30 protein-coding genes and 1 pseudogene (1 of these 31 only partly in view) are annotated in these 42679 nt (G+C 70.8%); 15 read left to right on the forward strand and 16 right to left on the reverse strand.

From position 1 onward, the window contains the following. The 4 genes from ACFYY6_RS14865 to ACFYY6_RS14880 form a co-directional block, all read right to left on the reverse strand. A protein-coding gene (locus ACFYY6_RS14865) for an adenylate/guanylate cyclase domain-containing protein (protein ID WP_389193342.1) crosses the window boundary here: on the reverse strand, positions 1-2419 show its 5' portion. Its footprint begins 1202 nt before the window's first position; the window shows 2419 of its 3621 coding nt (coding positions 1-2419); it begins with the start codon at positions 2417-2419; its stop codon lies off the left edge, out of view. A gap of 232 nt (positions 2420-2651) precedes the next feature. After that, the gene (locus ACFYY6_RS14870; protein WP_073783162.1) at positions 2652-2852 is read right to left on the reverse strand and encodes an aroma-sacti cluster domain-containing protein; all 201 of its coding nucleotides are present in this window, start codon (positions 2850-2852) and stop codon (positions 2652-2654) included. Then, positions 2849-3646 carry an iron-containing redox enzyme family protein gene (locus ACFYY6_RS14875; protein WP_351524616.1) on the reverse strand — a complete coding sequence of 266 codons (798 nt, stop codon included), beginning with the start codon at positions 3644-3646 and terminating at the stop codon, positions 2849-2851. The genes ACFYY6_RS14870 and ACFYY6_RS14875 overlap by 4 nt, the downstream gene beginning before the upstream one ends. Next, complete coding sequence (locus tag ACFYY6_RS14880) at positions 3643-4821, reverse strand: radical SAM protein (RefSeq protein WP_389193345.1); 1179 nt, start codon at positions 4819-4821, stop codon at positions 3643-3645. Before ACFYY6_RS14880 ends, ACFYY6_RS14875 begins: the two co-directional genes overlap by 4 nt. A 449-nt stretch (positions 4822-5270) precedes the next feature. Between ACFYY6_RS14880 and ACFYY6_RS14885 the strand changes: the two genes are divergently transcribed. From ACFYY6_RS14885 to lanKC, 3 genes are all read left to right on the forward strand, one after another. Then, positions 5271-5462, forward strand: coding sequence for a hypothetical protein (locus ACFYY6_RS14885; protein ID WP_351521917.1), 192 nt, complete (start codon positions 5271-5273; stop codon positions 5460-5462). Positions 5463-5684: 222 nt separating this feature from the next. Beyond that, positions 5685-7121, forward strand: coding sequence for an MFS transporter (locus ACFYY6_RS14890; RefSeq protein ID WP_389193348.1), 1437 nt, complete (start codon positions 5685-5687; stop codon positions 7119-7121). A gap of 96 nt (positions 7122-7217) precedes the next feature. Continuing rightward, entirely contained in the window at positions 7218-9803 is a 2586-nt protein-coding gene (gene lanKC, locus ACFYY6_RS14895; RefSeq protein ID WP_351521910.1) for a class III lanthionine synthetase LanKC, read from the forward strand. Between the two features lie 47 nt (positions 9804-9850). Here the strand turns inward: lanKC and ACFYY6_RS14900 are convergent, their stop codons facing one another. From ACFYY6_RS14900 to ACFYY6_RS14920, 5 genes are all read right to left on the reverse strand, one after another. Beyond that, positions 9851-11938 carry a BTAD domain-containing putative transcriptional regulator gene (locus ACFYY6_RS14900; RefSeq protein WP_351626343.1) on the reverse strand — a complete coding sequence of 696 codons (2088 nt, stop codon included), beginning with the start codon at positions 11936-11938 and terminating at the stop codon, positions 9851-9853. A gap of 211 nt (positions 11939-12149) precedes the next feature. Next, entirely contained in the window at positions 12150-15164 is a 3015-nt protein-coding gene (locus ACFYY6_RS14905; RefSeq protein ID WP_389193352.1) for an AAA family ATPase, read from the reverse strand. A 75-nt stretch (positions 15165-15239) separates the two neighbouring features. Further along, complete coding sequence (locus tag ACFYY6_RS14910; RefSeq protein WP_351521906.1) at positions 15240-15431, reverse strand: hypothetical protein; 192 nt, start codon at positions 15429-15431, stop codon at positions 15240-15242. A gap of 257 nt (positions 15432-15688) precedes the next feature. Then, on the reverse strand, positions 15689-18766 hold the full coding sequence (locus tag ACFYY6_RS14915) for a type 2 lanthipeptide synthetase LanM family protein (protein ID WP_389193355.1): 3078 nt from the start codon (positions 18764-18766) through the stop codon (positions 15689-15691). Between the two features lie 417 nt (positions 18767-19183). Then, a complete protein-coding gene (locus ACFYY6_RS14920; protein WP_389193358.1) occupies positions 19184-20443 on the reverse strand; it encodes a LacI family DNA-binding transcriptional regulator in 1260 nt (419 codons plus the stop codon). A gap of 208 nt (positions 20444-20651) precedes the next feature. On the opposite strand from ACFYY6_RS14920, the gene ACFYY6_RS14925 reads away from it, so the two are divergent. The 3 genes from ACFYY6_RS14925 (at position 20652) to ACFYY6_RS14935 (ending at position 23889) form a co-directional block, all read left to right on the forward strand. Continuing rightward, positions 20652-21803, forward strand: a complete 1152-nt coding sequence (locus ACFYY6_RS14925; protein WP_351521902.1) for a Gfo/Idh/MocA family oxidoreductase — start codon at positions 20652-20654, stop codon at positions 21801-21803. An 80-nt stretch (positions 21804-21883) separates the two neighbouring features. After that, positions 21884-23065, forward strand: a complete 1182-nt coding sequence (locus ACFYY6_RS14930; RefSeq protein ID WP_389193361.1) for a dihydrodipicolinate synthase family protein — start codon at positions 21884-21886, stop codon at positions 23063-23065. Continuing rightward, positions 23062-23889, forward strand: coding sequence for a sugar phosphate isomerase/epimerase family protein (locus ACFYY6_RS14935; RefSeq protein ID WP_389193364.1), 828 nt, complete (start codon positions 23062-23064; stop codon positions 23887-23889). The genes ACFYY6_RS14930 and ACFYY6_RS14935 overlap by 4 nt, the downstream gene beginning before the upstream one ends. A 325-nt stretch (positions 23890-24214) precedes the next feature. Here ACFYY6_RS14935 and ACFYY6_RS14940 read toward each other — a convergent pair whose 3' ends face one another. Further along, positions 24215-25282, reverse strand: coding sequence for a serine hydrolase domain-containing protein (locus tag ACFYY6_RS14940; protein ID WP_351521915.1), 1068 nt, complete (start codon positions 25280-25282; stop codon positions 24215-24217). A gap of 361 nt (positions 25283-25643) precedes the next feature. Between ACFYY6_RS14940 and ACFYY6_RS14945 the strand changes: the two genes are divergently transcribed. From ACFYY6_RS14945 to ACFYY6_RS14960, 4 genes are read left to right on the forward strand one after another with little or no spacing between them, the layout of a single operon-like run. Then, complete coding sequence (locus ACFYY6_RS14945; protein WP_351626360.1) at positions 25644-26147, forward strand: SseB family protein; 504 nt, start codon at positions 25644-25646, stop codon at positions 26145-26147. After that, complete coding sequence (locus tag ACFYY6_RS14950) at positions 26144-26788, forward strand: hypothetical protein (protein WP_389193367.1); 645 nt, start codon at positions 26144-26146, stop codon at positions 26786-26788. Before ACFYY6_RS14945 ends, ACFYY6_RS14950 begins: the two co-directional genes overlap by 4 nt. Before the next feature lie 3 nt (positions 26789-26791). Beyond that, positions 26792-31423: a putative T7SS-secreted protein gene (locus ACFYY6_RS14955; protein ID WP_351521893.1), complete on the forward strand. Its 4632-nt coding sequence runs from the start codon at positions 26792-26794 to the stop codon at positions 31421-31423. Continuing rightward, positions 31420-31902 carry a hypothetical protein gene (locus tag ACFYY6_RS14960; protein WP_351521892.1) on the forward strand — a complete coding sequence of 161 codons (483 nt, stop codon included), beginning with the start codon at positions 31420-31422 and terminating at the stop codon, positions 31900-31902. The genes ACFYY6_RS14955 and ACFYY6_RS14960 overlap by 4 nt, the downstream gene beginning before the upstream one ends. Before the next feature lie 381 nt (positions 31903-32283). Here ACFYY6_RS14960 and ACFYY6_RS14965 read toward each other — a convergent pair. Then, positions 32284-32469, reverse strand: a pseudogene (locus ACFYY6_RS14965) (hypothetical protein); the annotation flags it as partial. On the opposite strand from ACFYY6_RS14965, the gene ACFYY6_RS14970 reads away from it, so the two are divergent. Next, positions 32414-32857, forward strand: a complete 444-nt coding sequence (locus ACFYY6_RS14970) for a hypothetical protein (RefSeq protein WP_351521891.1) — start codon at positions 32414-32416, stop codon at positions 32855-32857. The pseudogene ACFYY6_RS14965 and the gene ACFYY6_RS14970 sit on opposite strands and share 56 nt — an antisense overlap. Positions 32858-33035: 178 nt before the next feature. Here ACFYY6_RS14970 and ACFYY6_RS14975 read toward each other — a convergent pair whose 3' ends face one another. Then, complete coding sequence (locus ACFYY6_RS14975) at positions 33036-33236, reverse strand: DUF397 domain-containing protein (RefSeq protein ID WP_351521889.1); 201 nt, start codon at positions 33234-33236, stop codon at positions 33036-33038. Continuing rightward, the gene (locus tag ACFYY6_RS14980) at positions 33223-33834 is read right to left on the reverse strand and encodes a DUF5753 domain-containing protein (RefSeq protein ID WP_351626374.1); all 612 of its coding nucleotides are present in this window, start codon (positions 33832-33834) and stop codon (positions 33223-33225) included. Before ACFYY6_RS14980 ends, ACFYY6_RS14975 begins: the two co-directional genes overlap by 14 nt. 27 nt (positions 33835-33861) lie before the next feature. Between ACFYY6_RS14980 and ACFYY6_RS14985 the strand changes: the two genes are divergently transcribed. Beyond that, positions 33862-34188 (forward strand): hypothetical protein, encoded by a 327-nt coding sequence (locus tag ACFYY6_RS14985; protein WP_351521887.1) that lies wholly within the window; start codon positions 33862-33864, stop codon positions 34186-34188. Between the two features lie 12 nt (positions 34189-34200). On the opposite strand, the gene ACFYY6_RS14990 is transcribed toward ACFYY6_RS14985, so the two are convergent. Continuing rightward, entirely contained in the window at positions 34201-34923 is a 723-nt protein-coding gene (locus ACFYY6_RS14990) for a hypothetical protein (RefSeq protein WP_351521886.1), read from the reverse strand. A gap of 416 nt (positions 34924-35339) precedes the next feature. On the opposite strand from ACFYY6_RS14990, the gene ACFYY6_RS14995 reads away from it, so the two are divergent. Then, entirely contained in the window at positions 35340-36674 is a 1335-nt protein-coding gene (locus tag ACFYY6_RS14995; protein ID WP_351521885.1) for an alpha/beta hydrolase, read from the forward strand. 159 nt (positions 36675-36833) lie between these two features. Here ACFYY6_RS14995 and ACFYY6_RS15000 read toward each other — a convergent pair whose 3' ends face one another. Further along, positions 36834-37352, reverse strand: coding sequence for an SRPBCC family protein (locus tag ACFYY6_RS15000; RefSeq protein WP_389193373.1), 519 nt, complete (start codon positions 37350-37352; stop codon positions 36834-36836). Between the two features lie 271 nt (positions 37353-37623). On the opposite strand from ACFYY6_RS15000, the gene ACFYY6_RS15005 reads away from it, so the two are divergent. Further along, on the forward strand, positions 37624-39924 hold the full coding sequence (locus tag ACFYY6_RS15005; protein WP_351521883.1) for an ATP-dependent RecD-like DNA helicase: 2301 nt from the start codon (positions 37624-37626) through the stop codon (positions 39922-39924). A 129-nt stretch (positions 39925-40053) separates the two neighbouring features. Then, positions 40054-41352, forward strand: a complete 1299-nt coding sequence (locus ACFYY6_RS15010; protein WP_351521881.1) for a citrate synthase — start codon at positions 40054-40056, stop codon at positions 41350-41352. A gap of 584 nt (positions 41353-41936) precedes the next feature. On the opposite strand, the gene ACFYY6_RS15015 is transcribed toward ACFYY6_RS15010, so the two are convergent. After that, positions 41937-42679, reverse strand: a 743-nt coding sequence (locus tag ACFYY6_RS15015; protein WP_389193376.1) for a heavy metal translocating P-type ATPase, incomplete at its 5' end; no start/stop codon positions are given.

Genomic DNA, 42679 nt, shown 5'->3' on the forward strand with positions numbered 1-42679 from the left:
CCCCCGCCGACGCGAGCGCGGACGCGGCCCGGATCCGCAGGGCATCGGCCCGGCCGTCGGCCAGACCGAGTTCGGTGCGGTACCGGTGCGCCCGCTCCAGATGACCGCCCACCGCCGCCTCGCCCGCAGCCGTCACACTGGGCAGTTCGGCCGCCCAGGCGTGCCGTTCCGCCTTGGCTCGCTTGGACAACGAGGCGTACGCGACCTCCTGGACCAGGCCACTGCTGAACCGGTGCCGTCCCGCGTCCGGATCGCCGCCCGGCGCGATCTCCACGAGACGGCGCCGCCGCAGCCGGGCCAGCGCCCGAGTCACCCGGATCCGGTCGTCGTCCTCCGGAACCGATGGCCCCTCCTCCAGCGGGGGGCGGAAGGCGGGGGAGGATTCGGGGGTGCCGGAGGCATGGTCGGGGTGCTCGTACGGGTCGTACAGGCCGTACCGGTCCACGGTCTCCGCCGCGCGCGCGGCCCGGGTCAGCCGGACGAGTTCGGGCGCGGTGAAGTCCCGGCCGAGGACCGCGGCCAGGTCGAGGGTGGCGCGTTCGGTGCGCTCCAGCGCGCCGATCCGGGCACCGAGCAGCGCCTGCAGGGTCGGCGGAAGCGCCGGTTCGCCGGTGGTACGGGGGCCCGGGGGCGGGGCCGGCCGGTCCGGCCCGGCGGGGATCAGCAGCTGTTCCAGATACAGCGGATTGCCCTCGGCGCGGTCGTACAGGTCGTGGCTGTGGAGGTCGTGCGTGTGCGTGGCGTGCCCGTGGGGCTCGTGTGTGTGCGCGGAGTGCCCGTGCGTCTCGTGCCCGTAGGGGCCGTGGTCGTCCGGGGCGCGGTCGCGGTGGACGTGGTCGTGCGGGAGGTGGTCGCACGGGGTGCGGTCGTGCGCGGCGTGGTCGTGCGGGAGGTGGTCGCACGGGGTGCGGTCGTGCGCGGCGTGGTCGTGCGGGGTGTCCCCGCCGGCCGTTCCGGTCGTGTCGGTCGTATCAGCCGCCCCGGTCGCGTTCGCCGCCCCGGCCGTGTCCGCGGTCGCGGATGCGTTGGCCGTTCTGGCCGTGTCCGCAGTCGCGCTTGCGGCCGCGCCCGCCGTTCCGGTCAGTGCGCGGACCAGCAGGGCCGCCTCCGCACGGGACAGACCGGCGAGCGGCAGGACCTGCGCCGGGTGCGCGGGGGGATCGGTGGCGGGCGGGGGCCCGTCCGGGCGGCCCGGGCACACCATGAGCACGCCCGCCCGGCCGAGCGGTCCGGCCAGCCGGTCCACCGTCCGCACCAGCAGTGGCTCGGCCCAGTGCCAGTCGTCGATGACCAGCACCACCGGGAGCCGTCCCGCGGCCCTGCCCAGCACGGTGATCAGCGCGGCGCACATGTCCTCGAACGGGGCGTTGGGCGTGCCGTCGTGCAGCAGACCGCCCCGCAGCACCGCCCGCGCGTCCGCCACTGCCGCCCTCGCCCGCCCGGCCGCCGCTCCGAGGGCCTCCCGTGCGTCGGGGGAGCCCAGTGCCTCCCGCACCGCGTCGGCCAGCGGGGTCAGGGTGCCGTGGTCGCCGTAGCTGCGGCAGCGCCCGGTACCGATGACCGGCCGTCCCGGCCCGGCGAGCCCGGCCAGCCACTCGCGCGCCAGCCTGGTCTTGCCGATCCCGGCGTCGCCGACGAGGCGGACCAGCCCCGGGCCGGAGCCGTGGGCCGTCCGGTCCAGGGCCTCGTCCAGCGTCGCCCGTTCCCCGGCCCGGCCGATGAACGGCACATCGAAGCGGCGCAGCAGCTCGGGGTCGTCGGCGCCGAGCGCGATCAGGCGGTACGCGGTCACCCGGTCGCTCTTGCCCTTGAGCCGCAGCGGGCCGACCTCCTCGACGACCACGGTCGGCCCGGCGGCCTCCAGGGTCTGCGGGCCGATGAGGATTTCGTCGGTGGCGGCGTTCTGCTCCAGCCGGGCGGCCACGTTCACGGTCTCGCCCGAGACCAGTGCCTGCCGGGCGCCGGCATCGGAACCCGCCACGACCGTACCGGTGTTGACGCCGATCCGGATGCTGAGCCGGATGCCCAGCGCGGCCTCCAGATCGGTGTTGAGATCGGCCAGCGCCTCGCGCATGCCGAGGGCCGCGGCCAGTGCCCGCCGCGCGTCGTCCTCGCGCATCACCGGCACTCCGAACACGGCCATCACGGCGTCGCCGATGAACTTCTCCGGGGTGCCGCCGTGCGCCTCGATCCGTTCGCTCATGACGGCGAAATAGCGCAGGGTGACGCTTCGCAGGGTCTCCGGGTCGAGTTGCCCGGACAGCGCCGTCGAACCCACCAGATCGCAGAAGACCGCGGTGACCAGCTTGCGTTCGTCCTCCGGTGGCGCGGCCGCGGCGGGTGCCGGGCACGGGGTGCCGCAGGACGGGCAGAACCGTGCGTCGGCGGGCAGTTCGTGCCGGCACGAGGTGCAGTTCATCGGCGCTTCCTCTCTGCTCGTCTCTGCTTGTCCGTGCTTGTTTCTGCCTCTCTCCACCGGAACCGGTGGGACCGGTGCTGATGGGCCCGGAACCCGACGGGATCGGGGTCGGCCGGACCGGTGCCGGTGGGACCGGGGCCGGCGGGATCGGGGTCGGCCGGACCGGTGCCGGTGGGACCGGGGCCGGCGGGCCAGGTGGGCTCCGGCACCGGCACCGGCACCGGTCGCGGCACTAGAACAGCGCGCCGCCCGCGATCTCGCCGTGCGCCTCCACTTCGGGTCCGACGGCGTCCAGCCGGGACTTGATGTCGAGCAGCACGGTGAGTTCCTCCGGCGCGAGGTCGTTCAGTACCCGGCGCTGTTCATCGGTGAGCAGATCGACGGCGAACCCGGCGCCGTACAGCACGGCGAGCCGGTCCGGTGGTTCGGTCATGACGGGCCTCCCATCGAGACGGACCGTCCGGCCCCCCGCACCGGACGGTCCGATGCGGCGCGCCCGAGCCGGACGAACAACTGGGTGAGCGCGTCGGTGGTGTGCAGGGCGCTGACGGCGACCGCGGTCTCCTGGCCCCGCGACAGCGGCAGCCGGTCGAGCAGCCCGTGCAGTTCGGCGGAGTGGCCGTCGTCGAGGCGCGCGTGCTCGTGCACGGTACGGAAGGCGGGGGCGGGCAGCCCGGTCAGCCGGGCCAGCCGGGGCGCGAGTCCGGCGGCGGGGGCGTGGCCCTCCAGCACGGCGATGTAACCGAGCAGCGCCACCGGGTGGTGGTGCTCGATCCAGTAGTACTGGGCGCCCGCCAGCGAGGCGACGAGCGGATCGGGCATCCGGTCCACCGCGTCCCGGGGGTCGGCGCCGGCCGCCGCCAGGTCCTCCAGCAGCCAGGCGTCGTGCTCCGCCTCCTCCCGGATGTGACCGTCCAGATAGGGGACGAGCGAGGCGCTCAGCGGATCGCCGTACCGCCCCAGCAGCGCGGCCCGTTCGGCGGCACGTTCCATCAGTGGTACGGAGGCGCGGATTACCGCGTGCATCGTGCTCAGGTACGCCCGATAGCGGGGCAACAGGCCATCGGCACGCCACAGTCCGGCCAGGGCCGTCCGCAACGCCGGTTCGGCGAAGGCGAGTTTGACGCGCAGTCGCTCGGATGCCGACAGCCGGTCGGCTGCCGACGGGCCCTCGGAGGCGGACGGCCGCTCGGAGACGGACGGGGTGGTCGGTTCGACGGCACTCATGTCCGGGTGCCTCCCGTCACCGGGTACGGAGCCGGGTGCGTGGCCGCCGGTGACGGAGCCGGATACGGAGCCCGGTCGGGGGTCCGCTCGCCGCCGCCCGGGGCCGCCACCAGGTCGGCGTACGCGGCGCAGCCGTGGCGCCGTACCAGGGCCGCCGGCCCCTGTGCGTGCTGTTGCCGGGCCGCGGTCAGGTCCAGCAGCGCGCCCGCGGCGCCCGATGCCAGGGCCTCGGCCGCCGCGACCACCTCCGGCCGCCGGCCCAGCGCCCGGCAGTCCCCGCAGTAGGAACCGGCCGGGGCGCCCGACGCCCACCGCTGTCGCAGGTGGGCAGGGCCGACCGTGCGGACCAGCCGGAGCAGCGGCGAGCCGAGGGTCCGCGCCCGTACGGAGGCCCAGTCGTCCTCCGCCACATGACCGAGCCGCAGATGGGACGGGGCGGGGCGGCGGTCCACGGTGTCCTGGTTGCAGCAGGCCAGGACCGTCCCGTCGAAGGCGACCACCGGCCAGGCGGCCATCGCGCACGGCAGCGCGCCCCCGCCGCCCGGTTCGTCACGGGCGGCGGGGGCGGTACGCGCCGGGCGGGCCCAGGACGCCGCACGGCCGAACGGCCGCACCTCGTTGACCAGGGACGGCACCGTACCGCCGAACGTCCGCTCTATGTCCGCGGTCACGTCCGCGAGATAGGGGTCGTCCTCCCCGGCCCCGGTCAGGTGGAAACTGATCGCGACGCCCAGCTCGCGGATCTCGCGCATCGCCTGGAACACCGCGTCCCGGGGCACCTCCCGCTCGTGGTGCAGGTCGAGGCTGGCGGAGAAGTGGTCGAGCGTGCGCACCGCCCGCCGCACCGGTTCCGGAAGCCCGCCCGGGCGGGCGAAGAACATTCCGCTGAGCAGCGCGGTCCGGGTCCCGACGGTCCGCGCGGTACGGGCGAGCGCGGCCACCAGGCGCGGCCGGAGCAGTGGTTCACCACCGGTCAGCATCATCACCTCGGGCCGGTCCGCGGCGGTGAACGAGGAGACGAACCGTTCCAGCGCCTCTGCCCCCGGTTCCTCCCGTACCTCCGGCGCGGAGCCGGTGGAGCAGTGGGCGCAGCGCAACGGGCAGCGCCGGGTCAGGGTGACCAGTACTCCGCCGGCCGGGACCGGCCGCAGTCCGATGAGTTCGGCGAGTTCCATCCGGCCGTCTCCTTCGGGCGTAGAGGGCGTCTCCGCGCGCGTGTCGTGCGGGAGGTACGTGCGGGAGCTACTCGATGTGCGGGAGGTACTGGGCGTGCGGAACATGCGGGAGGTGCGGAACATGCGGGAGGTGCGGGAGGTGCGGCGCGTGGTGGCCGTGCGCGTACACAGCCTCCGGCCGGACGGTTCGGCACCGGTCCGGAACCGGCCCGGAACCGGTATGGCCGCAGGCCGGACGCCGTCCGGCGGGTCGCCGCCCGGCCATGTGGGCGCCCCCGTACCGCTGTCCGCCCCCTTACGTCGTCCGTCCATCCCCGGTGAGCAGCCGCGATACCGCCCCCATACCGGCGTCGAGCCGTTTGCCAGGCCGGGGCTCCTAACTTTCTGGTCAGCGGCAGGCACCCGCCGGCCGCACCGGAAGGACCGGGCCTCGCCCGGGACGACCGGAGATGACCGCGATAGACGAGTGGACGGAGACCACCATGTCCGAGAACACCAAGCCCGTCGCCGACGACAACAACGAGACCCCCGAGGTCGAGGCGCACTCCGTGCTGGACCTCCAGGAGACCGCCGTCAACCACGAGCGCGAGATCGACGGCAGCTGCGTCAGCACCGTGAGCCTCGTTCTGTCGGAGCAGTAAGGGCTGATGACCGGGCCGCGGCGCCACCCGGGGAAGGAACGTCTTCCCTCAGTGGCGCCCGGCCGGCCGAAACGGGGCGGCTCCGTGTCACGGAGACCGCCCCGCCTCGATTTCCCGGGCCGGCCGCCCGTTTCACCGGGTCCCCGCCCCCTCGCCAGGCCGTTGCCTTCGCCGGGCCACCGGCCGAGCCCTGTCCCCGAATTCACCGACCGGGAGCCGACGATGGCCGCCACGCTACGAACCAACCGGGACTTCCGACTGCTGTGGATGAGCGGCCTCTTCGCCGTTCTCGGCACCCAGATGACCGCTCTGGCCCTGCCTCTCCTCGTGCTCCGCGAGACCGGATCGGCCATGCAGGCCGGTGCGATCAGCACGGTGTCCGTCACCGCGGTCCTGATCACCATGCTTCCCGGCGGGGTGATGGCCGACCGGGTGGAGCGCCGCAGGCTGATGCGCGTGTGCGACCTGGGCAGCTTCTGTGTCGTCGGCGCCCTCGTCGTGGCCGTGTGGACCGGGCACGTCCCGCTGCCGCTGGTGCTGCTGGTCGCGGGCGCGGGCGCCGTCATCGGCAGCCTCTACGGGCCCGCCGCCTTCGGGCTGATGCGGAGCGTCGTACCCCCGGAGGACATGGGGACCGCGACCGCCCGCCTCCAGGCCCGTACCGCCACCGCGCGGCTGGTGGGGCCGATGGTCGGGGGCGCCCTGTTCGGACTGCACCCGGTCCTGCCGTTCCTCGCCGAGGCCATCGGGCTGCTTCTGTCCACGATCTGCGTGGCCCTGGTACGCACCCGGTCCAGGTCCGAGACCAGGGCCGGATCGGCCTTCAGTAAAGCCGAGTTGACCGCCGGGCTCTCATTCCTGTGGCGGCTGCCCTATCTGCGGACCGTGCTCCTCGTCTTCGGGCTCGGCATGAACTTCGCCTTCGGCGCCCTGACGTTCACCGCGCTGACCGTCTTCTCGGGCGGCGGGAGGTCCGGACTCGGCGGCGGCACCGTCGTCACCTTCATCTCGGTCGGTGCGCTCACCGGTGCGCTCCTCGCCCCCCGGCTGCGCCCCGAACGTCATACCTGGGCGCTGATCGCCGCCACCTGCTGGTTCTGCGTGGCGAGCGCTCTCGCCATGGCCTGGGTCCGGGTCCCGCTGTTCGCCGGGCTGCTCTGCGCCGCCTGCATGTGCCTGTCCACCGTGGCCAGCATCGGCTTCCTCTCCACCCTGCTGGCCGTCACCCCCGGTGACCGGGTGGGCAGGGTGCAGAGCGCCGCCGGTTTCCTCTCCTCACTGGTCCAGCCGTTCGGGCCGTTGGCCGGGGGCGCGCTTCTCACCGCCTTCGGCGGCCGGGCGACGTTCGGGGCGATCGCCGCGGTCCTCGCCGTCTCCGCCGCCGTCGTCACGTTCGCCCCGTCCGCCCGGCCGGGCCCGGCGGTGGTCGCGGCGGCCACCTCCTCCAGGTCGGGCGCCTCCCCGGGGGCCACCGAGTCCTCCGGGGCCACCGAGTCCTCCGGCCCGGTCAAGCCCTCTGCCCCGACCGGGCCTTCTGGGTCGGCCGGTTCCTCCGGCCCGGCCGAGGACGGGAGCCCGGCGCGCTCCGCGCCGTACGAGGAGGAGGCCCGCGCGGACGCGATCGTCGGCGACGGAACCCCCGCGAACCGGACCCCGTGAGCGGAGCCCTCGCACACGAGATCCGCGCGGACCGCACCGGGGCCGGCAGCCCTCGCCCCTGACCACGCCACAGGAGACCAGCCCAGGAGGTATGCCGTGCCCGGCATCCAGGAGACCCAGCTGTACTGCCTCGCCGACCGCCGCTACTACGAGACCCCGGCCCGGCTGCCCGACGAGGACACCCGCTACCCGCTCGACCGCGCCGAACCGCCCGAGGGCTGGCGGCGCGGTACCACCGGCCTGTGGACCGCGTTGCACCCCGCCTCCGCCCAACTGCCCGAGCAGGGCTGGAAGATCCACATCTCCACCCTCCCCGACGAGGCCGAACGCACCCTCGCCGACACCGCCCGGATCTGCCTGGAACAGGGGGTGCCGTTCAAGTTCCTGCGCAGCGCACGCGCCCTGCGGCTGATGTCGGCCAAGTACATGAACCGGTCCGGCGCCGGCAAGTTCCTCACCCTCTACCCCGACGGCGAAGCCGCGTTCCTGCGGGTGCTGGATGCCCTGACCCGGGCCCTGGACGGGCGCAGCGGGCCGTACATCCTCAGCGATCTGCGGATCGGGAACTCTCCCGTCCACGTCCGCTACGGCGCGTTCGTCGAGCACTGGTGCCGGGACGCCGACGGGAACCGGGTCCGCGCGATGCGCCACCCGTCCGGCGAGCTCGTCCCGGACACCCGGGGCGTGGTCTTCCGGATACCGGAGTGGGTGACCGTCCCCGAGCCGCTGCGCCCCCATCTCGCCGCCCGTGCCGCGGCCCGCGACGACGACTTCCCGTACAAGGTCACCAAGGCACTCCAGTTCTCCAACGCGGGCGGCATCTACCTTGCCGAGCATCGCACCACCGGGCAGCAGGTGGTGCTGCGCGAGGCCCGGCCGCACTGCGGTCTCGATCCCGCCGGGGACGACGCCGTGACCCGGCTGCACCGTGAGCACCGGGCCCTGACCCGGCTCGCCGGACTCGACTGCGTGCCCGAGGTGTACGGCGTCCGCACGGTCTGGGAACACCACTTCCTGATCGAGGAGTACATCGAGGGCACCACCCTGTTCGACGAGATCGTCGAGCGTTTCCCGCTGGTACGCGGCGAACGCACCCCCGCCGAACTCGACGCCTACTCCCGCTGGGCCGAATCCGTGACGACCGGGCTCGCCGAGGCCCTCGACCGGATCCACGCCCGCGGGCTGCGGTTCGCGGACGTGCACCCCGCCAACGTCATCCTCCGCCCCGACGGCCGGGTCGTCCTGATCGACTTCGAGTACGCCACCGACCTCGACGACCAGGACACGCCGCTCGCCGGTGCCCCCGGACTCCAGGCGCCGCTCGGCGTCAAGAGGGGGGCCGAGGCGGACGCCTACGCGCTCTGGGCGATCTGGCTGCACACCCTGATGCCGCTGATGGAGGTGACCGACCACGACCGGGGCAAGGCCCTCACCATTGAACGCTGGGCCCGTGCCCGGTACCGGCTGGGGCCCGACGCGGGGCCGCCGCGACCGGCCGCCCTCGCCCACGGTCTGCCGGCGGACAGCGGCGAGACGACGGTGGACGCGTTGCTGCGCGGTCCGGTCCCCGACTGGCCCGGCATCCGTGAACGGCTGCTCGCCGGCATCCGCGCCGGGGCCACCCCCGAGCGCACCGACCGGCTCTACCCGGGCGACCTGGCGGGCTTCGCCACCGGTGGCGCCTGCGCCGCCCATGGTGCAGCCGGGGTGCTGTACGCGCTGCACCGCGTCGGCGCCCCGGTTCCCGACGAGCACGTCGACTGGCTGGCGCGGGCGGCCCTGCGGCGCGACCCGGACGCCCCGGGCGGTCTGTACGACGGACTGCCCGGCATCGCTGTGGTGCTGGCCCGGCTCGGCCGCCGCGAGGAGGGCCGCGAACTGCTCGACCGGGCCCTGCGGGCACCCGCCGCCACCTCCGCCGATCTGCGCACCGGCACGGCAGGAACGGCGCTGGCCGCACTGCGGCTCGCCGCGCCCGACGCGGAACTCCTCGACGCGGAACTCCTCGACCGGGCCCTGCGGACCGCCTGGGAACTCGATTCGCTGGTCCGTGGCGAGGCCACCGACGGCCCGCCCGCACCGCCCTCGGCGGGCCTGCTGCGCGGGCTCTCCGGAGCCGCGCTGCTTCAGCTGGAGCTGTACGCGCTCACCGGCGAGGACTGGCTGCTGAGGGCCGCCGGGGCGGCCCTCGGCAGGGAGGCCGGGCACTGCGTGGACATGCCCGGTGGCAGCGTGCAGGTGAAGGACGGGAAGCGCCATCTCCTCTACCTGGACCAGGGCAGCGGCGGCATCGCGCTGGTCGCCCAGCGCTACCTGGCCCACCGGGAGGACCCGGCGCTCGCCGCACTGCTGCCCGGCATCGAGGAGGGGTGCGTCCTGGAGTTCGTCCGCGAACCGGGACTCGTCACCGGCCGCAGCGGACTGGCGGCCACCGCCCACCAGCTGGCACGCCGTGGGAACGGCGGCGTCGACGCGTGGCGCCCCGAACTGCTGGAGTCGGTGCGGAACCTCTCCTGGCATCTGGTCGCCGAACAGGACCGGCTGCTGGTGCCGGGAGCGCGACTGCGTCGGTTCTCCGCCGACCTCGCGACCGGCGCGGCGGGGGTGCTGCTCGCCCTGCACACGATGTTCGCCGGCCCCGACGAACGGCCCGATCTGCTGGACGTGTTGACGCTGGGGTGATGAGCGGGGACGAGTGCGGGCCGCCCTCGCGGGGCGGCCCGACGCGTTCATCCCACCGGCAGCGCCATGGGGGAGGCCGGGGTCGTCGGCCCGGCGAGTTCGGCGACTCCTGCCGGTGCCGGGACCCCTGCGGGTACCAGGGTCCCCGCCGGCGCCGGGATCCCGGTCGGCAGTGGGGCTTCGTCCCCGGCCGGGGCGGACGGCTGCTCGCGGGCGTACAGCGCGGTCAGGCGCGGCAGCTCGTACAGCACCGCGTGCGCGGTGACCTCGCCGCTGGGACACGTCACCGCCCCGGCGGCGATCAGCGACTCCACCGTCCGCAGCGCCCGGCGCTCGTCGCAGCCGAACGCCGCCGTCGCCTCCGGCAGTGTGAACGGCCCCTCGCGGACCGTCCGGGCCAGCCGGGCCAGTGCGGGGCGGCTCCCGGACGACAGGTCCTGCCAGCCGGAGGCCAGTCGGGCCCGCACGGACACGTCACCGGCCACCAGTTCGTCCAGGGCCCCGTCCGGATCGGCCAGCCGCTCCGCGTACTCCGCGAGCGGCAGATGGCGCATCACCGCCAGCCGCATCCCGCTCACCCGCACCGCCAGCGGCAGATACCCGCAGGACCCGGCGATCCGCAGCGCCGCGGCCCGGTCCAGACCCACCCGCCCCGGCCCGATCAGCCGGCCGAGCAGTTCCAGCGCCTCGGCCGGGGCCAGCGGGGGCAGCGCCATCCGGTGCACCGGGGCCAGCCCGGCCAGCTGGCCCCGCGCGGTCAGCACGAACGAGCCGCGGCCGGTGCCCGGCAGCAGTTCGCGCACCGTTCCCTCGTCCGGTACGTCGTCGAGCACGACCAGCGAGCGATGCCCGGCCGACCAATGCCGCCACTGCTCCGCGTCCGGCACCGGCTCAGCCGGGTGCGTGACACCGGTCGTCCGCCGGACCAGTTCCGCGATCAGCTCCGAGGGCGGGCGCACCACCCCCCGTTCGTCGCGGACCCGTAGGTGGATCAGGCCGTCCGGATACCGCTCCGCCAGCAGCCGCGCCGCCCGGACCGCGAGGGCCGTCTTCCCGGTTCCCGCGGCCCCGGTGACCACGACCACCCGGCCGCTCTCCCCGTCCAGGACGTCCAGCAGTTCACGCAGTTGCTCGCCCCGCCCGGTGAAGTCGGGGAGGACGGCGGGAAGCGCGGGCGGTGCGGGCCGCGACACCGGTACGGGCGCCGTCGCCGGTGCCGGTGTCGCTCCCTTCCCCTTCCCCTGCCCCGGTACCGGCGTCGGTGCCGAGGCGTGGCCCGATGCCGCAGGTGGCCGCGAGCCCGCCCCGGACGCCGACCCGGGGCGGGCGCCGGCATCCCGTCCGGTGAGTATCGCGCGGTGCCTGGCGGCGATGGCGGCCCCCGGCTCCAGCCCCAACTCCCGTGCCAGCGACTGGCGGTAGTCGTCGTACACGGCCAGCGCCTCGGCCCGGCGCCCGGTCCGGTGCAGCGCGTCCATCCACGCGGTACGGATCCGCTCGCGCAGCGGATGCCGCTCGGCGAGGTCCCGCAGCCCGTCCACCACGGCGGACGCCCGTCCCAGGGATATCTCCGTCTCGGCCCAGTCCTCGTGCACGGTCAGACACCGGGCCTCCAGCCGTTCCGCCTCGGCGGCGACCTCCGGGGAGTCGCACAGCCCGTGCAGCGGCGGCCCCTGCCACAGATCCAGTGCCTGACGCAGCAGTCCGGCGGCGGCCGAGGGGTCGCCCTCGTCGGCCGCCCGCCGACCCGCCGCGGCCAGTGACCGGAAGCGCAGGCTGTCCAACTCCTCCTCGCCGACCCGCAGCACATAGCCGCCGCAGGAGTGCACCAGCCGTTCCCGGTCGTCGCCGTCCGGCCCTCCGGAACATCGCGCGCCCAGCAGTGACCGGGCCGAACTGACGTACACCTGAAGGTTCTTGCGTGCCGTACGGGGTGGCGCGTCCGGCCACACCGCGTCGGTCAGGACGTCCACCGGCACCGGGGTGTTGGGCCGGCTGAGCAGCATGGCCAGGACGAGCCGTTGTTTGCGCGGGCCGAGCGGCAACGGCCGCCCGCCCAGGCTTGCGGAGAGCGGGCCGAGGAGCGAGAGGCTGAGCGCGCCGGGCGGCGATGTGCGGGTGAGGGGTGGGGTCATGGACGGGCCTCCGAAGAACCGGGGGACGGACGGCTGTCTGCCGGTCGCACACCTGGATGGTCCGCCGGGGGTGACCGCCACCACATCGGTGCCGTTCCCGCATGTTCCGTACCGGAGCCCGACCAAACCCGCCCCGTGCCCCCATGTTGGACACCCGGACCCCCACGATCGGCCCGCCGGGCCCGTACGGACCATGCCCCCGCCGTACGTGTCAGTCGTGTTCCGCCGCGCACTCGGCGGAGAACTCGCAGAGCGCCGCCCGGTCCGACCGCCCCGTCTTGCTCAGCAGGCTCGCCATGTGCTTCTCCACCGTGCGCGGCGATATCGACAGCCGCCGGGCGATCTGCTGGTTCCCCGGCCGTTCCGCCAGCAGCACGAAGACCTCGTACTCGCGCGGCGTCACCCCGCTCGTCCGCAGCCGGGCCGGTATGCGGTCCCAGCCGCCCCGGTGCTGCCCGACGCTGACCCCCGCCTGCCGCAGCCCGGCACGGCAGGCGGCGGCGACCGGCTGGATTCCCGCCGCGTAGAAGTACTCCTCCGCCGCCCGCAGCCAGGCGACCGGCTCGCCCCATTTCTCGGCGAGCGCCGCACCGGCTGCCAGCCGCAGCCCCAGATGACGGGCGAGGGGGAACGCGGCCGCGTCCGCGACCGCCGAACGGACCACCCGCGCGGCCCGTTCCGTATCGCCCTCCCTGCCCCGCAGGACGGCATCGGCCAGCCGCAGGAACAACTGGTTCCAGGCCAGGTCGGCGCCCGGACTCCCCAGTGCGGCGGCCAGTTCCGCCCGTCCGTCCAGCCCCTCGATGGTCCGCAGCAGCGGGCGCAGCCCGTGCCGCCCGCTCAGATAGAAGAAACTGGGGTGCTCGCTCTCCCAGGCCAGCGAGGCATCGAGATCGGCCAGCGCCCGGCCGCGATCCTCCTCCAGCAGCGCGGCGAAAGCACGGCACAGTCCCAGTTGCAGAGGGACGAGCAGCGATTCCTCACCACCCGCTCGGCGGAACCGGACCAGCGCCCGGTCCAGGTCCCGTCTTCGGCCCCGGTGCGCCGCGAGCGTCGCCGAGGCCAGCAGCAGGTAGCGGTGCGCCCCCAGGTTGCGGATCCGGGCGCTGGCGGCCACCGACCGCTCGATGATCTCCTGCGCTCCGTCCCACTCGCCGCGCATCACCGCGTTCATGGCGAGCAGCCCGTCCACGGTCTGGGTCGGCACCAGCGCGCCGAGCGACTCCGCGGCGGTCCGGGCCGTCTCCAGCCGGGCCGGATCACCGGTCCGCATGAACGTATTGGCTCCCAGCCGGACCAGCGCCTCCACCCGCCACACCGGGAGGGTGTGCTGCTCGGCCACGGACAGCATCCGCTCCAGACAGGAATCGGCCTCGTCGAAGCCGTGCTCCCGGGACAGCAACGCCAGCAACTGCCATGCCTGGCAGGCGACCACGGGGAGGTTCCGCTCCTCGGCCACGGCGGCGGCCCGCCGCGCCGCGTCCCGTACGGCCTCCCGCGCCTCCCCCTCCGGGGCCGCCTTCTCCCGGCTCTCCTGCCCGGGCTGTGACTGCTCGGGTCGGGACTGGTCAGGAGGGGTGTGCCCGGGTTGTGACTGCTCGGGTCGGGACTGGCCGGGCAGCAGCGCCAGATGCCCCTCCACCACGTCGAGCGCCGCTTCCTTCTCGGGCGGGGGCACCGCGCCCAGCAGGCTCCGCGCGGCCCTGATCTGACCGGCCGCCTCCTCCGTGCGCTCCGCCATCACGGCCGCCCACGCGATCCGGACATGGGTCTCGCCGCGCTGCTCGGCGGCCTGCGAACGGGCCGGCACCGGGGGCAGTTCCGCGGCCAGCGCCAGGGCCGTGTCCAGCTCGCCCGCCTCGGCATGGGCGACCGCCAGTGCCTCGGTGACGGCCCGTACGTCGGACGCGTGGGCCAGTGAACGGGCCCGGTCCAGCAGGATGACGGCGGAACCCGACGCGCCCGCCGCGAGCATCCGCCGTCCGACGGCCGCGAACTGCCGGGCCGCGCCGTGCCTGTCGCCCCCGGCCATCTGTAAGGAGGCCATCAACTGGAGTTGCTCGTCGCCGAGTTCGTGCGTCACCGCCTCCAGGGAGTGCGCCGCGCGGCGCGCCATCGCGGCCCGTTCGGCCGGGGCCAGGGAGGCCACCAGCGCCTCGGCGGTCAGTGCGTGCCGGAAGGTGTAGCGGTCGGGGTCCGCTCCGTCGGGGGCGATGATGCTCGCCTCGACGGCGGAGCGCAGATGGCTGAAGAGCGTGCGGTCGTCCAGCCCGGTGACGGTCTGGAGCACGGTGACGGAGAACTGACTGCCCAGCGTGGCCGCGCATAACAGCACTTCGCGCACCGGTGCGTCGAACCGGTCCAGCCGCCGCGCCCAGCTGCGCACCACCCCGGTCGGCACCGCCGCGTCCGGGCTGCAGTACGCCTGCCACCGGTCCCCGGAGCGCCGCAGCTGCCCGGAGTCGAGCAGATCGGCCAGCAGCACCTCGACCAGATACGGATTGCCACCGGCCCGCCCGGCCAGCCGCTCATGCGTGGCCTGCGGCACCTCCTCCGGGGTGGTCTCCAGGCACGAGGCGGTCATCTCCAACACCTCCGCCTCACCGAGCGGTGTCAGCTCCCGCACGGTGGCGACCTGCCGCTGCTCGGCGGAACGCACCAGGTCGAGGGCGGCGCCGGGCTCCGGGCGCAGTGTGCCCAGCAGCAGCACCGGCAGCTCCGCCACGTTGTCGATGACGTATTCGACCACCGCGATCGTCTCGGTGTCGGAGTCGTGCAGATCCTCCAGCAGGATCACGCACCCGTGCTCCTTCCCGAGCACCGACAGCAGCCGCAGCAGCGCCTCCGCCAGCTCGACCACCGTCTCCGGGTAGCCGGGCGAGGAGCCCTGGCGCCACTCGGGCACCAGCCGGGCCAGCGCCGGACGGTACGGGTCCAGCTCCGGGTCGGTGGGCGGCCCGGCCGCCCGGAACCGCGAGGACAGCGCCTCGATCAACGGCCGGAACGGCACGACGAGCCCGGTCGACGTGGCCCTGCCGCGCAGCACCGGCATGTCCCGCGCGTACGCCCGGTACGCGCACTCACCGACCAGCCGGGACTTGCCGATGCCCGCGTCCCCGACAAAAAAAACCGCACGCCCCGAACGTCGCGACGCGTCGTCCAGGGCGTTGCCCAACAGGCAGGTCTCTGCGACTCTCCCGACAATCACCGACGAAGTGGCACGCATGGACGCAGGCTACTTGAGCCGAATCCGTCGGGGGAGTATGCCAAACATGTTGACCCGACCGGCACTTGGGTCTGATCAGATAATGGTCATCGTGGTGAACGGCAGGTCGTTCGTGTAGCCGGACTCGCCCTCCGAGACTCTGAGCAGTCTGCTGCGCAGCCCGAGACCACCGTGCCCGCCGAGCGCGATCCCGCCCGCGGGGTGCTCGGTGGCGCCGTCGTTGAGGAGTTCGATGGTGTGGAGGGCCGACACGTCGTTCGTCTGCATGATTCCTGCCTCTTCTCGTGAGTGGTTCCGAGGTGGTTTCCGAAGTGGTGCCCGGTGTGGTTCCGTGAGGGCTCCGAGACGGTGCCCGGATGGTTCAGGAGCGGTTCCGATCGAGTGCGAGTGCGAGTGCGAGTGTGAGTGTGAGCACGAGTGCGTGGAGCGATGGATCATGACCGGCGGCATACGACGAGTCCCACGACAGGTCCGCCGTGTCAGGTGCATCGCCGCGAGCGCGTTGCCACAGGTGTGACGCGCCGTCACCCGGGGGAGGCCGGTGCGGCGGGTTCGGCGAGCAGCAGCAGTGACGGCACCCGGTCGGGGAAGCCGGCCCGCAGCAGTCCGTGCCCGATCCCCGCGAGCCCGGTCAGCAGTCCCGGATGCGGCGCCTGACCAGGGGTTCCGCAGCGCGGCCCGGCCTGGTCGGCCGCCGCCAGCAGGGCCCCCGCCCGTTCCACCCAGCGGGCCCGGGCCCCCGCCGTCGTGCCCAGCCGCAGGAGTTCGAGCACCCCCAGCTCGCCGTGGCACAGGCTGTCGTCGAGCGGCGGGTCCGCGTGCGCGATGTCCGCCAGCGCCTCGCCCGCCCAGGCCGCCAGCCGTGGGTCGGCCCGCGCGGCGGGGCTGTCCAGCACCGCCAGTGCGACGCCCGTCCGGCCTCGGCACCAGGAGGCGCCGGAGTCCACGGTGTCGGTCGCGGACCGCAGCGCCGCGAGGCCCGAGGCGCGGTACGGTTCACCGCCGCCCGCCTCCGCGAACCGCAGCAGCGCCCAGCCGATCCCGGCGGCCCCGTCGGCGAACCCCGCGCTGTCCGGCAGCGGTGCCTCGCGCAGCAGTCCGGCGCAGTGTTCGGCGCCGCGCCACACGTCGGCCCGCCCGGTGGCCCGGTATCCGGCGATCAGGCTGACCAGTCCGCCGGCCGTGCCGCCGCGCACCCCGTACTCGGTCTCCGCGACGGCCGCGGCACGGGTCAACCGCAGTGCGGGGACGACGAGTTCACGTAGGCGCGGATCGTCCAGCGTCTCCGCGACCTGTCCCAGCACGTAGGCGATGCCGCCGAGCCCGGCGAACGCGCCCGAGCCCACCGGGCCGAGGTCGTCCGGACGGTTGTGCAGCGCGTCCAGCAGCCCGGCGAGGGGCGTCAGCGCCTCCCGGGCGGCCGTGGCGTAACGGTCCGCGCCGGTGAGCGCGGCGAGCTGGGCGAGGAAGTGGGCCGCACCGGTGTAGCCGCCCGCCAGGTCGGCGGCCATCGGCCCCAGCCGCCAGTAGCGTTCGCCGAGCAGTTCCAGGCCGATCCAGTTCAGCCGGGTGGGCCCGGAGTACGCCTGGGACACCAGCTCGTCGCCGATCGACCGGGCCGCCGCGAGCAGGTGCTCCGGCTCCGGGGCGGTCGCCGCCGTACGGACCCTGCGCGGCCCGGACCCGGAGCCGTGGGCGGGCTCGCGCGAGGTGGTCACCATCGCGGCCCGGATGATCCGTTCCTGGTCCTGACGGTCCACCGTGTCCATGGCGGCCAGCTTCGCCCGGACTCGGGCCAGACCCGTCCGGGTGAGGACTCCGGGCAGCGCCCGGCCCGTCGCGCTCCACAGGCCGGTGCCGTCCGGCCGGGTGGTGAACAGTGGCACGTCCCCCGACCACAACTGGGTGAGTTCCTCGTCCAGCAGGCCGGGCAGCGCGGCGGGGCCGAGCACGTCGGTGCCCAACAGGGACAGCACCTCGTGCCGTTCGCCCGCCTCCTTCATCAGGTCCGGGTGCGTGGACTCGTCGAGGAGCGTCGAGTAGGCCCAGGTCGGCCGGGCCACCACCCGCACCTCGTCCTGCGCGAACTGTTCCAACAGCCCGCCAGGGTGCAGGAGTTCGGAGCGAGAGCGGCTGATCGCGGTGTACCCGGCACGGAATCCCGCGCAGAGGGACCTGGTGAACGCGGACGGATCGGCCGGAGTCCCGGTCAGCCGGGGCCGGTTGGCCGACTCGCCGAAGTGGCCCGGCCGCCGTACCAGCCGCATCCGGTCCGTCCCCGCATCGGCCCAGTCTGCGGTGCGGACGGGGGAGGGGGCGGCCTGCCCGCCGCCGATGCCGGACATGTCGAGGGCCGTCTCGTCCCCGACGAGCAGTTGCGGCAGCAGCCCCACCCGGTGCACCGAGTCGTGCAGGGCGCGGGCCGCCGGATCGTCCGAATCCGCGGCGGGCAGCGGCGGGTGGAACAGCGTCTCGATGTCGACGAGCACCGGGTGCTCCCCGTCGGCGATCAGGTTCTCGTAGTGCAGGTCGGTCCCGTCCAGCACGTGCAGCAGGGCCAGCAGCGCGCCCTGGCGCCGGTAGAAGGACTCCACCTGGCGGGCCGAGCGGCAGGGCCGTTCCGCGGCGAACTCCACCCAGCCGTAGTCCCCTCGGTCCAGCACGGCGAGCGAACGGAGTCCCGGGGTGCCGGGCAGCGCGTTGAACCAGCGGACGAGTTCGTTGAAGTGCCGGTGGGCGGCGAGCGGCCGGGGCTTGTAGACCAGCCGGGAGCCGTCCTCGAACCGGAGCAGCATCACGGTCCGCCCGCCCCGGTGGCCGTCCCCGGCGCCGGGCTCGACCCCCACCAGCAGCCCGCGCCTGCCTGCCCGGCGGTCGTCGGCCGTCCCGGGAGCTGACGCCCCGCCATGGGCTGTTCCGTCGCCGTCCGTTCCGGCGCCCACCGCTCCCTCACCGCCCCCCATGCCCGGCAGCAACGGCCGGTCGGCGGCGAACCGGACCAGCATCTCGGTGAGCGCCGCCGCGGCGTCGAGCGCGGCCCGCGCCAGGATGCGGGCGAGTACGGGGTACGTGGCGAACAGCGCGGCCAGTCCGTCCTGGGATCCGGTCACCCGCACGAAGTCCACGAACCGGTCCTCGGGGCTCTCCCCGGCCAGCCGTCCGTCCTTGCGCGCCAGATGCAGTTCCAGAACCAGGGTGCGGGCGGCGAGCCGGGCCAGCCGCCTGGCCAGATGCTGCTCGAAGTCGCTTTGCAAGGAGGACAGTTCGGCGTAGGCGTACGGCCGCTGCGGCAGCCCTTCCAGCATGCGTTCCGCCGCGCGGACCGTGAGCGGGGCGAGGGCGCACGCGAAGCCGCGCAGCCCCGGGAAGCCGCCCTCGTCGTCGACGACCGTCTTCTCGGGAGCGGCGAGGACCGCCTCCTGAACGAACACCGCCCAGTCCGGCGCGTGGTCGGTAAGCGGTTCACCGGCGGTGAGCGCGGGCCGCCACCACGGTCCGTCCAGCAGGGCGGACCCGGGAGCCCCGGTCCGGTCCGCATCCGACGGACGTGTCACGGGGGAGACGCACAGCCGCGCGCCGCCCATCGCTTCGTCACCCGTCATCGCACCTCCTCGGTCCGGCGCCGGTGTCACCGGTCCGCCACGTCCATACTTCCGACGCGAGGCCCGGAGGACATGGGGGCAGCGCCCCCATCTTTCTGCCCCGGCCCTACGCGGGGTACGGATGACGGCTGCGAGAGACACGAACACAGGGCGTGGGTGCGGGCCGGGGGACGGGGCACGGGTACGAGTTACGCGTACGGATGACGGGTGCGAGGCACGGGCACGGGACCTGAGTGCGGGGTACGGACAGGAGCACGGCCCGTGGTTCGGCCCTCCGGTTCACCGTTCCGGGCTCGTCCATCCGGGGGCCGACGGCCCCACCCCGGCTCGCTCGCCGTCGGCTCGCCGCGCGTGTCCGCGGAGCACGGCCCGCGGTTCGGCCCTCCGGTTCACCGTTGTCGGCTGCCCCTTCCCGGCTCACCGTTCCCGGCTCACCGTCCCGGCACCGCCGTCGACGCGTGGCGGGGCGGTCGACCCCCGGACCATCAGTTCCGCCCCGATCGTCGCGATGCCGCCCGGCGGGGGCGTCTCCTTGCCCATGGCCAGCCGCCCCGCCCGCGCGCCCGCCTCGAACAGCGGCAGCCGCACGGTCGTGAGCGCCGGAACCGCGTCCACCGAGAACGGCAGATCGTCGAAGCCGGCCACCGAGACGTCCTCGGGGATGCGCAGCCCGCGCTCCCGGATCGCTGCGCAGGCACCCAGTGCCACTGTGTCGTTGGCGGCGACGATCGCCGTCACCTCCGGTTCGCGGCGCAGAAGTTCGAGGGTGGCGACGTACCCGGAACGGCGGTCGTAGAGGCCGTGGACGGTCAGCCGTTCCTCGTCGTAGGTCCCCCGCGCACCGCCGACTTCGTCACCGGCACGTTCACCGCCATCGAGTCCGCCACCAGGCCCGTCGCCGATTCCTCCACGGACCCCACCACCGAGTCCGGCCGCCCGCATCGCGTCCCGGTGGCCCTCCAGCCGGTGACGAGTGGTCGTGCGCTCCGCCGGGCCCGCGACGTAGCCGATCCGCGTGTGGCCGAGCGCGAGCAGGTGCTCGGTGAGGCGGCGCGCGCCGCCCCGGTTGTCGAAGGCCAGCGCGGCCACGACCGCCTCGCCGCCCGCCAGCGGGGGCCGCCCGCACAGCACCACCCGGGTCCCCGCGTCCGCGAGCTTCGTGAGCTTGGCGGAGATCGCCGCCTGATGGGCCGGGTCCTCCACGGCGCCTCCGGTCAGGATCACGGCCGCGGCGCGCTGACGCTGGAGCAGCGTGAGGTAGGTCAGTTCGCGCTCGGGGGAGCCGCCGGTGTTGCAGACGACGGCGAGTTTCTCGCCCCCGGCCCGCCCGGAGGAGCCCGTCCGCCCGGAGGAGCCCGTCCGTCCGGAGCCGCCCCCGGCCCCCGCCCACCCGGCGTCGCCTCCCGCCCCCGACTCGCCGATCTCCGACTGCGCCGCGCCGGCCATGATCCCGAAGAACGGGTCGGCGATGTCGTTGACCAGGATCCCGACCAGGTCCGACGTGGCCGCCGCCAGCGAACTCGCGGGCCCGTTGAGCACGTAGTCCAGTTCGTCCACCGCGCGCAGCACCCGCTCCCGGGTGGCCTCGGCCACCGGGTAGTTGCCGTTCAGCACGCGGGAGACGGTGGCCGCGGACACCCGGGCGCGGGCCGCCACGTCCGCCAGGGTGACTGTCATCACTTTCCTCCGAGGAGCGACACGGTGCGAGGCAAGAGGTGAGGGGTGGAAGAAGCCGCCAGCGTGCCCCCTCTTGTCCGGGCCGCTGTCGGCAGGCTAGCGTCATGCTCGATAGAAAGCGCTTGCTACGCGGCTGTGTCGCCGCCGACGTCGCTCCCGGCCTCGGCGACGACGCCGGTGCTCGCCCCGGCTGTATGGAGGAAATTTCGTGACACGCAGGACAGTGCGCATCGCCATGAACGGTGTGACGGGACGCATGGGGTACCGGCAGCACCTGGTCCGCTCGATCCTCGCGATCCGCGAGCAGGGCGGCGTCGACCTCGGCGGCGGCGAGGTGCTGTGGCCCGAGCCGGTCCTGGTCGGCCGTCGCGCCCACGCACTGGAGGAGCTCGCCCAGCGGCACGGTCTGACCGAGTGGTCGACCGACCTCGACGCGGTCCTCGCGGACGACACCGTCGACATCTACTTCGACGCCCAGGTCACCTCGGCCCGCGTCGACGCGCTCCAGAAGGCGATCGCGGCGGGCAAGCACATCTACACCGAGAAGCCCACCGCCACGGACGTCGAGGGCGCCCTGGAGCTGGCCCGCCAGGCCCGTGACGCAGGGATCAAGCACGGCGTCGTCCAGGACAAGATCTTCCTGCCGGGTCTGCTGAAGCTGAAGCGCCTGATCGACGGCGGCTTCTTCGGCGAGATCCTGTCCGTGCGCGGCGAGTTCGGCTACTGGGTCTTCGAGGGCGACTGGCAGGAGGCCCAGCGTCCGTCGTGGAACTACCGCGCCGAGGACGGCGGCGGCATCGTCGTCGACATGTTCCCGCACTGGGAGTACGTGCTCCACGAGCTGTTCGGCCCGGTCAGCACCGTTCAGGCGCACGTCCAGACGCACATCCCGAAGCGCTGGGACGAGCAGGGCAAGCCGTACACCGCCACCGCCGACGACGCCGCGTACGGCATCTTCCAGCTGGCGAGCGGTGCCGTCGCGCAGATCAACTCCTCCTGGGCGGTCCGCGTCAACCGCGACGAGCTCGTCGAGTTCCAGGTCGACGGCACGCACGGCTCCGCCGTCGCGGGGCTGCGCAACTGCCGCGTCCAGCACCGCTCGGCCACGCCCAAGCCGGTGTGGAACCCGGACCTCCCGGTCACCGAGTCGTTCCGCGACCAGTGGCAGGAGGTCCCCGACAACGCCGTCTTCGACAACGGCTTCAAGGCCCAGTGGGAGCTGTTCCTGCGCCACATCGTGCTCGACGAGCCGTACACCTGGGACCTGATGGCCGGGGCCCGCGGCGTCCAGCTCGCCGAGCTGGGCCTGAAGTCCGCCGCCGAGGGCCGCCGCCTCGACGTGCCGGAGCTGACCCTGTGACCGCCGTGACCATCGCCCCCGCGCACGGCACCACACACGACGCCACGAACGGCCCTCGCGCCGCATCGGAGCTGATCTGAGTGACCATCCACCTCCCGCAGGGCCCCTACGAGCCCCGCACCACCCCGCTCGACCTCGGCACCGGCGGCGCACCGCCGGCCTCCCGCACGGTGTTCTCGGCCGCCCATGTGGTCGCCGACCCGTACGCGGACATCAGCCCCGACGACCCCGCCGCCATCGACTGGGACGCCACCCTCGCCTTCCGCCGCCACCTCTGGTCGCACGGCCTGGGCGTCGCCGAGGTCATGGACACCGCCCAGCGCGGCATGGGCCTGGACTGGGCGGGCGCGGCCGAGCTGATCCGCCGCTCCGGCGCCGAGGCCAAGGCGGTCGGCGGCCGGATCGCCTGCGGCGTCGGCACCGACCAGCTCCCCGCCGGCCCGGCGACCCTCTCCGAGGTGCGCGCCGCGTATGAGGAGCAGCTCGCCGTCGTCGAGGAGAGCAGCGCCCAGGCCATCCTGATGGCCTCCCGCGCCCTCGCCGCCGCCGCGAAGGGGCCCGAGGACTACCTGGAGACGTACGCGCACCTGCTGCGCCAGGCGTCCGAACCGGTCGTCCTGCACTGGCTGGGCCCGATGTTCGACCCCGCGTTGGACGGCTACTGGGGCTCCAGGGACCTCGACGCCGCCACCGACACGTTCCTGAAGGTCATCGCCGAGCACCCGGACAAGGTCGACGGCATCAAGATCTCGCTACTGGACGCCGAACGCGAGATCGACGTGCGCCGCCGCCTACCCGGCGGGGTCCGCTGCTACACCGGCGACGACTTCAACTACCCCGAGCTGATCGCGGGCGACGACCAGGGCTTCAGCCACGCCCTGCTCGGCATCTTCGACCCGCTGGGCCCGCTGGCCGCGCACGCGGTACGGGTGCTCGACACCGGAGACGTCCAGGGCTTCCGGGAACTCCTTGACCCCACGGTCGAGTTGTCCCGCCACCTCTTCCAGGCCCCCACCCGCTTCTACAAGACGGGTGTGGTGTTCCTCGCCTGGCTGGCAGGCCACCAGGACCACTTCACCATGGTCGGCGGCCTCCAGTCCGCGCGTTCGCTGCCGCACCTGGCGAAGGCGTACCAACTCGCCGACCGGCTGGGCCTGTTCCCCGACCCGGAGCTGGCCGAGTCCCGGATGCGTGCCCTGCTCGCGGTCAACGGAGGCGACCGCGGCAAGGGCGGCGACAGCGGTAACGGAGGCACCCGATGAGCGACGGACGTCTCTCCATCAACCAGGAGACCATCAAGCAGTGGTCGCTGCCCGAACTGGCCAAGGGCTGCGCCAGGGCGGGCATCGACAAGGTGGGCCTGTGGCGCGGGCCCGTCCAGGAGTACGGCGTGGAGCGCACGGCCGCCCTCCTCGCCGACAACGGACTGACCGTCACCAGCCTGTGCCGCGGCGGCTTCTTCACCGCCGTCGACCCGGCGGAGCTGGCCCGCGCCCTGGACGACAACCGCGCGGCGATCGACGAGGCGGCGGCCCTGTCCACCGACACCCTGGTACTCGTCTCCGGGGGCCTGCCCGCCGGGGACAAGGACCTGCACGGCGCCCGTGAACGCGTCGCCGACGCCCTGGGGCAACTGGCCCCGTACGCGGCGGAACGTGGGGTACGTCTCGCGATCGAGCCCCTGCACCCGATGTTCGCCTCGGACCGCTGCGTCGTCTCCACGCTCTCCCAGGCCCTGGACATCGCGGAACGCTTCCCCGCCGACCAGGTCGGCGTGGTCGTCGACACGTACCACATCTGGTGGGACGACCAGGCGGCCGCACAGATCGCCCGCGCGGGCGCGACCGGCCGCATCCACTCCTTCCAGCTGGCCGACTGGATCACCCCGCTCCCGGCCGGTGTCCTGCTCGGTCGCGGCCAACTCGGCGACGGGTCCGTGGACTTCCGCGCGTTCCGTTCGCTCGTCGAGGCCACCGGCTTCGACGGCCCGATCGAGGTGGAGATCTTCAACGAGGCCCTCTGGGCCCGCGACGGCGCCGCAGTACTCGCGGAGGTCGCCGCCCGCTACGCCGAACACGCCTGCTGAAAAGCAGTTCTGACGCGCTGTTTGCCTCCAAGGTAAAGAGATCGTCAAGGCGTGCAACCGTTTCGGGGACCGCCGAGTCGTATCTGGCGTCGGGTGCTTCCGGGGAGGGGATCTGGGGGGATCGGGAAGCACCGACGGAGGGGGAAAGCGAGGGGGGTCCGGTCGCTCCGACCGGACCCCGTTTCGTTGTGTCGACCGCTTCCCCCGGGGGCGCTTCCGCTCCCCGGGGCGCCGTTTCCCAGAGCGGCAGCCGGGCCACCGGGAGCCGAACCCCGCACCGGGTACGACACGAGGTGCGCTGTTCACCGCGGCTGGTGACGGCCGGTCAGCGGCACAAGGCTGTGTCCACGATGCTGTCCATGCGTTCCTTCGCGGCCCGGCCCGGCTGCATCGTGACCGCGACATCGACGGCGCGCCCGTCCTCGGTGACGCCGCCCCGGGTCTCGTATCCGGTGATGCTGCCGCCGTGGCCCCAGTAGACGCTGTCGCACGAAAGCGGGGTGCTCACGAGTCCCAGCCCGTAGCGGGCACCGGTGGCAAAGGGGTAGCCGGCGGGGATGGTGGTGCGCATCTGGTCGAGCTGGGCCTTCGGCAGGAGGCGGCCGGACAGGAGCTCGGAGAAGAAGCGGTTCAGGTCGGCGTTGGTGGAGACCAACTGGCCGGCCGCCCAAGCCCAGGAGGGGTCCCATTGCGTCGCGTCGACCAGGGGCGCGCCCGGAGAGTCCTGGTAATAGCCCTTGGGGTGGCGCTCGTGGATGGTCACCTCGCCCGGGGCGGGGAAGTAGGTGTGACGCAGCCCGAGGGGCTTGATGACGCGTCGGTCCATCTCCTCGGCGAGCGGCCGGCCGGTGACCTCCTGAACGATGAGACCGGCCACCAGGTAGTTGGTGTTGTTGTACTCCCACCGCGCGCCGGGGGCGAAGTCGGCCTTGTGCTGCAGAGCAAGGCCGAGGAGCTCGCGGGGCTCGTAGTAGCGGATGTCGTCGCCGAGGTACTTCGTGTAGTTGGGAAGCCCGCTCGTGTGCTGGAGGAGCTGACGTACGGTGATGCGGCGTCCGTCGATCCCGTCGCCGCGCAGGAGGCCGGGGAGGTAGGTGTCGACCGGGGCGTCGAGGCCGATCTTGCCTTCAGCGACCAGTTGCAGCACGACCACCGCGGTGAACGTCTTGGTGTTGCTGCCGATCCGCACCTGTCCGTTGCCGGGCACCTTGGCGCCGGTGGCCAGGTCACCGACACCCGCGGTGTACGTGCGGGTGCGACCGTCACGGTCGTTGACGCTCGCCAGCGCACCAGGCACGCCATCGGATCCCACCAGTGCGTTCAGGCCCTGCTGAACCGTGTCCGGCCTGGGCGCGGCCGATGCCGTGGACGGCGCCGGGGCACTCATCGCCATGATGCCGCCGACCACCACGGCCACGGCCGTTGCGGCTCTGAGGGCATTCCGCCGTCGCCCGGACGAACGGAACCTCTGCCCTGTGTGCTCATGCACGAGTAAGCCCCTTACGGAGATCGTTGGGAGACCGGCGGTGTGTACCGGGCCCCAGCTTCTCGGGTGCGATCGCCCAGGACGATCCGGCCAACCGCCCGGCTGCGGGTAGGGCTAACCCCCGGGTGCGCTTGCTCGCTGCCACCGCGGGCTCGCGAAGTCGTGCTTGTTCTCATCGGAGTCGTGCGGGGAACGACAAGCGCGGCCTGTCCGGCTGGCTGTTTTTGTTCGTTGCTTCCGGGAAGAGCGTCGTGGCAGCATTCGGCGCGTGTTCGACAACGGTGATGTCACATCAGAACCGCCCGTACGCCGGTCAAGGATCGCTGAGTTGGTTGACTGGTCTGCTTCTGAAGCGCCTTCGGCGTCACGTGAGGCACCCGGACCGGCTTCTGTCGTGACGCCGGAGGGTGATCCGGCGATTGCTCGGCGCGAATTTGCTGTGTTGCTGGGCGAATTCCGGCGTACGGCGGTGCTGGTGCCGTTGGCTGCGGACGGGGACCTGTGGTCCGCGGAGCAGAACGGGGTGCGGTGGATCTGCGCGTTCTCGGATGAGGAGGCACTCGCCCGGTTCGCCGTCGCCCGTGGTGAAGGTGAGCGGGAGTGGACCTATAGGAGCGTCCTGGGGGCACGGCTGCTGGACGTGATGGTGCCGATGCTGCCGGGACCGGCGGGGGTGGCTCTGGATGCGGGCAGCGAGGACGGGATGCTGTTCCCGCCGGTGGCGGGGATCGTGCCGGATGCGGTGGCGGTGGATCTCGGAGGTGTGGTGTGAGCGAGGACGGTGCCGATCTGCATGTGCCGCCCGAGGCGCTGGCCGCTATCGCGAAGGGGATCGATCTGGCGCATGCCGAGTTGAAGGATCTCGGGATGGTCGGTGAGGCGTCGGCGGGGCGTGGCTTCCCGGATCTCGGCCTGTCGGGGCTGGAGTTGGGGCATGACGGGCTGGCGTCGGAGTTCCGGACGTTCTGTGACCGTTGGGAGTGGGGCGTGCGGGCTCTGACGCAGAAGGGCAACAACTTCGCCCTCGGGGTCGGGTTGTCGGCAGGAGCCTTCGCGGAGCAGGAACAGTACGTCAAGGACTCGTTCAAGATCGGTGTGAACTCCCTGAACGGCAATCCGCACCTGTCCGAGGACGAGGTCAGGAACATGAGCTGGGACACGATCAGCGGCCAGACTGCTTACGACAACCCGGACTTCAGCGGGGAGTCGGCACTGAAGGCGTATGGAGAGGTGGAGCAGGCCTGGCGGGACACGGGCCGTGATCTGGGGGTCGGACCACCGGACCCCGCCGAGGATTCCGGGGTGATGGATTCGGAGGTGCTGGACCGGGCGGCCGAGCGGCTCAGGGGCCACTCGGGTACGTCGCCGGAGACGACCGCGCAGACACCGCGAGGGTCGGGGCAGGGGGACTGAGGCGTGGACTGGGGGAAGCTCGGCGACGGACTGATCGACGGGGCCGGCCGTGTGGTCGACCAGGGCAAGGAACTCGCCGGGAAAGCGATCGACGTCGGCACCGACGTGGTGGGCGCGGGACTGGACAAGGTCGGCGCGCACGGCTGGGCGGACGGGGTCGAGGACTGGGGGGACGCGACCGCGTCCTCACTGGGAGCGGAGGTCGGGGAGCGTCAGCTCGGCCAGAGCGAGGAAGCCGATGAGCTGATCCACGGCAAACCGGAGAAGATCGCCGCGACGGTCAAGAACCTCCGAGACTTCCAGCGCGCGTTCGGTCTGGTCGGCAGCGGGATGAAACGGCTCGATTCCGGCCACTGGAAGGGCGAGGCGGCCGACGCCTTCCGGCGGAGGTTCGAGACCCTGCCGACGGACTGGCTGCGTGCGGCGGACGCGTTCGAGGACGCGGCCGGGGCCTTGGAGACGTACGCGCAGACCGTGACCAGCGCACAGGGCAAGGCCCGCGAGGCGATCGCCCTGTACAAGGAGGGCAAGCAGGACTACGAGATCGCTGCCGCCGCTTTCCGGGAGAAGGCGGAGGCGTACAACACCGCCCGCAACACCGACCATCCGCTGCCGCACCCGGGCGAGTTCTCCGACCCGGGGCAGGCCAAGCGACAGCACGCGCAGGAGATACTGCGGCATGCCCGGCAGGCGCGCGACGAGGCCGCCGAAACGGCCAAGAGCGCGATCACTGCGGCGATGGCGCACGCGCCGAAGGAACCCACCGGCCTGAACCGGCTCAAGAACGAGGCCTACGACCACGTGGTCGGACAGGGCATCGAGCTCGCCCACTTCGGCGGCGGAGTCGTCAAGGGCGGTGCCGGTCTGGTCAACTTCGTCCGCTCGCTCTCCCCGACGGACCCGTACAACCTGACCCACCCGGCCGACTACTACAAGGGCGTCCACACCACGCTCGCCGGCCTCGTCTCCACCGGCGCCCGTCCCGACCGGGCACTGAAGGGCGCCTGGGACGCGGCCAAGGAGGACCCGTCCGAATTCACCGGCCGTCTCGTCCCGGAACTGATCGGCACCAAGGGCGGCGGACTCGCACGCGGCGGCCTGCGCGCTGCCACGAGAGACGCCGCTAAACACCCCACAAGCAAGAGCCGCCAAGGACACGAGAAGAACCCCGACTCCAGCGCCAAGAAGTGCGGCGAGGTCAGGTGCGCCGGAGACCCCGTCGATGTCGCCACCGGACGCATGCTGCTTCCACAGACGGACATCGTGCTGCCGGGATCGTTGCCGCTCGTGTTCGAGCGAGTCTTCGACTCCTCGTACCGGGCCGGCCGCTGGTTCGGATCCGGCTGGTCGAGCACGGTCGACCAGCGCCTGGAGATCGATGCGGAAGGTGTGGTGTTCAGCTGCGACGAAGGCAGCCTGCTCGCCTATCCGCACCCCGCACCGGGCGTTCCCGTCATGCCCACGCACGGCCGCCGCTGGCCCCTGGACCGGGTGGACGACGGCTACACCGTCACCGACCCCGAGACCGGCCGCGTCCGGCACTTCGTCGACCAACCCAACGGCGAGCTGTCACTCCTGGACCGGATCGACGACCGCAACGGACGCTGGATCGCCTTCGAGTACGACGAGTCCGGCGTGCCAACATCGATCGTCCACCATGGCGGCTACCACCTGAAGCTGACCACCGACGACGGCAGGATCACCGCTCTCCACCTGGCGGGCGCCGCCCCGGACGGCACCGACCAGGAAATCCTCCGCTACGGCTACACCGACGGCCACCTCACCGAAGTCACCAACTCCTCAGGCAGGCCTCTGCGCTTCGGCTACGACGGGCTCGGCCGCATCACCTCGTGGACGGACACCAACGGCAGCCGGTACGAGTACGTCTACGACGAGCATGACCGCTGCGTGTACCAGACCGGCACCAACGGTCACCTCGAAGCCCGCTTCACCTGGGACGACACCGACCCCGACACGGGCCTGCGCACGACATCGATGACGAACGGCCTCGGCCACACCACGCGATACGTGATCAACGAACGCTCGCAAGTGGTGGCCGAGATCGACCCGCTGGGAGCCGTCACCCACTTCGAATACGACCGGTTCCACCGGCTGCTGTCCGTCACCGACCCCCTGGGACACGTCATCCGGTCCACCTATGACGAGCACGGTCGCATGGCGGTGGTGGAGCGCCCGGACGGCCGGGAACTGACCGCCGACTACAACGACCTGGGCCTGCCGGTACGTGTCAGAGGAGCGGACGGCCTCGTCACCCGGCAGACCTACGACGAGCGGGGCAACCGTACGTCGGTCACAGATGCCTCCGGTGCGACGACGACCTACTCGTATGACGAAGACGGACACCTTATATCCGTGACCGACGCACTGGGACACCGTTCCGTGGTGCGGTGCGACGCAGCTGGGTTGCCCTACCGGATCGTGGATCCACTGGGCGGAACAACTCAATACGAGCGGGACGCCTTCGGGCGCCCGGTATCCATGACAGACGCACTGGGAGCCGTCACCCGCTTCGCCTGGACCGTCGAGGGCAAACTCGCCCAGCAGATCGAAGCCGACAGCAGCGAGCAGTCCTGGACGTACGACGGTGAAGGCAACTGCGTCGCTCACATCGACGCCCTGGGCGGTATCTCGACCTTTGAATACGCAGATTTCGATCTGCTTGTGGCACGGACCGGTCCGGACCGAGCGCGGTACGAGTTCAGTCACGACCAGGAGCTGCGGCTTACTGGCGTGACGAATCCACAAGGTCTGACCTGGAGCTACAGCTACGATTCAGCAGGGCGTCTCATCAAAGAGGTTGATTTCGACGGACGGGTGCTCACCTACGCCTACGACGTCGCGAGCCGTTTGGTGTCGCGAATCAATGGTGCAGGGCAGATCACAAGGTTTGATCGCAACGCGTTCGGCCAGCTTATTCGTAAAGAAGCGGACGGAGTGGTCACTCACTACGAGTACGATGTCTTCGATCAGTTGGCTGGCGCATCAGGAACAGATATCACGCTGAGCCGAATGCGGGACCGCTATGGGCGCCTACAATACGAAACTGTAAACGGCCGGCTTCTTTCCTACGAGTACGACACTCTAGGACGCCGCATCAGCAGGAGGACTCCCGCCGGATCTGTCAGTACCTGGACCTACGATGCAGCGGGTCGGCGTGACGAACTGACAACGGCCAGTCGTGCGATCACCTTTGAACGAGATGCGGCAGGCCAGGAAGTGACACGGTACATAGGATCAGAAGCTGTGCTCAGAAACGAGTTCGACCTCATGGGGCGCCTCGTCAGTCAGGACGTCACGACGATGAACCGCACTTTTCAGCACCGCTCCTACTCGTACCGTGCCGATGGGAATCTCACCGGCGTTATTGACCGGCTTCGCGGGAGTCGCACTTTTGAACTGGACGTGATGGGCAGGGTTACGGCCGTACACGCCTCGAACTGGACCGAGCGGTACGCGTATGACACCACCGGGAATCAGGCTGAGGCGACCTGGCCAACTGCACATCCGAGCCAGGATGCGGTCGGGGCCCGTACCTACGTTGGCACGCGCATCAGCGAGGCGGGAAACACCCGATATGAGTACGACAAGCAGGGGCGGATGGTGCTTCGCCAGAAACTGCGACTTTCCCGTGGGCCCGAAACGTTGCGATTCGTTTGGGACGCGGAGGATCGACTCACTTCGGTAATATTGCCGGATGGGACGTCTTGGCGCTACCAGTACGATCCACTAGGTCGTCGCCTGGCCAAGCGCCATCTTGCCAAGGGCGGAGAAAAAATCCTGGAACAGGTTTTCTTTACCTGGGACGACGCGCAACTCTGTGAGCAAATGACGACTGGCGAAGGTCTGCCCAACCCTGTTGTGCTTACCTGGGACTACGAGGGAACGCGCCCGCTGGCACAAATGGAACGCATTTTCGCAGAAGGTTCACCGCAAGAAGTCCTCGAAGAGAGATTCTTCACTGTTGTTACTGATTTGATCGGCGCACCGAGTGAGCTTATTGGCGAGCTTGGGGAACTGGCTTGGAGTGCTCGAACGACGCTTTGGGGTTCCACTGCCTGGGCGTCCAGGAGCACGGCATATATCCCACTCCGGTTCCCTGGTCAGTATTTTGACCCAGAGACGGGGCTGCATTATAACTTCCACAGGTACTACGACCCCGAAACGGCCCGATACGTAACTGTTGACCCGTTGGGTCTCGAGCCGGCCCCCAATGCCCTGACCTATGTGGAAAACCCGCATACCTGGGCTGATCCGTTAGGATTGAAGCCCTGCAAGATTCGTGTGTCTCCCGTGGCATCGGACTGGGCTACCAAGGGTGCCCACATACACTTCCCTTTGAAAAAGAAACCGGGCCTCGAAGATGAGGTGCGAATTTTCGTGGATGACAATGGAAATATTGCGGGACATCCCATCAGGCTCGAACACGGATGGGCTTCGGATAAGAGCGTTCAGGCAGCTGTGGATGCAGTGAATACCGATCCTAAACTGCGTGCAGATCTTCTCGTGAAATCCAAGGCGGCTCGGGAGCATATGCTCGATCACAACTGGGGGAATAAGAAAAATCGGGCAGATGAAATGAAAGCGCTCATTGATAAGTTGGAGGAATGGTCGTGAGTGCCGTAGAGCTGATCGCTTCATTCGTTGCGACGGGGCGGCTGTACGGGGTCGGTGTCGGCTCCACTCTGGAAGAGTTGCAGCAGAGGATAAAGTTTGATTTTGTAGACGTCCTCGATGAGGATGGTGATTCAATGAGGCGCGACTATGGATTCATTGAATTCTATCTGAACTCGGGTCAGAACTGGACTGTGTCCGGCGGCTCCATTGAGATGCATAGACTGGTTGTGCACGAAGAGTTGATCGAACAATGGTGTGCCGCAATGGGGGAAGAATTCCCTAAATTCCTTGGATGGGATGAGCTGCGCACCGAGATTTCCAGGCTTCCGGACGCTCCCGCCTTTCGGCTGATCGACCAAGGTGATTTTCTGGAATATCGTGCGCCCATGGCAAAGGTGTCTGTCCTGGTCAACAACGACCATGAAGAACGCGGTGATTGGCTTGGGCATGGAGATGTGTGGAGTATCAGCCTCGGCTGATATTGATCCGAAACGCCTGGGATTCGGTCCGTTGTTGGTGTGTGAGCGATCTGATGAGGGATGCGCGGACCTGGTCGCAGGACGCGCAGCAGGCTGTGCGGTTGCTGGCGGTGTCCGTGCCGGTGGAGGGTTGGGACCGGGCCGAGAGCGTCCGGACGGTTGTGTAGCGCTTCCAGCAGCCCGGCGAGAGGCGTCAGGGCCGCCCGGGCGGCCGTGGTGAAACGTTCCGCGCGGGTGGGCGCGGTGAGTTGGGCGAGGAGGTGCGCCGTGCCGGTGTAGCCGCCCGCCAGGTCCGCGGCCATCGGGCCCAGTCGCCAGTAGCGTGTGCGGGCCGGCATCCGCCATGTCCGCGATCTTGCGCAGCTGTTCCGCCATCACGGCCGGGTCGCCGATCTGACGGCGGAGCGCCGCTTCGCCGAGCAGCGTCCAGGCAACCGGTGTTCGTGACTCGGTGAGGATCCGACCGTATTCCGCGTGACTGACAACGCACTCGCCAAGTTGTCCTACCTCAATGGCGAATATTGGCGAATATTCCTTCCCGTCGCAGGAGGTTGATGCGAAGCTTATCGGCTTTTACCGAGAAATGAATCCTGAATACGAATCTTCCTGGGGAGGGCCTATTCCTTCCCCCGAATCAGGTGCGGGAAAGTATCCGGTTCGCGACGTAGTCAATTACCTGAAGTCGGGTTACCTCATCTTCGATGTTATGGAAATGACTACGGATGTCATTCAAGAAGCCTTCCGTGTGCCAGGTGGATCATCGTTGCTCACCGACGGTCATTTTGTTTGGCGTGAGGACTTGGCGCCACACGTCGAGCGATACGTTATCGACCTGCCGCAGGAGTTCCTTGACGCTGCGCGAAGCCACGGCTTCCGTACTCCTCCCAGCGATCACGAGGTACTCCTGGAGATCTCCATCGAAGCAAGCAGAACGCTGGGGTTCCGCCCTGCGTGAAGCAGTCCCGTCGGGGAGGCCGCGGCTGACTACGGACACATGCTTGCGGTTCGGGCCGTCTGCGGCCTTGTGGCAGCCCTGTATGTCTCGCCAGGAGCGAGGGATGCCATTGCCATGAATGGCACGACCGTAATCAGGTCGCGGCGGCGTGCGGTTGCGCGGCTCGACGTAGGGCGATTCAGGCGTCGAGGCTGCCGTCCTTGACCGCTGTGACGAACGCCGTCCAGCCGCAGGCGGAGAGTACGAGTACGGGGCCGTTCAGGGTCTTGTTGTCGGGGACGGTGGCGTGGCCGCGGGCGACCTCAAGGCACTCGCCCTGGTTCGCCCCGCTGTAGCTGGATTTATGCCACCCAGTGAAGGCGTGTTCAGCGCTGTGCATGTTCGTGTTCCTCCGCGATGGCTCTGACGAGGGCCACAGACTTTCGATGTGGGACCGCGTCTCCCAGGGCGAGAGCGTCGTCCGTGTGGCAGGCATCAACCAGCGCCGGATCATCGATCAGATTCCCTGTGTAGAGGCCTTCGGCGTAGGCAATCGGTGCGGCGTTCCTGAAGTTCAGCAGATAGAGCATCCCTTTCAGCAGTGCGTGAGCACCGGCGTCGAAGGTCAGGACGTGGAGGCGCAGACGCCCGCTCTCAGCCATGTCTGCGACTGTGCGCAGTTGTTCTGCCATGACGAGTGGCCCGCCGACGCGTCGCCTGAGCACGGATTCGTCGAGGAGGGTCCAGGCGATGGGGCCGGACAGCGTCTGGAGGAGCTTTGCGCGTGCCAGACGATTCGCCACCGCCTTGTCGAGGTCGTCCTGGGTGAAGTTGGTGCGTGCCGACTGGAAGACGGCACGGGCGTACGCGGGGGTCTGAAGCAGCCCGGGGACGAGCTGCCCAACTGCCGGATCTCCGCAGCCTCGCGCTCCAGCTCGGCAACCGACCCTGGCTGTTGCCCGGCCGTACTCGTGTGTGTACGTGGCTGGTCCCGTCACCGTTCACCGAGCGGTGGAGGCCGCCGCGTGACCGGGCAGGCGGGAGAGGCGGACGGCTGCAGCGGCGCCGTGCGACTGCTGCCCTGGACCAGGGCGGACGGCGGGCCGTGTTACGCCATCGGGGACGGCACCGGCCATGTGTCGCGGATGGCCGACGGCGTCGAGAGCATTCAGCTCGGCATGGCGGACGACCTGCTCGGCCATGCCGACGACCTGTTGGCGGACCGGCGGGTGGCCGGCAGCGAACTGCACTTCCTGGCCTCGCGGTTGACGGAGTCCCTGCGGGACGTCAAACGGGTCGCCGAGAGCAGGGGAGCCCGGCTCGTGCAGTTGACCGGACAGGGCCCCCAGTGACGTGGACAGAGGTCACAACGCCGCTGCTCCGGAGGTCAGCCAGATGACCAGCCTGATCAGAACGAGCACGTCGACCACGGTTCCGGCGATGAGCGGCACGCTGCTCGTGCGGCGCAGGAGGAGGCGGATGCCGCACCAGGCTCCGTAGGCCGCCAGGCCGGTCGAGGCGAGCAGGAGGAGGGCCGTCAGCCATCCCGTCCCGTTCAGCCGGGTGAAAAGGACGATGACGACATAGGCCAGCAACAGTTGCGGGAACCCCAGCAGCCACACCTTCCTGACGTCGGCCGCGTCGGGGATCGTGGGGAACGGGGTGGCGGCCGGTCGCGGTGATGCGGCGGTCGGTGCGGAGGGCGGGAACGGCGGTGGGGAACCCGCGCCGGCACGCGAGCGGCGGGCAGTGGCCCCCGGCGAGCCGGCCGTGACGTGCGGGGGAGCGGCGGGCGGCTTCGGCGGAGCAGGGGGCGGCGGGACGGGGGCGGGCGGGTTCAGGGCTCTGTGCAGCAGGGCGGCGAAGTCCGGGTCGGCGCGTAGTTCGTCGGCGAGGACGGAATCGACGATGCTCGCCGTTCCCTCGTCGGGCCGTTCCTGGAAGCGGGCCAGTGCCGAGGCCCCCAGGGAGTCCTGCCCGAGACGGCCCCACACCAGTTCTCGTACCGCTGCCCGTTGCCGGTCCGGGACCGGCGCGTTCCCGCTCAGCACTCGCACCGCACGCACGGCCAGTTCCGAAGCCTGCATGTACGACCTCCCCCTGTGACCGGACGTCTCGGTGTGAAACGCGGAGTCTTCTCAATCGTACGGTCTGGCAAGGGAGTTGGGGGCGGTGTTGGGTACGTCCTGTCGTCGGTTCCCGGAGCGCACGAAGCGACCGGGAGTGTTCCCCGCGGCGACGACGCGTGCTCCGGGGGCGACACCTGGGAGGGAGAGCAGCGTGTTGTGGACAGACGCCATCCCTACGCCGTGCTCACAGGTTCCTGACAAGTACGGACCAGGGTGGGGCGTCCGTCCGCGACGCACGTAGTACAGCGGACCCGCCGCGGTCGGCCGCGTGAAGCGAAGCGGTCGAGGTGAGCACGGTCGAAGCGAAGTCGATCGATGCGAAGCGGTCGAGGTGAGCACGGTCGAAGTGAAGCGATCTGAGAGGCAGGACGTAGATGGCGGTGAAGAAGCACGGCGGCAGGGCATTCGGCGGCCGAGGTCGCGCAGCGGTCCTTGCCGCGGGTGCCGTTGTGGTCGCGCTCACGGCGATGACCCCCGCACTGGCCGTGAGCGGTGGGTCCGTTTCCGTGCCGGGTGCGGCCAGGACGGCCGCGGGGGCCGGTTCGCCGTCGGTGGGGCGGGCCGTGTACGACCTGGGCGACCTGGCTTTCGCCCCGGGGGCGCCATACGAGGGGAAGAGCGAGATCGCCGCGGTGGTGCACTATCCCGACGGGCCGGGCGAGAAGGGGCTGGCCCGGGGCAGGCACCCGCTGATCGTCATGCAGCACGGGCAGTGGCCCACCTGCGCGGATCGTGCCGCGCAGAACGCGTTGGTGAAGGCGCAGAAGGCACTGGCCCTCGCGGAGAAGCCCGGGGACGAGGCCGAGGCGGCCAGGCAGCAGGCGGTCATCGACGGGATGAGCGAGCGGTTGTGGGCCTGGCCCTGCCGGGCGGGGATTCCTCCGCTGCCGAGCAGTGCGGGCTACGACTATCTGGCCGAGAACCTGGCCCGGCAGGGCTTCGTCGTGGTGTCCATGGGAGCCAACGGCATCAATGCGACCAGTGGCGGCCAGGCGGATTCGGTGTACCAGGCGCGTGCCGCCCTCGTCAACAAGCATCTGGACCTGTGGCGACAACTCGACGCGGGCAAGGGGCCGTTGATGGGGAAAGTCAAGGATCCGCGGACCGGGCGGGCCAGTGACGCCCCCTTCACGGGGCACCTGGATCTGCAACGAGTCGGCACCCTCGGTCACTCCATGGGCGGCGGAGGCGTGATGCAACAGGTCTCCGACGAGCGGCACGGCGACTGGCCCGCGGGGGTGAAGGTCAAGGCGGCTGTCGGCCTCGCGCCCACCGCCACGTGGGAGAACGAGCCGGTCACCAAAGTCCCGCTGGCCGTGCTGTGGGGGACGTGCGACCAGGTCAACACCGGTGAGTACGTGAAGTGGAACAGGAAGGACAACAAGGCGCCGCTCCATGGCATCACCCTCACGGGCGGCAACCACAACTACTTCAACACCCAGTGGTCGCCGGGCAGCGGCCAGGTGGCCGGTGCGAACGACGCGATCCCTGGCGAGCAGCGCGGCCGGTGCGTCTCGCAGGACGGTACGAACCAGCAGCACCAGGGGCTCGACGAGGCCACCCAGCGCCGGATCGCCACGAGCTACACCGTCGCCTTCTTCCGTCGTTACCTCATGGGCGACATGTCGACTCAGCCGCTCCTGACCGGTCGGGAGAAGCCGGCCGGCGTGCCGGACGTGGTGAAGGTGGAGTACGTGAAGCCCCACTGAGGCCCAACGAGGCTCCGCCGAAGCCCGCCGAAGCCGCACCGATTCGGTGCGGCTTCGGCGGCGGTCCTTCCGGCCTCGGCGCCGGTCGGCCACCGGCCCGCCTCGGCCACCGGGCCCGCCTCGGCCCGGTCGTTCCGGCCCGGCGTCGGCCTTTCCGGTTCAGCCGCCGCTTCGACCGTCCTTCTCGGCGAGCGTCTTGATGCCGTCGAGGGTGGTCTCCATTCCGGCACGCAGGTCCTTCAGCCGGAAGGCGATGATCTCCTCTTCCCGGTCCGGCATCTTCTCGATGGCCACGGTGAGCCCGCTGCGACCCGGCCCGAGGCGGACCGTCTGCCGCAACAGGGTGCCCCTGCCCTCGGCCTCGATCTCGTAGCGCCAGGACGCCAGGCACCGCTCCGGGGCCAGCGTCGCCTCGCCGTACCGCCCGTTCGCGTCCAGGACGACCCAGGTGAACGCGCGCCGCTCCTCAATCTCGGTCACCTGGGAGACGGTCTGCCACTTGCCGAGCCTCTCGTTGTGGTTGAAGCCCTCGAAGCGCGCACCCACCACGGGACCGTCCGCCCCGTCGAGCCAGACGACGCGCTTCAACTCCGGGCTGAACCGGGTCGGCAGGTGGATGTCCGTCACCATTTCCCACACCCGCGGCACTGCCGCCTCGACATGGACGGCACACTGCATGCTCGGATCATCGGCGTATCTCAAAGCATCCCCCTCTTTGATCTTCCTTTGATCTTCTGGCTCTTCGAAGGCGCTCCCCTCCTTCCTCCGGAGGCGCCCTCCTCGTCGCGCCCATTGATCATTCCGATCGTGCTCCCCGTGCGCAACGGTCCGGGCCCGATCCCCCGGAGGAGCCCACGAAGCGCCCGGGGAGTGGCATTCCGAGCCGTGCCCCCTGCGCCCGACGAGGCCCCCGCCCCGCGATGTCGGTGCCGCCAGATACCGTCGGAGCATGTCCAACATGGCGGTCCTCGAAGGTGTGCTGGAGCGCATCACGTACGCCAACGAGGAGAACGGGTACACCGTCGCCCGCGTCGACACCGGCCGGGGTGCGGGGGAGTTGCTGACCGTGGTCGGTTCGCTGCTCGGTGCCCAGGTGGGGGAGTCCCTGCGGATGGAGGGACGCTGGGGGTCGCACTCCCAGTACGGCAAGCAGTTCGTCGTGGAGAACTACACGACCGTGCTGCCCGCCACCATCCAGGGCATACGCCGCTACCTCGGCTCCGGCCTGATCAAGGGCATCGGCCCGGTGATGGCGGACCGGATCACCACGCATTTCGGCGTCGACACCCTCGACATCATCGAGAACGAGCCGAAGCGCCTGGTCGAGGTCCCCGGACTCGGACCGAAGCGGACGAAGATGATCGCGGCGGCCTGGGAGGAGCAGAAGGCGATCAAGGAGGTCATGGTCTTCCTCCAGGGCGTCGGCGTCTCCACCTCCATCGCCGTGCGCATCTACAAGAAGTACGAGGACGCCTCGATCTCCGTCGTGAAGAACCAGCCCTACCGGCTGGCCGCCGACGTCTGGGGCATCGGCTTCCTCACCGCCGACAAGATCGCCCAGGCCGTCGGCATCCCGCACGACAGCCCGGAGCGGGTCAAAGCGGGATTGCAGTACGCGCTGTCGCAGTCCACCGACCAGGGGCACTGTTTCCTCCCCGAGGAACGGCTGATCGCGGACGGGGTGAAGCTGCTTCAGGTCGATACGGGACTGGTCATCGACTGCCTCGCCGAACTGGCCGAGGACCCGGAGGGCGTCGTACGGGAGAAGGTGCCGTCGCCCGAGGGCGGCGAGATGGTCACCGCCATCTACCTCGTGCCGTTCCACCGGGCCGAGGTCTCGCTCGCCGCGCAGGTGCGGCGGCTGCTGCGGACGCCCGAGGAGCGGTTGCCGGCCTTCCAGGACGTGGACTGGGACAAGGCCCTGGCCTGGCTCGCGACGCGCACGGGGGCGGCGCTCGCCCCGGAGCAGGAGGCAGCGGTGCGGCTCGCGCTCAGCCGCAAGGTTGCCGTGCTGACCGGAGGCCCCGGCTGCGGGAAGTCGTTCACCGTCCGGTCCATCGTGGAGCTGGCCCGGGTCAAGCGGGCCAAGGTGGTGCTGGCCGCGCCCACCGGGCGGGCGGCCAAACGGCTCTCCGAGCTGACCGGGGCCGAGGCGTCGACCGTGCACCGGCTCCTGGAGCTCAAGCCGGGCGGCGACGCCGCGTACGACCGGGACCGGCCGCTGGACGCCGATCTCGTCGTCGTCGACGAGGCGTCGATGCTCGATCTGCTGCTCGCCAACAAGTTGCTGAAGGCGGTGGCACCCGGTGCCCATCTGCTGCTCGTCGGGGACGTCGACCAGCTCCCGTCGGTCGGCGCGGGGGAGGTGCTGCGCGACCTCCTCGCCGACGGCGGCCCCGTTCCGGCGGTCCGGCTGACCACGATCTTCCGCCAGGCCCAGCAGTCCGGGGTGGTCACCAACGCACACCGGATCAACTCCGGGGTGCCGCCCCTCACCCAGGGCCTCAAGGACTTCTTCCTCTTCGTGGAGGACGAGACCGAGGACGCGGGCAGGCTCGCGGTGGACGTGGCGGCCCGGCGCATCCCGGCCAGGTTCGGCCTGGACGCGCGGCGCGACGTGCAGGTCCTCGCCCCGATGCACCGGGGACCGGCCGGCGCGGGCGTGCTCAACGGGCTGCTCCAGCAGGCCATCACGCCGGGCCGGCCCGACCTGCCCGAGAAGCGCTTCGGCGGCCGGGTCTTCCGGGTCGGCGACAAGGTCACCCAGATCCGCAACAACTACGACAAGGGCGAGAACGGCGTCTTCAACGGCACGGTCGGCATCGTCACCGCCCTCGACCAGGACGAACAGAAGCTGACGGTCCTCACCGACGAGGACGAGAAGATCGATTACGACTTCGACGAGCTCGACGAGCTGGCCCACGCCTACGCCATGACGATCCATCGCTCCCAGGGCAGCGAGTACCCCGCCGTCGTCATCCCCGTCACCAGGAGCGCCTGGATGATGCTCCAGAGGAACCTGCTCTACACCGCGGTGACCAGGGCCAAGAAGCTCGTCGTCCTGGTCGGCTCACGGCAGGCGATCGGCCAGGCGGTCCGCACGGTTTCCGCGGGCAGACGCTGTACGGCGCTGGATTTCCGGCTGGCGGGAGCCTCCGGCGGAGGGTTCCCGGAAAAAATGATCGATCAAATCGGTGGGAAACATCACGCAGCCCTTCCGGAACCGGAACGGACGGGGCAGGATGAGTAGGCTCGCGGCACTCAGTGCCGCGAGTAGGTCCAATGGACGACCTCGAGTGCACTCTCCTGAGCCGAATGGGGGAGGGTGGAGATAGTCAGGGAACCTCGAAGAAGAGGCACTACGTCGGTGAGGGATGACGTGAGCGAGCACACCAACAACGCTGTAGTACTGCGGTACGGCGACGGCGAGTACACCTACCCGGTGATCGAGAGCACCGTCGGGGACAAGGGCTTCGACATCGGGAAGCTCCGCGCCAACACCGGTCTGGTGACGCTGGACAGCGGATACGGCAACACCGCGGCCTATAAATCCGCCATCACCTACCTCGATGGCGAGCAGGGCATTCTGCGCTACCGCGGCTACCCCATCGAGCAGCTCGCCGAGCGCTCGACGTTCCTCGAGGTCGCGTACACCCTCATCAACGGTGAGCTCCCCAAGGTCGACGAGCTGTCGGCCTTCAAGAACGAGATCACCCAGCACACGCTGCTGCACGAGGACGTCAAGCGGTTCTTCGACGGATTCCCGCGCGACGCCCACCCGATGGCCATGCTGTCCTCGGTGGTCAGTGCGCTGTCCACGTTCTACCAGGACAGCCACAACCCGTTCGACGAGGAGCAGCGCCACCTCTCGACGATCCGGCTGCTGGCCAAGCTGCCGACGATCGCCGCGTACGCGTACAAGAAGTCGATCGGCCACCCCTTCGTCTACCCGCGCAACGACCTCGGGTACGTCGAGAACTTCCTGCGCATGACCTTCTCGGTCCCCGCCCAGGAGTACGAGCTGGACCCGGTCGTCGTCTCCGCGCTCGACAAGCTGCTCATCCTGCACGCGGACCACGAGCAGAACTGTTCGACCTCCACCGTGCGTCTGGTCGGCTCCTCGCAGGCGAACATGTTCGCCTCGATCTCCGCCGGCATCTCGGCGCTGTGGGGCCCGCTGCACGGCGGCGCCAACCAGTCGGTGCTGGAGATGCTGGAGGGCATCCAGGCCAACGGCGGCGATGTCGACTCCTTCATCACCAAGGTGAAGAACAAGGAGGACGGCGTCCGGCTGATGGGCTTCGGCCACCGCGTCTACAAGTCCTTCGACCCGCGCGCCAAGATCATCAAGGCCGCCGCCCACGACGTGCTGTCCGCGCTCGGCAAGTCCGACGAGCTGCTCGACATCGCGCTGAAGCTGGAGGAGCACGCGCTCTCCGACGAGTACTTCGTCGCGCGCAACCTCTACCCCAACGTGGACTTCTACACCGGTCTCATCTACCGGGCCATGGGCTTCCCGACCGAGATGTTCACCGTGCTGTTCGCGCTCGGCCGCCTCCCGGGCTGGATCGCCCAGTGGCACGAGATGATCAAGGAGCCGGGTTCCCGCATCGGCCGCCCGCGCCAGATCTACACCGGCGAGGTCCTGCGCGACTTCGTCCCGGTCGAGAGCCGCTGAGTCCGAGCGGACCGAGCCCGAGCCGATCGAGCCCGGGCGGACCGGTCCCGAGCCATTGAGGCTCGTGACACCTCTGAGGCTCGTGGCACCTCGCACCATTCCGGCCGCCGGCCGGCCGGTTGGTCTTCGCCCCGTGTACCGCGCTGTCGCACAGAGCGCGGAGCACGGGGCGATTCGCGTTCGGGGCAGTCCGCGTTGCGGGGTGGGTGGCGGGCAGGGAGAAGCGCCCCGCCGTCGATCCCCCCACGGGCCGACAACGAGGCGCTTCCCATATCCCGGAGCGGATTCCCCCCACGGGATCCGGCCGGGTGTCTGCGGGAGCCGAGGCTCCTGGGCATACCCTCGCCCACTGCGAACTGCGTTCTTCACTTGTACTTCCGGTGCGATCTGCCGGGGTACGTACGCACGGGAGGGCCGCTCAAAGCTCCCCGGTGCACGTGCCCCGGCCAACGCTTGCCCGAAGCGTCCCCCAAGACGCTTCGCCGGATGTCCCCCAAGACATCCTTTGGCATCGCACTCTTAGACTCGCGAACCCATCGGATGGTTACCCTCAAATCGATGTGATCTAAGTCTCTTTGTGGAAGTTACGTGAAGGCACGCAACCGCAGGCTGTTCGTCACGACGAAGACCGATGAGAGTGCCATCGCCGCTCCGGCAATCATAGGGTTGAGCAGCCCAAATGCCGCAAGGGGCAGGGCGGCGACGTTATAACCGAATGCCCAGAGAAGATTGCCCTTGATGGTGGTCAGGGTGCGCCGCGAGAGCCTGATCGCATCGGCCGCCACCTTGAGATCTCCACGAACGAGCGTGAGATCGCTCGCCTCGATCGCTGCGTCCGTGCCGGTCCCCATGGCCAGCCCGAGATCGGCCGTGGCCAGGGCGGCCGCGTCGTTGACCCCGTCGCCGACCATGGCGACGGAGCGCCCGTGGGACTGGAGTTCCTTGACGACGTCGACCTTGTCCTCGGGCATGACCTCCGCGTACACCGTGTCGATCCCGACCTCGGCCGCGACGGCCTCGGCCACCGCCCGGTTGTCGCCGGTCAGCAGAACGGGACGCAGGCCGAGCGCGCGCAGTTCGGCGACGGCCTCCGCGCTGGAGCTCTTGACGGCGTCGGCGACCTCCAGGACCGCACGCGCCTCGCCGTCCCAGGCGACCACGATCGCGGTACGGCCCCGGCCCGCCGCGTGCGCCACGGCTCCCGCCAGATCGGCGGGGATCCCGATGCCCGCCTTCGCGAGCAGTTGTTCGCGGCCGACGAGGACGGCGTGGCCGTCGACGACGCCCTGGACGCCGAGTCCGGGGACGTTGGCGAAGTCCTCGGGGG

This window comes from Streptomyces sp. NPDC001750 (assembly GCF_042892615.1).
Lineage (GTDB): Bacteria > Actinomycetota > Actinomycetes > Streptomycetales > Streptomycetaceae > Streptomyces.

Excerpts from the sequence above, each read along its gene's own strand:
- ACFYY6_RS15005 (WP_351521883.1), top strand. The coding sequence starts at position 37,624 with ATGTCCAACATGGCGGTCCTCGAAGGTGTGCTGGAGCGCATCACGTAC.
- ACFYY6_RS14875 (WP_351524616.1), bottom strand. The coding sequence starts at position 3,646 with ATGAGTGCCGTCGAACCGACCACCCCGTCCGTCTCCGAGCGGCCGTCC.
- ACFYY6_RS14935 (WP_389193364.1), top strand. The coding sequence starts at position 23,062 with ATGAGCGACGGACGTCTCTCCATCAACCAGGAGACCATCAAGCAGTGG.
- ACFYY6_RS14915 (WP_389193355.1), bottom strand. The coding sequence starts at position 18,766 with ATGACGGGTGACGAAGCGATGGGCGGCGCGCGGCTGTGCGTCTCCCCC.
- ACFYY6_RS14880 (WP_389193345.1), bottom strand. The coding sequence starts at position 4,821 with ATGGAACTCGCCGAACTCATCGGACTGCGGCCGGTCCCGGCCGGCGGA.
- ACFYY6_RS14885 (WP_351521917.1), top strand. The coding sequence starts at position 5,271 with ATGACCGCGATAGACGAGTGGACGGAGACCACCATGTCCGAGAACACC.
- ACFYY6_RS14940 (WP_351521915.1), bottom strand. The coding sequence starts at position 25,282 with ATGGCGATGAGTGCCCCGGCGCCGTCCACGGCATCGGCCGCGCCCAGG.
- ACFYY6_RS14975 (WP_351521889.1), bottom strand. The coding sequence starts at position 33,236 with ATGCACAGCGCTGAACACGCCTTCACTGGGTGGCATAAATCCAGCTAC.
- ACFYY6_RS14890 (WP_389193348.1), top strand. The coding sequence starts at position 5,685 with ATGGCCGCCACGCTACGAACCAACCGGGACTTCCGACTGCTGTGGATG.
- ACFYY6_RS14900 (WP_351626343.1), bottom strand. The coding sequence starts at position 11,938 with ATGACCCCACCCCTCACCCGCACATCGCCGCCCGGCGCGCTCAGCCTC.
- ACFYY6_RS14990 (WP_351521886.1), bottom strand. The coding sequence starts at position 34,923 with ATGCAGGCTTCGGAACTGGCCGTGCGTGCGGTGCGAGTGCTGAGCGGG.
- ACFYY6_RS14870 (WP_073783162.1), bottom strand. The coding sequence starts at position 2,852 with ATGACCGAACCACCGGACCGGCTCGCCGTGCTGTACGGCGCCGGGTTC.
- ACFYY6_RS14920 (WP_389193358.1), bottom strand. The coding sequence starts at position 20,443 with ATGACAGTCACCCTGGCGGACGTGGCGGCCCGCGCCCGGGTGTCCGCG.
- ACFYY6_RS15000 (WP_389193373.1), bottom strand. The coding sequence starts at position 37,352 with ATGCAGTGTGCCGTCCATGTCGAGGCGGCAGTGCCGCGGGTGTGGGAA.
- ACFYY6_RS14910 (WP_351521906.1), bottom strand. The coding sequence starts at position 15,431 with ATGCAGACGAACGACGTGTCGGCCCTCCACACCATCGAACTCCTCAAC.
- ACFYY6_RS14970 (WP_351521891.1), top strand. The coding sequence starts at position 32,414 with ATGGCGAATATTGGCGAATATTCCTTCCCGTCGCAGGAGGTTGATGCG.
- ACFYY6_RS14905 (WP_389193352.1), bottom strand. The coding sequence starts at position 15,164 with ATGCGTGCCACTTCGTCGGTGATTGTCGGGAGAGTCGCAGAGACCTGC.
- ACFYY6_RS14995 (WP_351521885.1), top strand. The coding sequence starts at position 35,340 with ATGGCGGTGAAGAAGCACGGCGGCAGGGCATTCGGCGGCCGAGGTCGC.